The sequence below is a fragment of the Enterobacter sp. EC_64 genome (assembly GCF_019584165.1).
Lineage (GTDB): Bacteria > Pseudomonadota > Gammaproteobacteria > Enterobacterales > Enterobacteriaceae > Enterobacter > Enterobacter roggenkampii.
Window position 1 is genome coordinate 57399 of record NZ_VDAS01000004.1, and the last position, 56023, is coordinate 113421.

Below are 56023 nucleotides of genomic sequence, written 5' to 3' on the forward strand. Positions count from 1 at the left end.
TGAGATGGCGTTTGTAACGCTGCACGTCGGGGCGGGAACCTTCCAGCCGGTGCGCGTGGACAGCATTGAAGACCACATCATGCACTCTGAGTATGCTGAAGTGCCGCAGGATGTCGTGGACGCGGTGCTGGCGGCGAAAGCGCGCGGTAGCCGCGTCGTGGCGGTCGGTACGACGTCGGTGCGCTCGCTGGAGAGCGCCGCGCAGGCCGCGAAAAGCGAGTTGATTGAGCCGTTCTTTGGCGATACGCAGATCTTTATCTACCCGGGTTACCAGTACAAAGTGATTGACGCGCTGGTGACCAACTTCCATCTGCCTGAATCGACGCTGATTATGCTGGTCTCCGCGTTCGCGGGGTATCAGCATACGATGAATGCCTACAAGTCTGCGGTAGAACAAAAATATCGCTTTTTTAGCTACGGGGACGCGATGTTTATCACGTACAATCCGCAGGCTTTGAATGAGCGTGTCGGGGAATAAGTCCGCGGCACCGTTTTACAACGTTGGACTGTTTTTCTGACGTCGGAGAAAAAATGAAATTTGAACTCGATACCACCGACGGTCGCGCGCGCCGCGGTCGCCTGGTGTTTGATCGCGGCGTGGTGGAAACCCCCGCGTTTATGCCTGTGGGCACTTACGGCACCGTAAAAGGGATGACGCCGGAAGAAGTTGAAGCCACGGGCGCGCAGATTATCCTCGGCAATACCTTCCACCTGTGGCTGCGTCCGGGTCAGGAGATCATGAAGCTCCACGGCGACCTGCACGACTTCATGCAGTGGAAAGGCCCTATCCTGACCGACTCCGGCGGTTTCCAGGTCTTCAGCCTGGGCGATATCCGCAAGATCACCGAGCAGGGCGTTCACTTCCGTAACCCGATCAACGGCGATCCGATTTTCCTCGATCCCGAAAAATCAATGGAGATTCAGTACGATCTCGGTTCTGACATCGTGATGATCTTCGACGAATGCACGCCGTATCCGGCCGACTGGGACTACGCCAAGCGTTCCATGGAGATGTCTCTGCGCTGGGCGAAGCGTAGCCGTGACCGTTTTGACTCCCTGCAGAACAAAAATGCGCTGTTCGGCATTATCCAGGGCAGCGTTTACGAAGATTTACGCGATATCTCTGTTAAAGGTCTGGTAGAGATAGGTTTTGATGGCTACGCTGTCGGCGGTTTGGCTGTGGGTGAGCCGAAGGAAGACATGCACCGCATTCTGGAGCACGTCTGCCCGCAAATCCCGGCGGATAAACCACGATACCTGATGGGCGTGGGCAAACCGGAAGATCTGGTTGAAGGCGTACGCCGCGGCATTGATATGTTCGACTGCGTCATGCCAACCCGCAACGCGCGTAACGGCCATCTGTTCGTTACCGATGGCGTGGTGAAAATCCGTAACGCGAAGCATAAGAGTGACACCAGCCCGCTCGATTCCGAGTGCGATTGCTATACCTGTCGCAATTATTCTCGCGCGTACCTGCATCATCTCGATCGTTGCAACGAGATTTTGGGCGCGCGTCTCAATACCATTCATAATCTTCGTTATTATCAGCGCTTAATGGCTGGTTTACGTAAGGCTATCGAAGAGGGTAAATTAGAGAGCTTCGTGACCGATTTCTACCAACGTCAGGGGCGGGATGTTCCACCGTTGAACGTTGATTAATTTTAATAATGAGGGAATTTGAATGAGCTTTTTTATTTCTGATGCGGTAGCAGCAACAGGCGCTCCAGCGCAGGGCAGCCCAATGTCTCTGATTCTGATGCTGGTTGTGTTCGGTCTGATCTTCTATTTCATGATCCTGCGCCCACAGCAGAAGCGCACCAAAGAGCACAAAAAGCTGATGGACTCCATCGCGAAAGGCGATGAAGTGCTGACCAACGGTGGTCTGGTCGGTCGCGTAACCAAAGTGGCTGAAAGTGGCTACATTGCAATCGCCCTGAACGACACCACTGAAGTGGTCATCAAACGTGACTTCGTAGCTGCCGTTCTGCCGAAAGGCACCATGAAGGCGCTGTAATCCCAACTTTTCCCAAAGGGAACTGCCGTGTTAAACCGTTATCCTTTGTGGAAGTACATCATGCTGGTCGTCGTGATTCTCGTCGGCCTGCTGTACGCGCTTCCCAACCTGTATGGTGAGGATCCGGCTGTTCAAATCACTGGCGCGCGCGGTGTCGCCGCCAGTGAGCAAACGCTGATCCAGGTCCAGAAAACGTTACAAGAAGAAAAAATTACCGCTAAGTCTGTGGCACTGGAAGAGGGCGCAATTCTTGCTCGCTTCGACACCACCGACACGCAGCTCCGCGCACGTGAAGCGCTGATGGGCGTGCTGGGTGATAAATACGTCGTGGCGCTTAACCTTGCCCCTGCAACCCCGCGTTGGCTGGCTGCGATGAATGCAGAGCCAATGAAACTCGGTCTTGACCTGCGTGGTGGCGTTCACTTCCTGATGGAGGTGGATATGGATACCGCGCTCGGCAAGCTGCAGGAACAGAATATCGACAGCCTGCGCAGCGATCTGCGTGATAAAGGCATCGCTTACACCACCGTGCGTAAAGAAGATAACTACGGCATGAGCATCACGTTCCGCGACAGCGCGGCGCGCGATCAGGCTGTAGATTACCTGACCCAACGTCACCGTGACCTGGTGATCTCCTCGCAGGGCAGCAACCAGCTGCGCGCGGTGATGACCGATGCGCGCCTGAAAGAAGCGCGTGAATATGCCGTTCAGCAGAACATCAACATTCTGCGTAACCGTGTAAACCAACTGGGCGTGGCCGAGCCGCTGGTACAGCGTCAGGGGGCTGACCGTATCGTGGTTGAACTGCCGGGTATCCAGGACACCGCGCGTGCGAAAGAGATTCTCGGTGCGACCGCAACGCTGGAATTCCGTCTGGTGAATACCAACGTTGACCAGTCTGCTGCCGCTTCTGGCCGTATTCCGGGTGACTCCGAAGTGAAACAGACCCGCGAAGGTCAGCCGGTTGTGCTGTACAAACGCGTGATTCTGACCGGTGACCACATCACCGACTCCACGTCGAGCCAGGATGAATACAACCAGCCGCAGGTTAACATCTCGCTGGATAGCGCGGGTGGTAACATCATGTCTAACTTCACCAAGGACAACATCGGTAAACCGATGGCGACCCTGTTCGTGGAGTACAAAGACAGCGGTAAGAAAGATGCAAACGGCCGTGCTGTGCTGGTGAAAGAGGAAGAGGTGATTAACATCGCCAATATCCAGTCTCGTCTGGGTAACAGCTTCCGTATTACCGGTATTAACAACCCGAACGAAGCGCGTCAGCTCTCCCTGCTGCTGCGTGCCGGTGCGCTGATAGCGCCAATTCAGATTGTTGAAGAACGTACCATTGGTCCAACTCTGGGTATGCAAAACATCCAGCAGGGCCTGGAAGCGTGTCTGGCCGGTCTGGTGGTCTCTATCCTGTTCATGATCTTCTTCTATAAGAAGTTTGGTCTGATTGCGACCTCCGCGCTGATCGCGAACCTGGTGCTGATTATCGGCATCATGTCCCTGCTGCCGGGAGCGACGCTGACCATGCCGGGGATTGCGGGTATCGTTCTGACCCTTGCGGTGGCGGTCGACGCCAACGTACTGATTAACGAACGTATCAAAGAAGAGTTGAGCAACGGTCGCTCTGTTCAGCAGGCGATTGATGAAGGTTATAAAGGCGCGTTCAGCTCTATCTTCGATGCGAACGTAACAACACTGATTAAGGTTCTTATCCTGTATGCAGTGGGTACTGGCGCGATCAAAGGCTTTGCGATTACAACCGGTATCGGTGTCGCAACGTCAATGTTTACCGCTATTGTCGGCACCCGTGCCATCGTGAACCTGCTGTACGGCGGCAAGCGCGTCAAAAAGCTGTCTATCTGAGGAGTGCGTTGTGGCACAGGAATATACTGTTGAACAATTGAACCACGGCCGTAAAGTCTGGGACTTTATGCGCTGGGATTACTGGGCCTTCGGCATTTCAGGTTTCCTGCTGATTCTGTCCATCGTCATTATGGGCGTGAAAGGCTTTAACTGGGGTCTCGATTTTACCGGTGGTACGGTAATTGAAATCTCCCTGGAAAAACCGGTCGATATGGACCAGATGCGCGAATCACTGCAGAAAGCGGGCTTTGAAGAGCCGCTGCTGCAGAACTTCGGCAGCAGCCGCGACATCATGGTGCGTATGCCGCCGGTGCACGATGCCAACGGCAGCCAGGAGCTGGGCAGTAAGGTTGTTAGCGTGATTAACGAAACAACCAGCCAGAACGCGGCGGTTAAGCGTATTGAGTTCGTCGGCCCAAGCGTGGGTGCTGACCTGGCGCAGACCGGTGCGATGGCGCTGCTGGTGGCGCTGATCTCCATCCTGGTATACGTCGGTTTCCGCTTTGAGTGGCGACTGGCGGCCGGTGTGGTTATCGCTCTGGCGCACGACGTGGTGATCACCATGGGCATACTGTCGCTGTTCCACATTGAGATTGACCTGACGATTGTGGCATCCCTGATGTCCGTCATCGGTTACTCACTGAACGACAGTATCGTGGTATCTGACCGTATCCGTGAAAACTTCCGTAAGATCCGTCGCGGTACGCCGTACGAAATCTTTAACGTGTCGTTGACCCAGACGCTACACCGTACCTTGATCACATCCGGTACCACCCTGATGGTGATCCTGATGCTGTTCCTGTTCGGTGGTCCGGTTCTGGAAGGCTTCTCGCTGACGATGTTGATTGGTGTCACCATCGGTACGGCGTCGTCTATCTACGTTGCGTCCGCCCTGGCGCTGAAACTCGGCATGAAGCGCGAGCACCTGCTCCAGCAGAAAGTCGAAAAAGAAGGGGCGGATCAGCCGTCCATTCTGCCGTAAGGCGACGTTTAGCGCGTTATCAAAATCCCGGTCTGTTGACCGGGATTTTTTTTATCTGCTCCTGACAAACACTCCTGACAGTATGCTGTCAGGAGCCCTGTCGTAGACTCCTTCTGAACCCAAACAACAGGCAGGAGGATGTATGAAAAGCGTCATTAACTGGTTTGAAATTCCGGTCTCGGATATGGATCGCGCGATTAAATTTTATGAGCCGGTGATGCAGCTTGCACTGCGTCGCGAGAAAATGGACTGTGCGGAGCTGGCGGTTTTCCCGCATGAGGATCCCGCCACCGGAGGCGCACTGGCAAAATTTGACGGCGTTACACCGTCTTTGCAGGGCGCTATTATTTACCTGCATACTGACAATCTGGCGGCAACGCTCGATCGCATCGCCTCTGCGGGCGGCGAGTGCGTGTTTGGCCCGCTGGAACTGCCGCATGGCATTGGCACTATCGCCTTGTTTACCGACAGCGAGGGTAACCGCGTCGGCCTCCATCAACCTGCCTGAGAGCGGACAAAGATATGACCCGACGCGCTGACCGTTTGTTTCAGATTGTGCAGATCCTGCGGGGCAGGCGTCTGACAACGGCAGCACATCTGGCGGACCGGCTTGGCGTGTCCGAGCGTACGGTCTATCGCGATATCCGCGACCTGTCGCTTTCCGGCGTGCCGGTGGAAGGTGAGGCGGGGAGCGGATATCGGCTCATGTCGGGCTTTGACCTGCCGCCGCTGATGCTGACAAATAAGGAGTCCGAGGCGCTGATCGTCGCGATTCGCCTGCTCAAAACCTGGGGCGGAGAATCGCTGTCGCGCGAGCTCGAGTCGGCGCAGGAGAAGGTATTGGCTATCCTGCCCGAGGAGAGTCGTCGGAAGGCGGAGCAGACGCGGATCTACGCCCCGGATTTTTGCATGCAAAGCCACTCCCGCAGCGATTTTGACAGGATCCATCAGGCAATTTCCGCCCAGCAGGTGCTGGCACTGCATTACCGTGATGAAGCAGGACAGCTGTCTAAACGTGAGGTTCAGCCGCTGGGGCTGTTCTTCTGGGGAGAGCGCTGGCTGCTGGCGGCGTGGTGTGAACGGCGCGATGACTATCGCTGTTTTCGGCTCGACAGATGCCTCAATATTGTGGCTACGGAGAGGCGGTTTAGCGAAAGTGCGGACAGGTCTTTGGCGGATTTTTTGCGCAAGGTGAAGCAGTAAAAAGCCGGGTGGCGGCTACGCCTTACCCGGCCTACATTTGGGTCGTAGGCCCGGTAAGCGTAGCGCCACCGGGCGAAACCCGCACTGATTAGAAGTTGTAACCTACAACCAGGTAACCACCCCAACCGGTTGATTTAGACGTGAAGTCACCATCACCCCAGTTCACGGTATCCCCACCTTTCCACTGGCCGCCGTTATGGAAATAACGCGCGACGACAGAGTAGTGCCAGTGATCATAGTTCAGGGCCAGAACGTGGCTGGACGCGATAGAGTTGCTGGTACGGTTCTTGTCATCACCCAGATCTGAGCCCCAGTCGAAGTTGGTGAAGCCGATATAGGTCAGCTGGCCACCCCAAACCTGAGTGATTGGCACAAAGTATTTTACTTTGAAACGGTAGCCATCCCACTCATTTTCGTTTGAAGCGCCATAGTTCTGCCACTGGTATTTAGCATACACGTTCAGAGACAGCCCCATTGGCAGACCTGTGTCGATGTCTGTACCCAGACCCATGTACCAGGTGCTCTGACGGCTGCCTTTGTTATCACCCATATCGTAGATGTAGTTGTTGGCGAAATACCATTCTTTGAACGGACCAAAGCTCAGGTCGGTACCCGTCAGTTTATCAATAGAGAAACGCGGTTCAATTTCCATGAACATCGGGGAACCGTCGGACCAAATACCTTTGTCGTTACCGTTACCCCAGTCAAAGGTCTTAGGAATATCGATGTAGCCGTAGAAATCAAACCAGTCTTTTTTAGCAAACGCTTCGTATTCCAGATAAACGTCGTTGTTCAGCTTCGGAGAAAAGCGCGTGTGGTAGCTGCCGACCACGTTAACGCTCTGGTGCCACCAGTCGGAGAGGTATTGTGGTTTGTCGTTTTCCGCTGCGTTAACAGTGAAAGAAGAGGACAGTGCCAGCACGGCGCCAGCTGCGAGTAATGTTTTTTTCATAATCATGCCACTGATTGAAATTCCCTTCCGGGAGTGAAAAATGCGCGAATTGCGTTTCTAAATATTTCGTGTTTCTGCGGTGCCTATTATAGGAATCCCTGCTCACAAAAATATGTGTTGTTTCACATATCTCTCATACACGTAATCGATTGCGTTCACGTTTGCGTACTTTAAACGGCCGGGATTGTAGCGGCAATCATTTATGTTGCCAATCCATACGAAATGTAAATGTTAGCGGAGTGACATTTCACTCCGCTAAAAAAAGAGGATTACTGCGCGGCGGGTTGAATGTCGTGAATGCGGATAAAGCCTAACTGTTCCGGCGTAAGGCCGCTTAACTGAAGCGGAATATCCACATCACTGGGTGCTAAAACACTGGCCGGGGCGGTGAAGAGCTGATTCTTCACGTTCACCTCCTGGTAGTTCTCCGTGGTGCCCTGGATCTGGCCCCACTCGACGGTGCCGCTGAAGGCCGGAAGCGGATCGTTGGACTCTCCCTTGATGCGTAATGTTGCGCGAGTACCATCGGCATTCGCCGCCACATTCACCAGAGACATTTTTAGCGTGCCAATCTGGCTGTTCAGCAGGGCAGGCGTATTCGCCCCCGGCAGCAGGTACACCCCGCTGGTAGATTTCGCGTTCAGCGCGTTTTGCTGGGTGATCTTCACCGTTTCTTTGTTTAGCTTGTCCATCGCCGTATTGAGCGTATTGACGCTCTGTTTCATCTGACGGACTTCGGTTTGCTGTGCACAGGCGCTAAGGGTGAAGAGGCTCCCCACCAGCAATATTTTCAGGTAACGTCTTGTCATTGCGTTTATTTCCTTGAAATAACGGATCGTCCTAATGGTAGCCAGCATCATTGTGTCAGACATAGATCCTTTTTCTCAAAAAGCTCTTCCTTTGTTGTCAGGCCAGTTCAGGGTAAAATGAAAATCAGTTAACCAGATAACAGGGATACCGTATGCATTGCCCATTCTGCTCCGCTGTGGATACCAAAGTCATCGACTCTCGCCTTGTGGGCGAAGGGTCTTCAGTGCGCCGTCGTCGGCAGTGTCTGGTGTGTAACGAGCGTTTCACGACCTTTGAGGTGGCAGAGCTGGTCATGCCGCGCGTGGTTAAAAGTAACGACGTACGTGAGCCGTTTAACGAAGAGAAACTGCGCAGCGGAATGCTGAAGGCCCTTGAAAAGCGTCCCGTCAGCGCGGACGACGTGGAGATGGCGCTAAACCACATAAAATCTTACCTTCGTGGTTTGGGTGAGCGTGAAGTGCCCAGCAAGATGATCGGCAACCTGGTAATGGAGCAGCTGAAAAAGCTCGATAAGGTCGCCTATATCCGCTTCGCCTCGGTCTACCGCAGCTTCGAAGATATCAAAGAGTTTGGCGAAGAGATCGCCCGCTTACAGGATTAAGCTCATGCACGATGAGATGTACATGGCGCGAGCCATGAAGCTGGCGCAGCGCGGTCGTTTTACGACCCATCCCAACCCGAACGTCGGGTGCGTTATCGTTAAAGATGGCGAGATCGTGGGGGAGGGCTTTCACTATCGTGCAGGCGAGCCGCATGCTGAGGTTCATGCGCTGCGCATGGCCGGCGAGAAGGCGCGCGGTGCGACGGCCTACGTTACGCTGGAGCCCTGCAGCCATCACGGGCGTACGCCACCGTGCTGCGACGCGCTGATTGCCGCGGGGGTGTCGCGCGTGGTTGCATCGATGCAGGACCCGAATCCGCAGGTGGCCGGACGTGGTCTGTATCGTCTGCAGCAGGAAGGCATTGACGTCAGCCATGGCCTGATGATGCAGGACGCGGAAGCGCTCAACAAAGGTTTCCTGAAGCGCATGCGTACCGGGTTCCCGTATATCCAGCTTAAGCTGGGTGCCTCGCTGGACGGTCGTACGGCGATGGCAAACGGCGAGAGCCAGTGGATCACGTCGCAGCAGGCAAGGCGCGATGTGCAACGTCTGCGCGCGCAAAGCCATGCTATCCTCACCAGCAGTGAAACCGTTCTGGCTGACGATCCGGCCATGACCGTGCGCTGGGACGAGCTGAATGCCGATACCCAGGCGCTTTATCCGCAGGAGAACCTGCGTCAGCCGCTGCGTATTGTCATTGATAGCCAGAACCGCGTGACGCCGGAGCACCGCATCGTCCAGCAGCCAGGGGAAACCTGGATTGCGCGCACCAAAGAAGATACGCGCGCATGGCCGGAAGGCGTACGGAGCATTACGGTGCCGGAACATAACGGGCATCTGGATCTGGTGGTGCTGATGATGCTGCTCGGCAAGCAGCAGGTGAACAGCATCTGGGTCGAAGCGGGCCCGACGCTTGCCGGCGCGCTGCTTCAGGCGGGGCTGGTAGATGAACTGCTTGTTTACGTTGCGCCTAAACTGTTGGGCAGTGACGCGCGCGGCCTGTTTGTGCTGCCCGGCCTTGAAAAACTGGCCGATGCACCACAACTCAAATTTAGCGAGATTCGTCCGGTAGGTCCGGATGTCTGCCTCCACTTAACGACAGCGTAATTGCTCCCGAAATAGGGAAGCAGTGCGCAAAGTATTATGATAAAATCCGCCCCCCTGCGGGGCCAAATGAACCCGTAAAGGAAGAGTATGAACATTATTGAAGCTGCTGTAGCTACCCCGGACGCTCGCGTCGCCATCACCATTGCGCGTTTCAACAACTTCATCAACGATAGCCTGCTGGAAGGTGCGGTTGACGCCCTGAAACGTATCGGCCAGGTTAAAGATGACAACATTACCGTTGTTTGGGTTCCAGGCGCTTACGAACTGCCACTGGCGGCGGGCGCGCTGGCGAAAACCGGTAAATATGACGCGGTGATTGCGCTGGGTACCGTTATTCGTGGCGGCACTGCGCACTTCGAATACGTTGCGGGCGGTGCAAGCAACGGTCTGGCACACGTTGCGCAGGATGCTGAAATTCCTGTCGCGTTCGGCGTGCTGACCACCGAAAGTATTGAACAAGCCATCGAACGTGCTGGCACCAAAGCCGGTAACAAAGGCGCAGAAGCTGCACTGACCGCGCTTGAAATGATCAATGTATTGAAAGCCATCAAGGCCTGATTTTTTGTAAGGGGAATTCCGTGAAACCTGCTGCTCGTCGCCGCGCCCGTGAATGTGCCGTCCAGGCACTTTACTCCTGGCAGTTGTCCCAGAACGACATCGCTGATGTTGAATACCAGTTCCTGTCAGAACAGGACGTGAAAGACGTTGACGTTCTGTACTTCCGTGAACTGCTGTCGGGAGTGGCGACTAATAGCGCGTATCTCGATGGTCTGATGAAACCTTACCTGTCCCGTCTGCTCGAAGAGCTGGGTCAGGTAGAAAAAGCAGTGTTGCGCATTGCGCTGTTTGAGCTGTCTAAACGTGATGATGTGCCGTACAAAGTGGCCATCAACGAAGCGATCGAACTGGCGAAAACCTTCGGCGCTGAAGACAGCCACAAGTTTGTAAACGGCGTACTTGATAAAGCAGCACCTGCGATCCGTCCCCACAAAAAGTGATCCGCAAACCGGAGTTCTGCATTGCCTGACGGGCAGTGCGGCTCCGGTTTTTTCTTTTATTTGCTGAGGCATAACGTATGGCATGCGGCGAATTTTCCCTGATTGCCCGTTATTTCGACCGTGTCAGAACCTCTCGTCTTGATGTTGAAACCGGCATCGGCGATGACTGTGCACTTCTCAATATTCCCGAAAAACAGACGCTGGCAATCAGCACCGACACCTTAGTGTGCGGACGTCATTTTTTACCGGATATCGATCCTGCCGATCTGGCGTATAAGGCGCTGGCGGTTAACGTCAGCGATCTGGCGGCGATGGGGGCCGATCCCGCGTGGTTAACCCTGGCGCTGACGCTGCCTGAGGTAGACGAAGCCTGGCTTGAAGCATTCAGCGATGCGCTGTTTGAGCAGCTTAACTACTACGATATGCAGCTGATTGGCGGTGATACCACTGCCGGGCCGCTGTCGATGACGCTGGCGATCCATGGCTATGTACCGCTTGGTCGCGCGCTGAAGCGTTCGGGTGCAAAACCCGGCGACTGGATCTACGTGACCGGTACACCGGGCGACAGCGCTGCGGGCCTGGCGATTCTTCAGGATCGCTTAACCGTGAAGAACGCTGACGATGCGGCGTATCTGGTGAAACGCCATCTGCGCCCGACGCCGCGTATTCTGCACGGTCAGGCGCTGCGCGAGCGGGCAAGCTCGGCTATCGATCTCTCTGACGGGCTGATCTCAGATCTTGGCCATATTCTGAAGGCCAGCGGTGTCGGCGCGCGCGTTGACCTGGATCTGTTCCCGCTGTCAGAGGAACTGCTTCGTCATGTTGAACCTGAACAGGCACTGCGCTGGGCGCTGTCCGGTGGCGAAGATTATGAGCTGTGCTTTACCGTTCCGGAGCTGAACCGCGGAACGCTCGACGTGGCGTTAGCGCATCTTGGCGCGAAATTCACCTGTATCGGGCAGATCATGCCGGAGAGTGAAGGGCTGAAGTTTGTGAAAGACGGTGCGCCGGTTACGCTGGACTGGAAAGGGTACGATCACTTCGCGTGATGTTGTACGCTCTGTATTGCCGGGTGGCGGCTCCGCCTTACCCGGCCTACAAAAGAGGGGCTTATTTAAACCCCACCACCGGATGCTGCTGATACGGCGTCTCCAGCTCGGCAACCTGTTCGGGCGTCAGCGTGATATCCACCGCGTTTAACAGTTCGTCCAACTGCTCTTCCCGGGACGTGCCGATAATGGGAGCCGCGACGCCGCGTTTACCCAGCAGCCATGCCAGCGCTACCTGGGCGCGGGTTGCGCCGGTATCGTCGGCAATGCCGGCCAGGCGTTCGGCAATCAGTGCATCGCTGGCCTCTGTTCCGCCGTACAGATTTTTCCCCACCTCATCGGATACCAGCCGGGCCGTCGTTTCCCCCCACGGACGGGTCAGACGTCCGCGCGCCAGCGGGCTCCAGGGGATGACCGCCACGCCCTCCTGATGGCACAGCGGCAACATCTCACGCTCTTCTTCACGATAGATCAGATTGTAGTGATCCTGCATGGTGACAAAGCGCGCCCAGCCGTGCTGCGCCTGCAGATCCAGCGCCTGAGCGAACTGCGACGCGTGCATCGACGATGCGCCGATGTAGCGTGCTTTACCGGCTTTGACGACGTCATTGAGCGCCTCAAGCGTCTCCTCGATCGGCGTGTTGTAATCCCAGCGGTGAATTTGCAGCAGGTCGACGTAATCCATGTTCAGGCGCCTGAGGCTGTCGTCAATGGAACGCAGGATCTGCGCGCGAGAAAGGCCCTGCGGCAGGTCGCCCACCGGGTAGTACACCTTGGTGGCAACGACGATGTCATCCCGACGGGCAAAATCGCGCAGGGCGCGGCCGACAATCTCCTCGCTGCTGCCGTCGGAGTAGCTGTTGGCGGTGTCAAAGAAGTTAATGCCGCCCTCGATGGCGCGTTTGATGATCGGACGGCTGCTCTCTTCCGGCAGCGTCCAGGCGTGGTTCCCCCGATCGGGCTCGCCAAAGGTCATGCATCCCAGACAAAGTCGGGAAACCTTAAGGTCCGTTTTTCCTAATGTTGTGTATTGCATGGTTCCGCTCCTGCTGTTTAAACAATACGTTTAAGCATAGCAGGAGCGGAAAGGGGGGAGGGATCAGTCCAGCCAGGCGCGGATTTTAGCTTCGATACCGGCAGCGTCCAGGCCAATCGCCGCGCGGGCTTCGTCCTGGGTACCTTGCGGGATGAAATAGTCCGGCAGGCCGAGGTTCAGCACCGGAACGGCTTTACGGTTTGCCATCAGCACCTCGTTCACGCCGCTGCCCGCACCGCCCATAATCGCGTTCTCTTCCAGCGTGACCAGCACGTCGTGCGCCTCCGCCATACTCAGGATCAGGGATTCGTCGAGCGGCTTCACAAAGCGCATATCCACGAGGGTGGCATTCAGCGTTTCAGCTACTTTCGCCGCCTCTGGCATCAGCGTGCCGAAGTTCAGGATCGCCACTTTCTCACCGCGACGTTTAACCAGACCTTTACCGATCGCCAGCTTCTCCAGCGGCTGCAGCTCAACGCCCACCGCATTGCCGCGCGGATAGCGAACAGCGCTTGGGCCATCCTGATAGTGGTAGCCGGTAAACAGCATCTGACGACATTCGTTCTCGTCGCTTGGCGTCATGATCACCATATCCGGAATGCAGCGCAGGAACGACAGGTCAAACGCGCCCTGGTGCGTCTGGCCGTCGGCACCGACGATGCCCGCACGGTCAATGGCAAACAGCACCGGCAGCTTCTGGATCGCCACGTCGTGGATCACCTGATCGTAGGCGCGCTGCAGGAAGGTGGAATAGATAGCGACAACCGGTTTGTAGCCGCCGATCGCCAGGCCTGCTGCAAATGTCACCGCGTGCTGCTCGGCAATGGCCACGTCGAAATACTGGTCAGGGTATTTTTTAGAGAACTCTACCATGCCGGAGCCTTCGCGCATGGCCGGGGTGATCGCCATCAGCTTGTTGTCTTTTGCGGCGGTTTCGCACAGCCAGTCGCCGAAGATTTTTGAATAGCTCGGCATGCCGCCGCTGCTTTTCGGCAGACAGCCGCTGGACGGGTCAAATTTCGGTACCGCGTGGAAGGTAATCGGATCTTTTTCCGCCGGCTCGTAGCCACGCCCTTTTTTGGTCATGATGTGCAGGAACTGCGGGCCTTTCAGGTCGCGCATGTTCTTGAGCGTGGTGACCAGCCCCAGTACGTCGTGACCGTCAACCGGGCCAATATAGTTAAAGCCCAGCTCCTCAAACAGGGTGCCCGGCACGACCATGCCTTTGATGTGCTCTTCGGTACGCTTAAGCAGCTCTTTGATCGGCGGTACGCCGGAGAAGACTTTTTTACCGCCTTCACGCAGCGAGGAGTAAAGCTTGCCGGAGAGCAGCTGTGCCAGATGGTTGTTCAGCGCGCCAACATTCTCGGAGATCGACATTTCGTTATCGTTGAGGATAACCAGCATGTCCGGCTTGATGTCGCCCGCATGGTTCATGGCTTCGAAGGCCATACCCGCGGTGATGGCACCGTCGCCAATCACGCAGACGGTGCGGCGCTGCTTGTTCTCTTTCTCGGCGGCGACGGCAATACCGATGCCCGCAGAAATGGAGGTGGAGGAATGGCCGACGCTCAGCACGTCATACTCGCTCTCACCGCGCCACGGGAACGGATGCAGGCCACCTTTCTGACGAATAGTGCCAATTTTATCGCGACGTCCGGTCAGAATTTTGTGCGGATAGGCCTGGTGGCCCACGTCCCAGATGAGCTGATCGAACGGCGTGTTATAGACGTAGTGCAGCGCCACGGTCAGCTCTACCGTGCCAAGCCCGGAGGCGAAATGGCCGCTGGAGCGGCTTACGCTGTCGAGCAGGTAGCGACGCAGCTCGTCGCACAGCTTCGGCAGGCTCTCTTTCGGCAACAGACGTAACTCCTGGGTGGAGTCAACTAACGCCAGTGTCGGGTATTTGGCAATATCAAAACTCATCAAAGGCTCATCGAGATATATAGTTTATTTATTACGCTGGATTATATAGTCCGCTAGCGCTTCCAGTGCCGAGGTATCCAGCGATTGCGCAGCCAGTTCATTCAGTGACTGGCGGGCATCGTCAATCAGATCCCGGGCTTTACGTTGGGCTTGCTCAAGACCCAGCAGGGCGGGGTAGGTACTTTTGCCAAGCTGCTGGTCCGCACCCTGACGTTTACCCAATGTTGCAGTATCGCCCACCACATCCAGAATGTCATCCTGAACCTGGAATGCCAGACCGATACTTTCTGCGTATCTGTCCAGAATCGGCAGGGCTTTGCGCCCTTGCTCACCCGCGCTCAGCGCGCCCAGGCGAACGGCGGAACGAATCAATGCCCCGGTTTTATGGCGATGAATACGCTCCAGCTGTTCCAGATTAACCTGACGTCCTTCCGCTTCAAGATCCAGCGCCTGACCGCCGCACATGCCGGCCACGCCGCTGGCCATGGCCAGTTCGGAAATCATAGCCAGACGGTCACGGTCAGCCACTTCGGCCATTGGCGCGTCGCTCAGAATCGAGAACGCCAGCGTCTGCAGGGCATCACCCGCCAGAATGGCATTCGCCTCGCCAAACTTGATGTGGCAGGTGGGTTGACCCCGACGCAAATCGTCGTCGTCCATCGCCGGGAGATCGTCGTGGATCAGCGAGTAGGCATGGATGCACTCAACGGCGGCTGCCGGGGCGTCCAGCGTGTTATCGCTGATACCAAACATGTTGCCGGTGGCGTACACCAGGAACGGGCGCAGGCGCTTTCCACCCAAGAGTGCGCCATAGTGCATGGCTTCAACCAGAGGAGTGTTCTGAAAAGGCTGTGGCGCAATAAATCGGCGCAGGGCGTCGTTGGCGCGCACAACGCGCGCCTGAAGCTCGTTGGCAAAATCCATTTACTCGGCGTCCGGTGTGAAAGGCGTGGTTTTCGCGTCTTCGCTGTCGGAAAGCAGGATCTGCACGCGCTGCTCGGCCTGCTGCAGTTTGACCTGCCCCTGGCGCGCCAGCTGCACGCCGCGCTCGAATTCGTTGAGCGCCTCTTCCAGCGGGAGATCGCCGCTCTCAAGACGGGTAACGATTTGCTCCAGTTCACTCAGCGCAGTTTCGAAACTGGCCGGTGCGTCGTTCTTCTTCGGCATAGTGAATTGACTCTTATATTCTCAGCCCCGACATGGTAACGGACTCAGGGCAATTATCAAATAACGCGCAATGTGCACAGGAGCGGCGCGATGGTGGTATACTTGCGCGCCTGGATGCAGCCACGGGTGTGGGCTGCTGTACTCTTTTCCATTACAAGCCTTAATACGCTTGCCTAAGAAACATTGCCGCCATGAAGTTTATCATTAAATTGTTCCCTGAAATCACCATCAAAAGCCAATCTGTGCGTTTGCGCTTTATTAAAATTCTCACCGGGAACATTCGTAACGTTTTAAAGCACTACGACGAAACCCTCGCCGTGGTGCGCCACTGGGACCACGTTGAGGTCCGTGCGAAAGACGAAAACAAACGTCAGGATATTCGCGACGCGCTGACCCGTATTCCAGGGATCCACCATATTCTGGAAGTGGAAGATGTCCCGTTCAGCGATATGCACGACATCTTCGAGAAAGCGCTGGTTCAGTACCGCGACCAGATCGAAGGCAAAACCTTTTGCGTGCGCGTGAAGCGTCGCGGTAAGCACGAATTCAGCTCCATTGAAGTGGAACGTTACGTTGGCGGCGGTTTAAACCAACACGTTGAGTCGGCGCGCGTGCGTCTGACCAACCCGGACGTGACCGTTAATCTTGAGATCGAAAACGATCGCCTGCTGTTGGTGAAAGGCCGCTATGAAGGTATCGGCGGCTTCCCGATCGGGACTCAGGAGGATGTTCTGTCCCTGATCTCCGGCGGCTTCGACTCCGGCGTCTCCAGCTATATGCTGATGCGCCGCGGCTGCCGCGTACACTACTGCTTCTTCAACCTGGGCGGCGCGGCGCACGAAATCGGCGTTCGTCAGGTGGCGCATTACCTGTGGAACCGCTTCGGCAGCTCTCACCGCGTGCGTTTCGTGGCAATCAATTTCGAACCGGTGGTCGGCGAGATTCTGGAGAAAGTGGACGACGGTCAGATGGGCGTTGTCCTCAAGCGTATGATGGTGCGTGCGGCATCCAAAGTGGCTGAACGCTACGGCGTGCAGGCGCTGGTCACCGGTGAAGCGCTGGGGCAGGTCTCCAGCCAGACGCTGACCAACCTGCGCCTGATCGACAACGTGTCTGATACCCTGATCCTGCGTCCGCTGATCTCCCATGATAAAGAGCACATCATCGATCTGGCGCGCGAAATCGGTACCGAAGATTTTGCCCGCACCATGCCGGAATACTGCGGCGTGATCTCAAAAAGCCCGACCGTCAAAGCGGTGAAGGCGAAGATCGAAGCGGAAGAAGAGAACTTCGATTTCAGCATTCTGGATAAAGTGGTGGAAGAAGCGTCCAACATTGATATCCGCGAGATCGCCCAGCAGACCGAGCAGGAAGTGGTAGAAGTGGAGACCGTGAGCGGTTTCGGCGCCAACGACGCGATTCTGGATATCCGCTCCATTGACGAGCAGGATGACAAGCCGCTGCAGGTTGACGGCGTCGAAGTGGTTTCTCTGCCGTTCTACAAGCTGAGCACGAAGTTTGGCGACCTCGACCAGAGCAAAACGTACCTGCTGTGGTGTGAGCGCGGGGTGATGAGTCGCCTGCAGGCGCTGTATCTGCGCGAGCAGGGCTTTGCCAATGTGAAGGTGTATCGTCCGTAGTTTCTCGCCCGGTGGCGCTTCGCTTACCGGGCCTACGGTACCGTGCATTTGTAGGCCGGGTAAGGCGTAGCCGCCACCCGGCTTTTTTTATGCACTACTCTTCATAGTAATTATAAATCCCTGCTGGCATCACCAGCGATGACGCCACTTCGTACGCCTTCTCGCGCCCGACCAGCAGGTCGATAATCTTTAAGCCAAAATCAATCGCGGTGCCCGGGCCCTGGCTGGTCAGCAGGTTGACGCGGGGATCCCAGACGACGCGCTTGTCCACCCATTGATCTTCCGGAATGGTGTCTTTCAGCCCCGGGAAGCCGGTCATGTTGCCAATGGGGAAGATATCGTGTGGAACCAAAACCGTTCCGGCGGCGGCACAAATGGCGGCGACGATGCGGCCGGATAAATGGAACTGACGCACGGTCTCAACCAGCAGCGGGCTGTCACGAAAACATTCCGCGCCCTTCAGCCCACCGGGCAGCACGATGATGTCGTAATCTCCGTCAGCCACCTGTACCAACGGTGCATCTGCAAGGATTTTCACCCCGCGTGAACAGGTGATTGCCAGATTACCGTCGCTGGCGACGCTGGCGGTGGTGACCTTAATGCCGCCGCGCACCATCAGATCAATGGTGGTGACCGCTTCCATCTCTTCGCTACCAGGGGCGAGGCAGATCAGTGCCGACGCGCTCATATTCACTCTCCTTACGTTTAACCAGGTCATACAGACGGGCGTTTTCCGGCACCGCGATGCCGTGCGCGCGGGCGCGTTTTAGCAGATAGCCGGTGATGTAGTCGATCTCCGTGTGGCGTAATGCCCGAACATCCTGCAGCATCGAGGAGATGTTCTCAGCTGTACTCTCAATAACCTGCTCGACATAACAGCGTAAATCGTCTGCCGAGGTATGCAGCCCTTCCCGCTCAACGACCGCCGCGACTTCTGCACAGAGGGACGCCACCTCCTGCGGATGGTTTTTCAGTTCACCGTTCGGGCAGTTCCACAGCGCCGTCAGCGGGTTGATCACACAGTTGACGGCCAGCTTGCGCCAGAGTTGAGGGCGAATGTGGTTATGCCAGGCCACGTCCGGGAGCACCTTCTGCAGCACATCGGCAAGATAGCTGTAGTCCCCATCCTGCGTTCTGGCAGGCCCGATGTGCGTCACGCCGCTGGCGACATGCACGATGATGTTGCCGTCGCGGCGCGCAGCGTGGGTGGTCGTGGCCATCAGCAGGGGCTGCGGAACGCTTTTCAGCTCATCCAGGGTCCCCATGCCGTTATGCAGCAGCAGTATGGGCGAAGTGGGGGGGAGCTGCGCGGCCAGCGTTTTTACCGCGTCTGAGACCTGCCAGGCTTTAAGCGTCACCAGTAAAAGGTCGCTTTGCGCCAGGAAATCAGGATCGTTCGCGGTGAGGGATTCGTTAAAGATGCTTCCGTCTTCACCAATCAGGTTTACACTGCAATAAGGCTGGGGCACGCGCAGCCAGCCCTGAACCTCATGTCCGTGCTTGCACAGTGCGGTCAGCCACAGCTGACCAAGCGCTCCGCATCCGAGCACCGTAATTTTCATTGTTCCTCCTCACCTGCAACTGCGCCAGGTGTTACAGCTTAATTATACAGCTAAGCTTCTGTTGAGTTATGCCTCGTAGCGGGTATTATGCAACGCAACAAAAGTGAAGGGAGAAGAAAAGATGCCATCTTTCGATATTGTTTCCGAAGTTGATATCCAGGAAGTTCGCAACGGCGTTGAGAACGCAACCCGCGAAGTTGAGTCACGTTTCGATTTTCGTGGCGTTGAGGCGTCGTTTGAGCTGAACGACGCAAATAAGACCATTAAGGTGCTGAGCGAGTCTGATTTCCAGGTAAATCAGCTGCTCGACATTCTGCGCGCCAAGCTGTTAAAGCGCGGCATCGAAGGGACGTCTCTGGACGTGCCGGAAGAGTTCGTCCACAGCGGCAAAACGTGGTTCGTTGAAGCGAAGCTGAAGCAGGGCATCGAGAGCGCGGTGCAGAAGAAGATCGTGAAGCTCATCAAAGACAGCAAGCTGAAGGTGCAGGCGCAGATCCAGGGTGAAGAAATTCGCGTCACCGGTAAATCCCGCGACGACCTGCAGTCCGTGATGGCGCTGGTGCGCGGCGGCGACCTGGGGCAACCGTTCCAGTTTAAAAACTTCCGCGACTAATATAAAAAGCCCGGTTTACCCGGGCTTTTTTTCACGCTTTAAGCGCCTGCTCGACCTCAAAGCGGTTGGTCACCTTGCTGTCAATTTTGACATAAGCGCTGCGCTCTTCGGGAACAATCAGCACCTCCGTGACCCCTTCTTTTGCTTCCAGACGCTGTTTCAGCGCGTCGCTAATCTCCACATCATCCGGGATTTCTACGCGCAGGCTGCTCACGTAGCGCGCCTCTTTCATGGTGCCGGCAACCAGCAGCCAGACTGTTGCCAGCAGCGCGCCCGCGAGAAACACGGTTTGTGAATCAAAGAGTCCGTCCACCCAGCCGCCAAGCGAGCCGCCGATCGCCACGCCGAGGAACTGGCTGGTGGAGTAAATGCCCATCGCCGTGCCTTTGTAACCGGCGGGGGACTCTTTGCTGATCAGCGACGGCAGCAGGGCTTCCATCAGGTTAAATGCCAGGAAGAACAGCTGCACGCCGGCAATCAGCTCCCAGAAGTGCGGGCCGGCACCCCAGAGCACGATCTCGGCAATCAGCAGGACTGACACGCAGCCCACGAAGACGCGCTTCATTTTGCGCTTCACTTCGGCGTAGATGATGAACGGCACGACGGAGACAAACGAAATCAACATCGTGACCAGATAGATTTTCCAGTGCTCAGCCGCCGGGAAACCCGCTGCGGCAAGCTGGCCGGGAAGGGCGACAAAGGTCGACATCAGCAGGATGTGCAGGCACATAATGCCAAAATTCAGCTTAAGCAGGCGCGGCTCGACAATCACCTTGCTGAAGCAGCCTTTAACCATCCCCGACTCACGGTTGAGGACGTGGTTTTTGCTGTCCGGCACCACCCACAGGGTTAAGGCAATGCCGAGGGTCGCCAGCACGGCAATCATCCAGAACAGGGCGTGCAGGCCGAGCGCATGGGTGATTATCGGGCCCAGCACCATCGCAATCGCAAACGTCACGCCAAAGCTGACGCCGATAAAGGCCATGGCTTTGGTGCGGTTCTGCTCGCGGGTTAAGTCTGACAGCAGCGCCATCACCGCGGCGGCAATCGCGCCGGAGCCCTGCAGGGCGCGGCCAAGAATAATCCCCCAGATGGAGTGGGAGAGGGCGGCAATGACGCTTCCGAGCACAAAGACCAGCAGCCCGCCGACAATCAGCGGTTTGCGGCCCACCCGGTCAGAGAGCAGGCCAAACGGGATCTGGAACACCGCCTGCGCCAGACCATAAATGCCAATGGCGAGGCCAATCAGCGCCTCGCTGGCCCCCTGCAGCGCCATACCGTATGTGGTCAGAACAGGCAGGACCATAAACATGCCAAGCATCCGTAGCGAGAAGACAGTCCCTAAGCCCCAGGTCGCGCGTAGCTCGCCTGGCGTCATTTTATAATCGTTCATTACCACCTCAGTTCAAAAGCAGGCCATAGTGTAGTGCGGGGAAGGGGCGGGGTAAATAAAGGGTTATTTAACAAATATTACATGCGTTATTAATGGATTTTATGAATAAAAAAGGGTGCCGAAGCACCCCTTTATTCACCTGTTGTGGCTTACCAGACGTAAGTCAGCAGGTTATGTGAATCTGGCACCATGAAATCCACGGACATCATCACGGACAGCGAGGTGATGGCCACAATCGAGAACACAAACAGCTTGCGCGCCCAGACTTTGTCATCTTCCACTTTGTAACCGCGCAGCGCCATGCCGAGCCACCAGACGCTCACCGCAGCCGCTACCGCCAGATATTTGTATCCGGCGTAACCACCCAGAGAGAGCATCAGCGTTGCCACGGCAAAGGCGATGATGTACAGCGTGATGTGGTTCTTGGCAACGGAGATGCCCTTCACGACCGGCAGAACCGGGATGTTCGCTGCCTGATAATCCTTAAAGCGGAAAATCGCGATGGCATAGGAGTGCGGCATCTGCCACAGGCTAAAGATAGCCAGCAGGATCAGCGCACCGCTGTCGAACTCGTTCGTGACCGCGCAGTAGCCAATCACCGGCGGCGCAGCGCCGGAGAGAGAACCAATCAGCGTGCCGTAGACGGAGTGACGTTTCATATACAGGCTATAGATGCCCACATACACCACGAACCCCATCACCCCCAGCCAGCAGGCCAGCGGGTTAGCACCAAACCACAGCAGCATAAAGCCAGCAATACCCAGCAAGGTGGCGTACACCAGCGAGACGGAAGGGGCGATCAGGCCTTTCACCAGCACCCGATTTTTGGTCCTTTCCATCTTCTTGTCGATATCCATGTCGATGTAGTTGTTAAATACACAACCGGACGCAACAACCAGTGACACACCGACCAGCGTGTAGATAAAGAGGGCGTAATCAATGCTGCCCTTAGAGGCCAGCAGGAACCCTCCGATCACGGAGATCAGGTTGCCAAAGATGATGCCTGGTTTCGTTACTTGCAGGTATTGCTTAAACATACTCGCCGCTCTTAGTGAACCATCATGTTGTAGTTGAGGTTCCACATAATCCAGATGGAACCGACTACCAGGATAGCGATGATAATCACGGTAAAGATAAAGGCGGTCATGTTCCAGCCTTCATCGGACTTGGTGTTCATGTGCAGGAAGCAAACCAGATGCACCAGAATCTGAATCACCGCGGTCACCAGGATTGCTCCCAGGATAACCGGCTTAGACGCAGAACCGCTCATCACCATCCAGAACGGGATCACCGTCAGGATGATCGACAGGATGAAACCTGTCATGTAGGTTTTTACGCTGCCGTGGGAAGCGCCATGATCGTTAGAATGACTCATTACATCGCCCCCATCAGATAGACAACAGAGAACACACAGATCCACACCACGTCCAGGAAGTGCCAGAACAGGCTCAGGCACAGGATACGGGTACGGTTAGTACTGGTCAGGCCGCGACGGGAGATCTGGAACATCAGTACTGCCATCCAGATCAGACCGGAGGTCACGTGCAGACCGTGGGTGCCAACCAGCGCGAAGAACGCGGACAGGAAGCCACTGCGATCCGGGCCGAAGCCTTCCATGATCAGGTGATGGAATTCATAGATTTCCATCCCGATAAATCCAGCACCAAACAGCCAGGTCAACGCCAGCCAGGAGACAACCTGGCTCTTGTTGTTTTTGTACATGGCGATAGCCGCCATGCCGTAGGTGATGGAGCTGAATAACAGCAGTGCGGTTTCAACCAGAACGAACGGCAGTTCAAAGATGTCCTTGCCGGTCGGGCCGCCCGCTGTGCCGTTCACCAGAACGGCATAGGTCGCGAACAGACAGCAGAACAGAATGCAGTCGCTCATCAGGTAGATCCAGAAACCGAAGACTTTGGTCGGTCCTGTATCGTGGTGCGCATGTTCATGCGCGTGGGCAGTTGAGTGCGCCAGAGTATCAGTTGCCATTTTTCAGCCCCGCTTTAGAAATCTCGTCGAAATGCTGATTTTCCAGCTTTTCAACTTCACGGACTGGTACGTAGTAGTCCACGTCCTCGTCAAAGCTCTTCACAATCCAGCTGATTACGATGCCAGCAAAGCCAACAATCGCCATCCACCAGATGTGCCAGATCATTGCGAAACCAAATACCGTTGCGAAGGCGGCAATGACAATGCCCGCACCGCTGTTTTTCGGCATATGGATCTCTTCGTAATGAGCAGGTTGCTTGTACGCTTCACCTTTTTCTTTCATTTCCCAGAATGCGTCACGTTCATGAACCTGAGGCACGATGGCAAAGTTATAGAAAGGCGGTGGAGAAGAGGTCGCCCACTCCAGCGTACGGCCACCCCATGGGTCACCGGTCAGGTCACGGTTCTGGTCGCGGTCGCGAATAGACACGTAGAACTGAATCAGCTGAGACGCGATACCACAGGCAATCAGCACGGCACCGCCCGCTGCAATCATCAGCATTGGGTGGAACTGCGGATCAATCTGCTGGCTCAGACGACGGGTCATACCCATGAAGCCCAGCACATACAGCGGCATAAAGGCGACGAAGAAGCCGATGATCCAGAACCAGAACGCGCGTTTACCCCATTTTTCATTCAGCGTGAAGCCGAACGCTTTTGGCCACCAGTAGGTTACGCCAGCGAAGCAGCCGAAGACCACGCCACCGATGATAACGTTATGGAAGTGCGCAATCAGGAACAGACTGTTGTGCAGAACGAAGTCAGCACCCGGTACCGCCAGCAGTACGCCGGTCATCCCACCTACGGAGAAGGTCACGATGAAGCCGATGGTCCACAGCATTGCTGAGTGGAACACGATACGGCCCTGATACATGGTGAACAGCCAGTTGAAGATCTTCACCCCGGTCGGGATGGCGATAATCATGGTGGTAATACCGAAGAAGGCGTTTACGTTCGCGCCCGCACCCATGGTGAAGAAGTGGTGCAGCCAAACGATGAACGACAGAACGGTAATACACACGGTTGCCCACACCAGAGAGGTGTAACCAAACAGACGTTTACGCGAGAAGGTTGCCGCGATTTCGGAGAACACACCGAATACAGGCAGAACCAGGATGTAAACTTCCGGGTGACCCCATGCCCAAATCAGGTTGATGTACATCATCATGTTGCCACCCATATCGTTCGTGAAGAAATGGGTGCCCAGGTAGCGGTCCAGGGTCAGCAGCGCGATGGTAACAGTCAGAATTGGGAAGGACGCAATAATCAGGATGTTGGCGCACAGAGATGCCCAGGTAAATACCGGCATCTTGAACATGGTCATGCCAGGGGCACGCATCTTGATAATGGTCACGAAGAAGTTGATACCGGTCAGGGTCGTACCGACACCGGAGAGCTGAAGTGCCCAAATCCAGTAGTCGACGCCAACGCCCGGGCTGTACTCAATTCCTGACAGCGGTGGGTAAGCCAGCCAGCCGGTCTGCGCGAATTCGCCCACACCCAGTGACAGGTTAACCAGAATAACGCCGACAACGGTGAACCAGAAGCTCAGGTTGTTCAGGAACGGGAACGCAACGTCGCGCGCGCCGATTTGCAGCGGAACGACCACGTTCATCAGACCGATAACCAGCGGCATCGCCACGAAGAAGATCATGATAACGCCGTGGGCGGTAAAGATCTGATCGTAGTGGTGCGGTGGCAGGAAGCCGGCTTCACCCGCAGACGCGAGCGCCTGCTGGCTACGCATCATGATCGCATCCGCAAAGCCACGAATTAACATGACGATACCGACGATGCAGTACATGATACCGAGTTTTTTGTGGTCAACCGAAGTCAGCCACTCATTCCACAGGTAGCTCCACTTACCGAAGTAAGTGATCAGGCCAACTAAGGCCGCGCCACCGATGATAATTGCAGCCACCGTAACCATGATAATCGGTTCATGGTAGGGCACTGCATCCAGTGTCAATTTTCCGAACATTTTCTTCCTCGGCCCCTTAGTGAGCGGTTTCCGCGTGGCTCATGTCCATGCCTTCCATACCTTCGTGCGCGCTGTGCTCGCCTTCTGGCTGGGTCATGTCCATGCTCTTGCCGTGATCCATAAATTTGCCAATAACGTCTTTGAACAAATCAGGCTTCACGTTAGAGAAGTACTCCACCTTGTTGTATTCGCTAGGTGCAGCCACTTTTTCGAACGCCGCCATGTCAGACATGGTGTTTGGAGACTGTTTCGCTTTTTCAACCCACTGGTCGAAAGCGGCACGGTCTGGCGTTGCAATAGCTTTGAACTTCATACCTGAGAAGCCCGGGCCGCTATAGCTGGCGGAGATACCATCGTAGGTGCCTGCTTCATTCGCGATCAGATGCAGGTTAGTCTGCATACCGGCCATCGCGTAAATCTGGCTACCCAGACGCGGGATGAAGAAGGAGTTCATTACGGAGTTGGAGGTCACTTTGAACTGAACCGGAGTGTTCGCCGGGAAGGCGATTTCATTCACGGTAGCAATGCCCTGCTCTGGATAGATGAAGAACCATTTCCAGTCCATGGAGACCACTTCAATGGTAATCGGTTTTTCATCGTGAACCAGCGGCTTGCTTGGCTCAAGTGCGTGAGTGGTTTTCCAGGTCAGTACGGCAAGGAACAGGATGATCAGGATAGGTACCGTCCAGACCACAGCTTCCACTTTGTTGGAGTGTGACCAGTTCGGGCTATACTTCGCATCTTTATTGCTCGCACGATACTTCCAGGCGAAACCAACAGCCATCAAAATGGCTGGAATAACCACAATCAACATCAGGCCAAAAGCCGTCAATATCAGTGAACGTTGTTCCAGTCCAATCTGTCCTTTGGGGTCTAGTAGTGCAGAATCACAGCCACTGAGTAATACAGTGCCTGCGAATAATGACAACCATCCCAAACTTTTATTGTATTTCCTGAGTCTCATTTAACGACCTCAATTCCACGGGAGTCTGGTGGCGTTTAAAGTGTGCGGGCATTTTACGGGAAGGTTACATTACTGTAAACATCATTAGGCCTGTGTCAGGAAGGTGTTACCGGGTTCTGCCGCACGTGTCACAAGTGTTGCAAATTATGTCGGTTTTTATGACCGAAGCCGCATGAGATGGGCTTTATAACGAAAGGACCCCCAAGCATACCCTAAAAGGGACAATTGGTATAACCATTGTTAAAAATAAACAAAAAATTAACAATTAATTATCAATAAAAAGACATCTAAAAAACGAAAAATCAAACTATCGCATGCTGAATCGTTTAATGAAAAATAGCGTTTTGGAACCAGAGCCAATAATTTCCAAATCCTATCCCGCACAAAACAACAAATATTTTTTTTAGTCGATGGTGGCTATTTCACCGTTATAATTTCGGTTGGTGATTACAACGGGAAATAACCTTTCGCATTTTTCTTCAGGTCAGCTGCGTTTTACGCAACGCCATGAAATCGAGCAGACCGCCCGTCAGGATCCCAACGATGGCCAGCAGGGCTCCGGCGTCCAGCAGAAGGGCCTCAAACGGGAGCGCCAGTGGTGTGCTGGCATTAATAATGAGCACGATAAGCCAGAGTGCCAGCGCAACGCAGCCCATCATTAACAGACGTAACGCAAAACGGTAGGCGCGGTGATATTCAGTTCGTGGCATAAAGTGTTCGGTCCGCTGGGTATATTCCAGCGTCTGGCGACAGACCAGCAACAATAAAATCCCCGGCACGGCAGCCACGACGGAGAAAAGATAAAACGTTGGCCAACCGTGGGCTTCCACAAACCAGCCGGCAATCGGACCTACGTAAACGCGGCCAACGGCAGAGAGCGCCGAGAGCAGCGCGAACTGCGTGGCGGAAAATGACTTGTTGCACAGGGTCATCAGCAGGGCGACAAAGGCTGCTGTCCCCATACCGCCGCAGAGATTTTCGAAGAACACCGCAGCGGCCATGCTGATCATATGTTTGTCGGTAATCGACAGCAGCCAGTAGCCCGCGTTAGAGGCGCCCTGAAGAATGCCGAAGATCAGCAGCGCGCGGAACAGCGTCAGGCGCTGCATCAGCACGCCACCGTAAAGTGCCCCGACAATGGTCGCAAACAGCCCCAGCGTTTTATTCACTACCCCCACTTCACCGGCATCAAAACCGACACCGCGGATCAGGAAGGTGGTGGTCAGGCTCATGGCAAAGGCGTCGCCAAGCTTATAAAGGACGATCAGCAGCAGGATCAGCCAGGCGTTGTTGCGGCCAAAGAAGTCGCGCAGCGGTTCCGCCACGGCCTGCTCCAGCGAGCGGGGAACCGGAATAACGTCGCTCGGTTCGGGGGCAAAGAGCGTGGCGATAATGCAGGGGATAAGCAGGGCGGCCATCAGCCAGTACATGCCCTGCCAGCCGAGGTAACGGTCGGCCAGCCACAGCGCCAGCCCGCCAGAGACCAGCATCCCGAGGCGATAGCCCAGCACGCTGATGGCCGCACCGGCACCGCGTTCTTCCGCTGGTAACACGTCCGTCTTCCAGGCGTCGAACACGATATCCTGAGAGGCGGAACAGAAGGCAATCACCACCGCAAGCGCGGCCATCCAGCGCAGCTGCGTGGTGGGCTCAAGAAACCCCATCGCCGCGATGGCCAGCAGCAGCAAGACCTGCGTCATCACCAGCCAGCCGCGGCGACGCCCGAGGAACGGCGGCGTATAGCGATCCATCACCGGCGACCACAGGAACTTGAAGACATAGGCCTGACCGACAAGCGAGAAGAAACCAATGGTTTTGAGATCGATGTTCTCGACCGTCATCCACGCCTGAAGCGTGCCGGAGGTGAGCGCGAGGGGTAAACCCGAGGCAAAGCCGAGGATCAGCAGAATCGCTGATTTCGGTTGCTGGAAAATGCGTAAGTAATGGCTGGACATGTTCTTATAAGACTGACCCGGTGCTACACCGGGTCAGTGAGCAGGATTAACGTGCGTTCTGCTTGATAAAGTCGTGGATGCTGGTGTCCTGCGCCATATCGGCGATGGTATCGGTCAGCACGCTGTTAACGGCGTTAGCAATGTTCTGGTTGGATGCCTGGAACGCACCTTCCACAGAGTAGCTCGCGCGGTAGTTTTTGGTCATCTTGTTGCCATTCTTCGCGGTGGCAATGATGGCGATATCCGCTTTGGTGGCGATGTTGTAGCGCACGTTGCCCTGTGACACGTCAGCGTACAGGTTGTTAACGATGATCTGCAGATCAACCGCACCGCTTGGGCCGATCATATAGCCGCGAGCGGTCATTTGTTTCTCCAGCACTTCCTGCAGCAGGAAGCGCAGGTCACGGGACGCGGTGAGCGTCACCTGCTGGTTATCGCGGGTCACTTTTGCCAGCGCCTGATCCTGACGCTGATCGGCACCGTTAATGCTCACGGTGACGCCCATCAGGCTTGGGTCCTGCTGAGGCAGGGTGATTTTTGGTGAGACATCAATGGTGGTAGGCGGGGTAGCACAGCCTGCCAGCATAAAAAGGGCTACCAATGGAAAGAAGAGTTTTTTTAACATTTTTAAGTTCTCACGAATCGTAAGCATAATAGAGAGAAAAATTGCCGCCATCATAACATCGCCAACGGTCAGGGGAAGTGGTCAACGCATGTAAATTCATCGTCTTGTCTGAAAACTGACCATCTCACTCATTTTCTCCTTTCACGGATGATAAAAGGTATGAGCCTCACAGTTAACTTCATTCGTTTGAATGAGAAAATCGGACGAAAGCTAAATATTTGTTGTCAATGTGTAATGGAAACGGTAAAAGCGGCTAATATTTAAAGGGATGGGTGACATCCTGGCGTTGTCGGAGGAGTAATTTCATGATGATACGTGAGCATATAGAAGATAAATTAAGGGCAGCGTTCAACCCTGTGTTCCTCGAAGTCGTCGACGAAAGCTATCGTCATAACGTACCGGCAGGTTCTGAAAGCCACTTTAAAGTGGTTCTGGTTAGCGATCGCTTCACGGGAGAACGTTTCCTGAACCGACATCGCTTGATCTACAGCACCTTGACGGAAGAGCTCTCCACGACCGTGCATGCGCTGGCACTGCATACCTACACCATTAAGGAATGGGAAGGCTTGCAGGATACGGTTTTCGCATCGCCGCCCTGTCGCGGTGCAGGCACTATTGCCTGATAAATCGGATTTGCAACGGCTGGAGCTTTTCCAGTATGTTGCTTACAGATTTCCTCAAAACGGCCTTCGGGCCGTTTTGTTTTGTCTGAGTTTTGAGCGGATGGTGCGATTTTAAGGCTAAAAATAGCCTTAAAGTGTGAAAAAAGCCGCAGCAACATGCCCCAACCGTTCTCGACTCACCTAAGTGATGCCGCTATAATGCCGCGTCTTATTGAATGTCTTCGGGATGATTCTGGCGACAGGGAATGTGAATCTGCACTAAGAGAGCATCCCGGTATAACAGACAGATTCAGAGTTGACCGAGCACTGTGATTTTTTTGAGGTAACAAGATGCAAGTTTCAGTTGAAACCACTCAAGGCCTTGGCCGCCGTGTAACGATTACTATCGCTGCTGACAGCATCGAAACTGCTGTGAAAAGCGAGCTGGTCAACGTAGCAAAAAAAGTACGTATTGACGGCTTCCGTAAGGGCAAAGTACCAATGAATGTTGTTGCTCAGCGTTATGGCGCTTCCGTGCGTCAGGATGTGCTGGGTGAACTGATGAGCCGCAACTTTATCGATGCGATCATCAAAGAAAAAATCAATCCGGCCGGTGCGCCAAACTACGTTCCAGGCGAATACAAACTGGGCGAAGACTTCACCTACTCCGTAGAGTTTGAAGTGTATCCGGAAGTTGAGCTGAAAGGTCTGGAATCTATCGAAGTTGAAAAACCGATTGTCTCCGTGACTGACGAAGACGTTGACGGCATGCTGGACACCCTGCGTAAGCAGCAGGCGAACTGGAAAGAGAAAGAAGGCGCTGTTGACGCGGAAGACCGCGTAACCATCGACTTCACCGGTTCTGTAGACGGCGAAGAGTTCGAAGGCGGCAAAGCGTCTGACTTCGTACTGGCAATGGGCCAGGGTCGTATGATCCCAGGCTTCGAAGACGGTATCAAAGGCCACAAGGCTGGCGAAGAGTTCACCATCGACGTGACCTTCCCGGAAGAGTACCACGCTGAAAACCTGAAAGGTAAAGCAGCGAAGTTCGTCATCAACCTGAAGAAAGTGGAAGAGCGCGAACTGCCAGAACTGACTGAAGAGTTCATCAAACGTTTCGGCGTGGAAGACGGTTCTGTTGCTGGCCTGCGTACCGAAGTGCGTAAAAACATGGAGCGCGAGCTGAACGGTGCTGTGCGTAACCGCGTGAAGTCTCAGGCGATCGAAGGCCTGGTGAAAGCCAACGAAATCGACGTTCCTGCTGCACTGATCGACAGCGAAATCGACGTTCTGCGCCGTCAGGCTGCACAGCGTTTCGGTGGCAACCAGCAGCAAGCGATGGAACTGCCACGCGAGCTGTTCGAAGAGCAGGCAAAACGCCGCGTTGTGGTTGGCCTGCTGCTGGGCGAAGTGATTCGTACCCACGAGCTGAAAGCTGACGAAGAGCGTGTGAAAGGCCTGATCGAAGAGATGGCTTCTGCATACGAAGATCCATCAGAAGTGATCGAGTTCTACGGTAAGAACAAAGAGCTGATGGACAACATGCGCAACGTTGCCCTGGAAGAGCAGGCGGTTGAAGCGGTACTGGCGAAAGCGAAAGTGACCGAAAAAGCGACCTCTTTCAACGAACTGATGAACCAGCAGGCGTAATTTCGCCCCAACGGTTTAAAGTTTGAACAGAAAACCCGTTGCCTTGCGGCAGCGGGTTTTTTTTATCGCAGCCAGAGCCCAGGAAGAGTGCTAAAACGCCCTTTCGGTGTTAGCGTAACAACAAAAGGTTGTTATGCTTGAAATAGGGCACTGTGAACCCCATAAGTACGTAATCATGATGAATGAGACTGGCTGATAATCCGTCCGTAAGGTTACAATCAGTACAGCAGGTGTTTTCAATTTTGATCCAGGAGACGGAAATGTCATACAGTGGCGAACGAGATAACTTTGCACCCCATATGGCTCTGGTGCCAATGGTTATTGAACAGACCTCACGTGGTGAGCGTTCTTTTGATATCTATTCCCGTCTGCTCAAGGAACGCGTTATCTTTCTGACCGGCCAGGTGGAAGACCACATGGCTAACCTGATCGTGGCGCAGATGCTGTTTCTGGAAGCGGAAAACCCGGAAAAAGACATTTACCTGTACATTAACTCCCCGGGTGGCGTGATTACCGCAGGGATGTCCATTTATGACACCATGCAATTCATCAAACCGGATGTCAGCACGATCTGTATGGGTCAGGCCGCATCTATGGGCGCGTTCCTGTTAACCGCAGGGGCGAAGGGTAAGCGATTCTGCTTGCCGAATTCCCGCGTGATGATTCACCAGCCGCTGGGCGGTTACCAGGGGCAGGCGACGGATATCGAAATCCACGCCCGCGAAATCCTGAAAGTAAAAGCGCGCATGAATGAACTTATGGCGCAGCATACGGGTCAATCTCTCGAGCAGATCGAGCGCGATACCGAGCGCGATCGCTTCCTCTCTGCTTCAGAGGCAGTTGAGTACGGCTTAGTCGACTCCGTGTTGACCCATCGTAATTGATGCCCGCGACGCGAGTGTGCCGCTATACTAAGGTAGGGCGGCACGCTGCTGAATGCAGCTTGCGTCTTAGAATGGCATTTGCGTCGTCATGTGCGGCACAAAGAACTTAAAAAGAGGTTTGGACTCATGACAGATAAACGCAAAGATGGTTCGGGCAAACTGCTGTACTGCTCTTTTTGCGGCAAAAGCCAGCATGAAGTGCGTAAACTGATTGCCGGGCCGTCCGTGTATATCTGCGACGAATGCGTCGATTTATGTAACGACATCATTCGCGAAGAGATTAAAGAAGTCGCACCGCACCGTGAGCGCAGCGCGCTGCCAACGCCGCATGAAATTCGTCATCACCTTGACGACTACGTCATCGGCCAGGAGCAGGCCAAGAAAGTGCTGGCGGTAGCGGTCTATAACCACTACAAACGCCTGCGTAACGGCGATACCAGCAATGGCGTGGAACTGGGTAAAAGTAACATTCTGCTCATCGGCCCAACCGGTTCCGGTAAAACGCTGCTGGCTGAAACCCTGGCGCGTCTGCTTGATGTTCCGTTCACCATGGCGGATGCCACCACCCTGACCGAAGCCGGTTACGTGGGTGAGGACGTCGAAAACATCATCCAGAAACTGCTGCAGAAGTGCGATTACGACGTACAGAAAGCCCAGCGCGGGATTGTTTACATCGATGAGATCGACAAGATCTCCCGTAAATCCGACAACCCGTCCATCACTCGTGACGTATCGGGTGAAGGCGTACAGCAGGCACTGCTGAAGCTGATCGAAGGTACGGTTGCCGCCGTTCCGCCACAGGGTGGTCGTAAACATCCGCAGCAGGAGTTCCTGCAGGTTGATACCTCCAAGATCCTGTTCATCTGTGGCGGTGCCTTTGCTGGTCTGGATAAAGTTATCTCCCACCGTGTTGAAACCGGCTCCGGCATTGGTTTTGGCGCAACGGTGAAATCCACATCCGAAAAACCGAACGAAGGCGAGCTCCTGGCACAGGTTGAACCAGAAGATCTGATCAAATTCGGTCTGATCCCTGAATTCATCGGTCGTCTGCCGGTTGTGGCTACGCTGAATGAGCTGAGTGAAGAGGCACTGATCCAGATCCTGAAAGAGCCGAAAAATGCGCTGACCAAGCAGTATCAGGCGCTGTTCAATCTGGAAGGGGTTGATCTGGAATTCCGCGACGAAGCGCTGGATGCGATTGCCAAAAAAGCAATGAGCCGCAAAACCGGTGCGCGTGGCCTGCGTTCTATCGTTGAAGCGGCACTGCTCGACACCATGTACGATCTGCCGTCGATGGAAGACGTTGAGAAAGTGGTGATTGACGAGTCGGTCATCAGCGGTCAAACCAAACCGCTGCTGATTTACGGCAAACCGGAAGCCCAGCAGGCATCTGGCGAATAATTCACCAAATCATACAAGCAGTTAATCAAAAAGGGGGGATTTTATCTCCCCTTTACTTTTTCCGTATTCATAGCGTTGAATGTGTGGGAAACATCCCCATATACTGGATACATGTTAATGGTTATGTGAAGCACAGTGACATGACCAGCTTACCTGGCGGACACTAACTAAGAGAGAGCTCTATGAATCCTGAGCGTTCTGAACGCATTGAAATCCCCGTATTGCCGTTGCGCGATGTGGTGGTTTATCCGCACATGGTCATACCCTTATTTGTAGGGCGGGAAAAATCTATCCGTTGCCTCGAAGCCGCTATGGATCATGATAAAAAAATCATGCTGGTGGCGCAGAAAGAAGCATCAACGGATGAGCCGGGTGTAAACGATCTTTTCACCGTCGGGACCGTGGCCTCTATTTTGCAGATGCTGAAGCTGCCTGACGGCACCGTGAAGGTGCTGGTAGAAGGCCTGCAGCGTGCGCGTATTACCACTCTGTCAGACGACGGCGAACACTTCTCTGCGAAGGCAGAGTACCTTGATTCGCCTGAACTTGATGAGCGCGAACAGGAAGTGCTGGTTCGCACCGCGATTAGCCAGTTTGAAGGCTATATCAAGCTGAACAAGAAAATCCCACCAGAAGTGCTGACGTCGCTGAACAGCATCGACGATCCTGCACGTCTGGCGGACACCATCGCTGCCCATATGCCGCTGAAGCTGGCTGACAAACAGTCCGTGCTGGAAATGTCCGACGTTAACGAACGTCTGGAATACCTGATGGCGATGATGGAGTCCGAAATCGATCTGCTGCAGGTTGAGAAGCGTATTCGCAACCGCGTGAAAAAGCAGATGGAGAAATCTCAGCGTGAGTACTATCTGAATGAGCAAATGAAGGCCATTCAGAAAGAGCTGGGCGAGATGGACGACGCGCCGGACGAAAACGAAGCGCTGAAGCGTAAGATCGACGCGGCGAAGATGCCGAAAGAGGCGAAAGAGAAAGCCGAAGCAGAACTGCAGAAGCTGAAAATGATGTCTCCGATGTCGGCGGAAGCGACAGTGGTGCGCGGCTACATTGAGTGGATGGTACAGGTTCCGTGGAACGCCCGCAGCAAGGTCAAAAAAGACCTGCGTCAGGCGCAGGAGATCCTGGATACTGACCATTATGGCCTGGAACGCGTGAAAGACCGCATTCTTGAGTACCTCGCGGTACAAAGCCGTGTAAACAAAATCAAAGGCCCAATTCTGTGCCTGGTAGGACCGCCGGGGGTGGGTAAAACCTCTCTGGGCCAGTCCATCGCTAAAGCGACCGGACGTAAGTATATCCGTATGGCGCTGGGCGGCGTACGCGATGAAGCGGAAATCCGCGGTCACCGCCGTACCTACATCGGTTCTATGCCGGGTAAACTGATCCAGAAGATGGCGAAAGTGGGCGTTAAAAACCCGCTGTTCCTGCTCGATGAGATCGACAAAATGTCGTCGGACATGCGTGGTGACCCTGCGTCTGCGCTGCTGGAAGTGCTTGATCCAGAACAGAACGTGGCGTTCAGCGATCACTACCTGGAAGTGGACTACGACCTGAGCGACGTGATGTTCGTGGCGACGTCGAACTCCATGAACATTCCGGCGCCGCTGCTGGACCGTATGGAAGTGATCCGTCTCTCCGGCTATACCGAAGACGAGAAGCTGAACATCGCGAAACAGCACCTGCTGCCGAAACAGATTGAGCGTAACGCGCTGAAAGCCAACGAGCTGACCGTCGAGGACAGCGCGATTATTGGCATCATCCGCTACTATACTCGTGAAGCGGGCGTGCGTAGCCTTGAGCGTGAAATCTCTAAACTGTGCCGTAAGGCGGTGAAACAGCTGCTGCTGGATAAGAGCCTGAAACACATCACGATTAATGGTGATAACCTGCATGCTTATCTCGGCGTTCAGCGCTTCGACTACGGTCGCGCGGACAACGAAAACCGCGTTGGCCAGGTGACCGGTCTGGCATGGACGGAAGTGGGCGGCGATCTGCTGACCATCGAAACCGCCTGTGTACCGGGTAAAGGCAAGCTGACCTATACCGGCTCGCTGGGTGAAGTGATGCAGGAGTCCATTCAGGCGGCGCTGACCGTGGTGCGCGCGCGCGCGGAGAAACTGGGTATCAACCCGGATTTCTACGAAAAACGCGACATCCACGTACACGTACCTGAAGGGGCGACGCCGAAAGATGGTCCAAGCGCGGGTATTGCCATGTGTACCGCTCTGGTTTCTTGCCTGACAGGTAACCCGGTGCGTGCTGATGTGGCAATGACCGGTGAAATCACCCTGCGCGGTCAGGTTCTGCCAATCGGTGGCTTAAAAGAAAAACTGCTGGCGGCGCATCGTGGTGGGATCAAAACCGTATTGATCCCTTACGAAAACAAACGCGATCTGGAAGAGATTCCGGACAACGTGATTGCCGACCTGCAGATCCATCCTGTTAAGCGAATTGAGGAAGTACTTAGTCTCGCATTGCAGAATGAACCGTCCGGAATGCAGGTTGTAACCGCAAAATAGTGACCTCGCGCAAAGAGCGTCAATAAAAACAAGGCTGGTAAGTCATTTCGCACTTGCCAGCCTTTTTTTGTATAGCTAATTTAGATTGCTGATTAGGTCAGCCATCAACAACGGGTGTTGTAAGGTCATGGCAGGCCTGATATAACTGCTGCGCGGTCGCGTTGTGAAGGATTCAGGCGCGATATAAATTATAAAGAGAGGAAGAGAACAGTGAATAAATCTCAACTGATTGACAAAATTGCTGCTGGTGCTGATATTTCTAAAGCTGCAGCTGGACGTGCGTTAGATGCATTAATTGCTTCTGTTACTGAATCTCTGCAGGCTGGGGACGACGTTGCACTGGTAGGCTTCGGTACTTTTGCTGTTAAAGAGCGTGCTGCCCGTACTGGCCGCAACCCTCAGACCGGTAAAGAGATCACCATTGCTGCCGCTAAAGTGCCGGGTTTCCGTGCAGGTAAAGCGCTGAAAGACGCAGTAAACTGATTGCTTTCCCGTTTCAGGGAAGCCGGATAGTACAAGGGCGCATCTTTTGATGTGCCTTTTTTGTTTGTCCAGACCTGATTTGTGCGAGTTTATGCGAGTTGTGGGCTGACAATCGCCCCGTTTTCTTGTCACAATACGACTTTACGCGCGACGGGCAGGATTTTCCGTCAGCGTCAGGTAACCAGTCACCTACAGCGGAGTGTTGTTACACCATGATGGACAGCTTACGCACGGCTGCTAACAGTCTCGTGCTCAAGATTATTTTCGGTATCATTATCGTGTCGTTCATATTGACCGGCGTGAGCAGTTACCTTATTGGCGGTGGCGCGAACTATGCCGCAAAAGTGAATGGCCAGGAGATCAGCCGCGGCCAGTTCGAGAATGCTTTTGCCGGTGAACGTAACCGTATGCAGCAACAGCTGGGCGACCAATTCTCTGAACTGGCAGCAAACGAAGGGTATATGAAGACCCTGCGTCAGCAGACGCTGAACCGTCTTATCGACGAAGCGCTGCTGGATCAGTATGCCAAAAAACTCGGCCTTGGCATTAGCGATGAGCAGGTGAAAAAAGCCATCTTCTCCACGCAAGCCTTCCAGTCTAACGGTAAATTCGACAACGCGCGTTACAACAGCATCGTCAACCAGATGGGGATGACGGCCGATCAGTACGCGCAGGCGCTGCGTAACCAACTGACCACCCAGCAGCTCATCAATGCCGTTGTTGGCACCGATTTCATGCTTAAAGGCGAAACGGATGAACTGGCTGCGCTGGTGGCGCAGCAGCGCGTTGTACGTGAAGCGACCATTGATGTTAACGCTCTGGCGGCGAAACAGCAGGTGAGCGACGCTGACATTAACGCCTGGTACGAGCAGAACAAGAATACCTTTGTTTCTCCAGAACAGTTCCGCGTGAGCTACATCAAGCTGGATGCGGCTGCGCTGCAGGAAAGCGCGTCTGACGCGGAAATCCAGTCTTACTACGACCAGCATCAGGATCAGTTCACACAGCCGCAGCGTAACCGCTACAGCGTGATTCAGACCAAAACCGAGGCGGATGCCAAAGCGGTACTGGATGAGCTGAACAAAGGCGCTGATTTTGCGACCGTCGCGAAAGCGAAATCCACCGACATTATCTCTGCGAAAAACGGCGGCGATATGGGCTGGCTGGAAGACGCGACCACGCCGGACGAGCTGAAAAATGCGGGTCTGAAAGAGAAAGGCCAACTGTCTGGCGTCATTAAATCATCCGTAGGTTTCCTGGTCGTGCGTCTGGACGACATCACCGCGGCGAAAACCAAGCCGCTGGCTGAGGTTCGTGACGATATCGCGGCAAAAGTGAAGCAGGAAAAAGCGCTGGATGCCTACTATGCGCTGCAGCAGAAAGTGAGTGATGCTGCCAGCAACGACAACGAATCTCTGGCGGGTGCCGAGCAGGCGGCTGGGGTGAAAGCGGTTGAGACGGGCTGGTTTGGTCGTGACAACTTGCCGGAAGAGCTGAACTTCAAACCGGTTTCTGATGCCATCTTCAACGGTGGTCTGGTTGGTGAGAACGGCACGCCGGGCAGTAACTCAGACATCATTACCGTCGATGGCGATCGTGCGTTTGTGCTGCGCGTCAGCGAGCACAAGCCAGAAGCGGTCAAACCGCTGGCGGAAGTGAAGGATCAGGTCGTCGCTCAGGTTAAGCACAACAAAGCGGAACAGCAGGCGAAACTGGATGCTGAGAAGATTCTGGCCGATCTGAAAGCGGGTAAACAGGACGCGCTGAAAGCGGCTGGCCTGAGCTTCGGTGAAGCGAAAACGCTGAGCCGTACTGGTCAGGACCCTATCAGCCAGGCCGCGTTTGGCCTGACTCTGCCGGCGAAAGACAAGCCAAGCTTCGGCACCACTACCGATATGCAGGGTAACGTCGTTCTGCTGGCGCTGGATGAAGTGAAAGCCGGCACTCTGCCAGACGCGCAGAAGAAGGCGATGGTCCAGGGGATTACCCAGAACAATGCCCAGATTGCCTTCGAAGCCATGATGAGCAACCTGCGTAAAGAGGCCAAAATTAAGCTGGGCGATATCATTACTCAGCAGCAATAATTACGTATCTGCTCGCAGATTTTCGCAACGCTCTGCAATAACTAAAGGCCGCTTTCGCGGCCTTTTCCATTTCTGCACTCTGCTGTTTGTGCCTCTTTTATCGGGCGGCTATCGTGACGTGGCTGTCTACAAACAAGGAGATAACAGCATGAAATGTGGAATCAAAGCACTGTTTATTACGCTGGCTATTGCCACCACCGGGCTGAGCGCGGGCGCACTGGCGGCGACACCTGCCGCTAAACCACAGGCGGTACAGAGTAAGACCGACGCCGCAGCGCCGGGGCAGGGGCAAACCAAAGCGGCTGACGTTGGTAAAAACGTGGATGATGACGGTACGCGAGTCAGCATCAATTCGGCCTCTGCGGAAGAGCTGGCCCGCGTGATGAATGGCGTCGGGCTGAAAAAAGCGCAGGCCATCGTAAGCTATCGTGAAGAGTATGGTCCTTTCAAAACGGTCGACGACCTCAAGCAGGTTCCCGGCATGGGGAGCGCGCTGGTTGAGCGCAACCTCGCACACCTGACGTTGTAATCTCACAATTACTTGCACAGCGGCAAAATTTTGCCAGGATAAAGAGGTCATACCAGTTATGACCTCTCATCCTACAATAACAGTAAAGGCTATTGCGCTATGCAGACAAAAATAAAAGTACGCGGTTTTCACCTCGACGTTTACCAGCATGTGAACAATGCCCGCTACCTGGAGTTTCTTGAGGAAGCGCGCTGGGACGGGCTGGAAAACAGCGAAAGCTTTCAGTGGATGACCGCGCACAACATCGCGTTCGTGGTCGTCAATATCAATATCAACTACCGTCGCCCTGCCGTGTTGGGCGATGTGCTCACGGTGACCAGCCAGGTGCAGCAGATCAATGGCAAAAGCGGCGTGTTAAGCCAGGTGGTTACGCTCGATCCCGAAGGGCAGGTGGTGGCTGATGCGTTGATCACCTTTGTCTGTATCGATCTGAAAACGCAGAAAGCGCTGCCGCTGGAAGGGGAATTGCGCGAAAAGCTGGAACTGATGATCGTGTAACACAGGTTCAGGCTTACCCGTGCTGTCGACACCTGTTATGCGACAGCACGGTCAGGTCGCCCTATTTAAGCCCGGTTTTTTTCTGCATTGCGGCCATGACGCCGGCTTTATCGGCAAGATAGTGGTTCAGCCCGTTAGCGCGCAGATTACAGGCGGCGCACTGGCCGCAACCGTCGCCTTTAATGCCGTTGTAGCAGGTGAGGGTTTCGCTGCGAACCAGGTCCAGCTTGCCCCAGTAGTCGGCCAGCGCCCAGGTTTCGGCTTTATCCAGCCACATCAGCGGGGTTTCAAAGCGCGTCTCTTTCGCCATCCCCAGATTGACGGCGTGATTTAACGCCTTCACGAACTCATCACGACAGTCCGGGTAGCCGGAGAAGTCTGTTTCACACACGCCCGTGATCACCGCTTCGGCTTTTACCTGGTAGGCATAAATTGCCGTCAGGGTGAGGAACAGAATATTGCGGCCCGGCACGAAGGTATTCGGAATGCCGCTGGCATCGGGTTCGTAGTCCGGGACGGGAATACTGTCCCGGGTGAGGCTACTCACGGCCAGTTCATTTAACAGCGTAACGTCCAGCACCTTGTGCGCGCGTGCGCCCAGTTTCAGGGCCAGTTCACGGGCAACGTCGATCTCAGCGCGATGGCGCTGACCATAATCGAAAGTGACACAGTGAACTTCATCGTACTGATGAAGAGCCTGGACCAGGCAGGTAGTAGAGTCTTGTCCTCCGCTGAACACGACGACGGCACGTTTCATAAATCATCTCGACTGTTACGGTAAAAACGTTATGTTACCGTCTGCCTGTGGCGGCGACCAGCTTCTTCACGATTTGGGGGCTGGCAGCCAGGCTTCGGTAAAATCAAACCAGCCGCGGGTGTTGAGGCGAATCCCATTCACGCCCGGCGGCGCGCTGATCTGATACTGATAATTAAAGAGCGGCGTCAGCACTGCATTTTCCATTAATCGGCTAAAAATGGCCTTCAGGCCCGCGTGCCGATCCCGAGCCTCGGCCTGAGTCTGTACCGCATCCAGCGTGGCTTGCAAATGGGCGTACGCCGGTGCGCTTAACACGTGTGGCCAAAGCGTATCGCAGCGCAGCCACTGCTCAAGCGTATACGCTGGCGCTTCGCCAATCAGCCTGTCGCCCATCATGATGTCTGTTTCGGCAAGCTGCTGGCATCCGTCCCACGTCTTGGCGTCATGAAAGATGACGGTCAGCTCACAACCCTGTAGCGCCAGGTACGTCTTCAACTGGCTGGCCATGGTGTGAAGCTCAACGGGAAGATGGTAAACCAGCGTCAGTGCTTCAGGCAGGGCAACATCGGTTAAATCAGTCCAGTCGGGGATTGTCCAGCCGGGAAGCAGTTCCCCGGTGGGGGTGATGAGCCCTTCGTTTAGCGGAAGCGTGTGGAGAAGCCTGGAGTGATGAATGATATTAATCAGCCGCTTTGCCTGGTTCTCACTCAGGCGTGCGCTCTGTTTTAGCGTGAGGTAACAGAACCCCAGGCTGGTGCTGCTGCTTACCAGCCGCAGACTTTCCAGCTCGTCGGCCTCACCAATCGCGATTTGCACCGGGTGACGGCAGCTGGTACCCAACCTGTGATCAAAAAGCTGGGGTGTGATCCAGTATTCGATGGCTTTGAGCAGCGGATGGCTCAGGTGGTACTGCTCATGGCTTTCCAGACGAACCAGGTCGGGTTCAAAGGCGACCAGCCGAAAGGGGCCGCTGCCAATCGTCGAATGGTCGGGATGCGCCAGACGGCTACAGTAGGTTGCCAGCCTGTGCGGCAGCCAGTAGTCCGGATGATGCAGCGTAAACGTCAGGCACTGCGGATGCGTTGTTTCGATACAGAGGACGCTCTGAAACAGAGTGCGCAGGGCGGGAAGCGTCAACAGCGCGGTCAGGCTCCGCTGGAGATGCACCGTTTCAATTTTATCGCCGTTATGCCAGTGCAGCGTGGAGCGAATGTAGAAATGCCAGCGCAGTCCATCATCCGACACATCCCAGTGATGCGCCAGATCGCCCGTAGGTTCACTGCTGTTGCCGTGAAATCGCGTCAAACCTGAGAAGACTTGCCCTGCCAGATGCTGCTCTGCCCGACCCGGTAAAAAGCCCGGCTGAAGCGGCTCCAGTGAGCGGTAGTAGGGAATGCGCAGCGTCGGCGTGTCGTTTTGCCACTGCCCACCCAAAAACGGGTGCAGCAGCGCACGCAAATCTTCGGGAGCAAGCTGCGCCAGCTCGAGGGCGTTATGCTGCTGCCCGCTTTTTAGCGCTTCTTCCATCATCGTATTGCGCAGTGATTCCGGAGTGACGTGAAACGTCAGCGCACCGCGCCTTCCACGCCCGGACTGCGCGCGCCAGGTCAGCCAGCCCGCCTCCTGGGCCTGACGCAGCAGAGTACGGACATGTCGCTCGCTACAAAAGCAGCGGCTGGCAAGTTCATTTACGGTTACCTGCTGCGGCGCGCCAGCGGAAGGTTGCCACAGGCGTTGATACTGGTTAAGACGGTTAAGCTGGCGCATAAGAAACCCGGAACAATAATTTTCATCTATTCACTATTACTTCCGTATATCTCACACGATACTGATGCACAAGTTAACCGCATCACATTTCGGGAGTAATCATGGCTCGGCTCGCTGCATTTGATATGGACGGTACGCTGTTAATGCCGGATCACCGTTTAGGGGAGAAAACCCTGAACACGCTGAAGCGCCTGCACGAGCGTAATGTCACCCTGACGTTTGCCACCGGGCGTCATGTTCTGGAAATGCGCCACCTGCTGGGCGCGTTTTCCCTCGACGCCTTTCTGATCACCGGCAACGGGACGCGAATTCACTCCGTAGAAGGCGATGTGCTGTACCGACAGGATCTCAATCCGGAAGTGGCGGATATCGTGCTGCACAGTACCTGGGACACGCAGGCCAGCATCCACGTCTTTAACGATCGGGGCTGGTTTACCGGAAGCAACATCCCGGAATTATTGCACGCGCATGTATACAGCGGCTTTAAATACCAGCTTATCGATCTGCGCCGGATCCCCGCCCATGCGGTGACCAAGATCTGCTTCTGCGGCGATCACGACGATCTCTGTCGCTTACGGATCCAACTGAATGAGGTGCTGGGCGACCGGGCGCACCTGACCTTCTCGGCGGTGGATTGCCTGGAAGTGCTGCCGGTGGGCTGTAACAAAGGTTCCGCTCTGGCGGTGCTGAGCGACCACCTGGGATTAACGCTGCAGGAGTGTATGGCGTTCGGTGACGCCATGAACGACCGCGAAATGCTGGGTAGCGTAGGTCGCGGTCTGATCATGGGGAATGCGATGGCGCAGCTGAAAGCAGAACTTCCCCATCTGCCGGTTATCGGTCACTGCCGTAATGAAGCAGTGTCCCATTTTTTGACGCATTGGCTGGACAATAACAACCTCCCATATTCCCCCGAATAGTGAGACCCTTCCAGCAAGCCAGGCTTCGGTCTGGCTTTTTTTATTTCAGCAGTTGAGCAATCTGCGCCTTCCAGGGGGCGATATCACCGATGTTGGCCTGCACCCACTCCGCATTGTAGTAGGTCTCGAGATAACGCTCGCCGCTGTCGCACAGCAGCGTGACGATGGAACCGGTGCGTCCCGCTTCGCGCATACGTGCGGCAAGCTGCAGCGCGCCCCACATATTGGTGCCCGTCGAGGCGCCCACTTTGCGGCCCAGCTGCGTTTCCAGCCAGTGCGCCGTTGCCACGCTGGCGGCATCCGGCACGCGCATCATCTCGTCCACAACGTCGGGGATGAAAGAGGGCTCAACGCGCGGACGGCCAATCCCTTCAATTTTACTCCCCACCGGGCTGCGCAGACCGGCATCGCGGTTTTGCCAGTAGTCGAGGAACACGGAGTTCTGCGGGTCAACTACCATCAGCTGGGTATCGTAACCCTGACAGCGGATATAGCGTCCGATCGTGGCTGACGTACCGCCGGTACCGGCGCTCATCACAATGTAGGACGGAACCGGATGCGGTTCGTGGGTCATCTGGCGGAAAATACTGTCGGCAATGTTGTTATTCCCGCGCCAGTCCGTTGCGCGCTCGGCGAAGGTGAACTGGTCCATATAGTGGCCGTTCAGCTCACGAGCCAGCATTTCAGAGGCGGCGTAGATTTCGCAGGCGCTTTCCACAAAGTGGCAGCGACCGCCGTAAAATTCGATCTGTTCGATTTTGCGTTTTGCGGTGCAGGAGGGCATCACCGCAATAAACGGCAGGCCCAGCAGGCGGGCGAAATAGGCTTCGGACACCGCCGTTGAACCGGAAGAGGATTCAATGATGGTGGTGCCTTCTTTAATCCAGCCGTTACATAAACCGTATAAAAACAGCGAGCGCGCCAGGCGATGCTTCAGGCTGCCGGTAGGATGGGTGCTTTCATCTTTCAGATAGAGCTGAATGCCGTCAAATCCCGGCAGGGAAAGGCGAATCAGGTGCGTATCCGCCGAGCGCTGATAGTCGGCATTGATTTCGCTGATCGCATGTTTAACCCAGGTGCTATTCATCGTCGTTATCCGTTTGTCATTTTGTGCCTAGCATAGCGAAAAGCACAGAAAAAATTGTTGCTATCTGGCCTTTGAAATAGAATTAAGGGAGAAAAATTTTCTCTGTGAGGTGGGTATGCTAGATAAAATTGACCGCAAGCTCCTTTCATTGCTGCAAAGTGACTGTACCCTCTCTTTGCAGGCGCTGGCAGATGCCGTTAATCTGACCACCACCCCGTGCTGGAAGCGGCTTAAGAAGCTGGAAGATGACGGTATTCTTCTGGGGCGCGTCGCGCTGTTAGATCCTGAAAAACTGGGGCTTGGGTTGACGGCATTTGTGCTGATAAAAACCCAGCATCACAGCAGCGAGTGGTATTGCCGCTTCGTTACCCAGGTGTCTGAGATGCCCGAAGTGCTCGGTTTCTGGCGTATGGCCGGCGAGTACGATTACCTGATGCGCGTCCAGGTGGCCGACATGAAGCGTTATGATGACTTCTACAAGCGGCTGGTGAACAGCGTGCCGGGGTTATCGGACGTCACCTCAAGCTTCGCTATGGAACAGATTAAATACACCACAGCATTACCCATTGAATAACTTCGTAAAATACCTTCAGGAACAAACCGCGTGCGATTATTTGCCCAATTAAGCTGGTACTTTCGTCGGGAGTGGCAACGCTACCTCGGTGCAGTCGCCCTGCTTATTATCATTGCTATCCTGCAGCTGATCCCGCCGAAAGTGGTGGGCTACGTCGTGGATGGCGTCACCGAACAGCATTACACTACCGCACGGGTGTTGATGTGGGTTGGCACGCTGGTGCTGACGGCGGTCATTGTTTATCTGCTGCGCTACGTCTGGCGCGTGCTGCTGTTTGGTGCGTCCTATCAGCTGGCCGTTGAGCTGCGTGAAGATTTTTATCGCCAGCTGAGTCGACAGCATCCCGAATTTTATCTGCGCCATCGCACCGGGGATCTTATCGCGCGCGCGACTAACGACGTCGATCGCGTGGTCTTTGCCGCCGGGGAAGGGGTGCTGACGCTGGTGGACTCGCTGGTAATGGGCTGCGCGGTGCTGATCGTCATGTCAACGCAGATCAGCTGGCAGCTGACCCTGCTGGCGCTGCTGCCGATGCCGCTCATGGCGCTGGCGATCAATCGCTACGGCGAACAGCTGCACGAGCGCTTCAAGCTGGCGCAGGCGGCGTTTTCGTCGCTGAACGATCGCACCCAGGAGAGCATGACCAGCATCCGCATGATCAAAGCGTTTGGTCTGGAAGACCGGCAGTCCGCGCTGTTTGCCGCCGATGCGGCCGACACGGGGGCGAAAAACATGCGCGTCGCGCGTATTGACGCGCGATTTGATCCAACGATTTATATCGCAATCGGCATGGCAAATATGCTGGCGATTGGCGGCGGTAGCTGGATGGTGGTGCAGGGCACGCTCACCCTGGGCCAGTTGACCAGCTTTGCCATGTATCTGGGGCTGATGATCTGGCCGATGCTGGCGCTGGCCTGGATGTTTAACATCGTGGAGCGCGGCAGCGCCGCCTACAGCCGTATTCGCGCCATGCTGGCCGAAGCGCCGGTGGTCAATGACGGCAGCGAAGCGTTGCCGGAAGGACGCGGCGTCATGAAAGTCGACGTCCGCAAGTTTATCTATCCGCAAACGGAACATCCGGTACTGGAGAACGTCAGTTTTACCCTTCAGCCGGGCCAGATGCTCGGCATCTGCGGCCCGACGGGATCCGGTAAAAGCACCGTGCTGTCGCTTCTCCAGCGCCACTTTGACGTCACCGAGGGCGATATTCGTTTCCATGATATTCCGCTGACCAGGCTGCTGCTGGATGAGTGGCGTGGTCGCCTGGCGGTTGTCAGCCAGACGCCGTTTCTTTTTTCTGACACCGTGGCGAACAACATCGCGCTTGGGTGCCCTGCGGCAACGCAGGAAGAGATCGAGCATGTGGCGCGTTTAGCCAGCGTACATGATGATATTTTGCGCCTGCCGCAGGGGTACGAAACGGAAGTCGGGGAACGCGGCGTCATGCTGTCCGGCGGGCAAAAACAGCGTATCTCCATTGCCCGCGCGCTGCTGCTCAATGCCGAGATCCTGATTCTGGACGATGCGCTCTCCGCCGTGGACGGCCGTACCGAGCATCAGATCCTGCATAACCTGCGCCAGTGGGGCGACGGACGCACGATAATTATCAGTGCCCACCGTTTGTCAGCGCTTACCGAAGCCAGCGAAATTCTGGTCTTGCAGCACGGCCATATTGCCCAGCGCGGGCAGCATGAAACGCTTAGCGAGCAGCCGGGCTGGTATCGCGATATGTACCGCTATCAGCAGCTTGAGGCTGCGCTGGACGATGCGCCGGAGCAGGATGAGGAGGCCGCCAATGCGTAAGCTTGGAACGATGTGGCCGACGCTCAAACGTCTGCTGGCCTACGGCTCGCCGTGGCGTAAACCGCTCTCCGTTGCCGTGCTTTTACTCTGGATTGCGGCGATTGCCGAAGTGAGCGGACCGCTGCTCATCAGCTATTTCATCGACAATATGGTCGCCAAAAGCTACCTGCCGCTCGGGCTGGTGGCGGGGTTAGGCGTGGCCTACGTTGGGTTGCAGCTGGCGGCGGCAGGGCTGCACTATGCGCAGTCGCTGTTGTTTAACCGTGCCGCCGTGGGCGTGGTTCAGCAGTTGCGTACCGATGTGATGGACGCGGCGCTTCGCCAGCCGCTCAGCGAATTTGATACCCAGCCGGTCGGGCAGGTGATTTCGCGCGTGACTAACGATACCGAGGTGATCCGCGATCTGTACGTCACCGTGGTGGCAACCGTGCTGCGCAGCGCGGCGCTGATTGGCGCGATGCTGGTGGCGATGTTCAGCCTCGACTGGCGCATGGCGCTGGTGGCGATAACGATCTTCCCGGCGGTGCTGATCGTCATGGTGATTTACCAGCGTTACAGCACGCCAATTGTGCGCCGGGTGCGCGCCTATCTGGCCGATATCAACGATGGCTTCAACGAAGTGATCAACGGCATGAGCGTCATCCAGCAGTTCCGCCAGCAGGCGCGCTTTGGCGAGCGCATGGGCGAAGCCAGCCGTTCGCACTATATGGCGCGTATGCAGACGCTGCGCCTGGACGGTTTCCTGCTGCGACCGCTGCTGAGCCTGTTCTCGGCGCTGGTGCTTTGCGGGCTGCTGATGCTCTTTGGCCTGAGCGCAAACGGTACGATTGAAGTGGGCGTGCTGTACGCTTTCATTAGCTATCTTGGACGCCTTAACGAGCCGCTGATCGAACTCACTACGCAGCAATCGATGCTGCAACAGGCGGTTGTCGCCGGTGAGCGCGTCTTTGAGCTGATGGACAGGCCGCGCCAGGCCTACGGCAATGACGAGCGACCTCTGCAAAGCGGGGCTATCACCTTTGATAACGTCTCGTTTGCCTATCGCGAAGACCGTCTGGTGCTGCAGGACATTACGCTCGATGTGCCGTCACGCGGTTTCGTCGCGCTGGTGGGCCACACCGGCAGCGGTAAAAGCACGCTCGCCAGCCTGCTGATGGGCTACTATCCGGTCACGCAAGGCGAAATCCGCCTCGACGGACGTCCGCTCGCGTCGCTCAGCCACACGGTGTTACGCAAAGGCGTTGCGATGGTGCAGCAGGATCCGGTCGTGCTGGCCGATACCTTCTACGCCAACGTAACCCTGGGACGGGACTATTCAGAAGCGCAGGTTTGGGCGGTACTGGAAACGGTGCAGCTGGCAGACCTGGCGCGCGGGTTTAGCGACGGGATCAACACGAAGCTGGGCGAGCAGGGCAACAACCTCTCCGTGGGGCAAAAACAGCTCCTGGCGCTGGCGCGCGTCCTGATTGAAACGCCGCAGGTGCTGATTCTGGACGAAGCCACGGCCAGCATAGATTCTGGAACCGAGCAGGCGATTCAGCAGGCGCTGGCCGCCGTACGCGACCATACGACGCTGGTGGTGATTGCTCACCGGCTCTCCACCATCGTCGACGCGGACACGATTCTGGTGCTGCATCGCGGACAGGCCGTGGAGCGCGGTACGCACCGCGAGCTGCTGGAAGCACAAGGGCGCTACTGGCAGATGTACCAGCTGCAGCTGGCGGGCGAAGAGCTGGCCGCCAGTGTGCGTGATGAAGAGTCCCTTAGCGCCTGATGCACTAAAATGAGGCGCCGCGCTAACAGTCATTCCTGTTGGTGCAAAACTGAAACGCACCCTGCACCGGCATGGTGCGTTTTTTTTCACCGGTTCATTTATCAGAACCGTGTAACGCACATCGCGCCGCGATTCCCTCACGTTTTCATTTCTGGCACATCCCTTGCAATACCTTCCGGGTAAGCTGCGGCCATTACCGAATTCTGACTGGAGGGGATCTATGAAGCTGGTTACGGTTGTAATCAAACCATTCAAACTCGAAGACGTGCGTGAAGCATTGTCTTCAATGGGTATTCAGGGACTGACTGTCACCGAAGTGAAAGGCTTTGGTCGTCAGAAGGGTCATGCCGAGCTTTATCGCGGGGCGGAATACAGCGTTAACTTTCTGCCAAAAGTAAAAATTGATGTCGCGATTGCTGACGATCAGCTTGATGAAGTCATTGATGTCATTAGCAAAGCGGCCTACACCGGCAAAATTGGCGACGGCAAAATTTTCGTTGCCGAACTGCAGCGCGTCATTCGCATCCGTACCGGCGAATCTGACGAAGCGGCACTGTAATTAACGCCTGGCACACAGTGATAGGGATCGAGAAAATGAAGATAGCAACACTTAAAACGGGTCTGGGTTCGCTGGCGCTGCTGCCGGGCCTGGCGCTGGCTGCTGCCCCTGCGGTGGCCGACAAAGCCGATAACGCCTTTATGATGATCAGCACCGCGCTGGTGCTGTTCATGTCCATTCCGGGCATTGCGCTGTTCTACGGCGGTCTGATCCGTGGCAAAAACGTTCTCTCCATGCTGACGCAGGTTGCCGTGACGTTTGCACTGGTCTGCGTGCTTTGGGTGGTTTACGGTTACTCTCTGGCGTTCGGCACGGGTAACGCGTTCTTTGGTAACTTCGACTGGGTGATGCTGAAAAACATTGAACTGACCGCGCTGATGGGCAGCTTCTATCAGTATATTCACGTGGCGTTCCAGGGCTCGTTCGCCTGCATTACCGTCGGGCTGATCGTGGGCGCGCTCGCCGAGCGCATTCGTTTCTCTGCGGTCCTGATCTTCGTGGTGGTCTGGCTGACGCTCTCCTATGTGCCGATTGCGCACATGGTCTGGGGCGGTGGTCTGCTGGCCACGCACGGCGCGCTGGACTTCGCGGGCGGTACCGTTGTCCACATTAACGCCGCGGTCGCGGGTCTGGTGGGCGCTTATCTGATTGGCAAACGCGTCGGCTTCGGTAAAGAGGCGTTCAAACCGCACAACCTGCCGATGGTCTTTACCGGTACTGCGATCCTCTACTTTGGCTGGTTTGGCTTCAACGCCGGCTCAGCCAGTGCCGCGAACGAAATCGCCGCGCTGGCCTTCGTGAACACCGTTGTAGCCACGGCGGGTGCAATCCTCTCCTGGGTGTTTGGCGAGTGGGCGGTGCGCGGTAAACCTTCCCTGCTGGGTGCCTGTTCAGGTGCGATTGCCGGTCTGGTTGGTATCACTCCTGCGTGTGGTTATGTCGGTGTCGGCGGTGCGCTGCTGGTCGGCCTGGTGTCGGGTCTGGCGGGTCTGTGGGGCGTCACCGCACTGAAACGCGTGCTGCGCGTGGATGACCCTTGCGATGTGTTCGGCGTGCACGGCGTGTGCGGAATTGTCGGCTGTATCATGACCGGTATCTTCGCGGCGAAATCGCTCGGTGGCGTGGGCTACGCAGAAGGCGTCACCATGGTTCATCAGGTGCTGGTGCAGCTGGAAAGCATCGCTATCACCGTGGTGTGGTCTGCGGTCGTCGCTTTCATCGGCTACAAGCTGGCGGACATGACGGTCGGCCTGCGCGTACCGGAAGAGCAGGAGCGCGAAGGTCTGGATGTGAACAGCCACGGCGAGAATGCGTATAACGCATGATCTGAGTGTCTTGCCGGGTGGCGGCTTCGCCTTACCCGGCCTACAACAGCACAAAACGTAGGCCCGGTAAGCGTCTCGCCACCGGGCTTTTTACATCAACCTCTGTTACGCATCACCCCTTCCTGCACCGTTGAAGCGACCAGCACGCCGTCCTGAGTATAAAACTCCCCACGCACAAACCCGCGGGCGCTGGATGCCGACGTACTCTCCACGCTGTAGAGCAGCCACTCGTTCATGTTGAAGGGACGGTGGAACCACATCGAGTGATCGATCGTCGCGACCTGCATCCCTTTTTCGAGGAAGCCGACGCCGTGCGGCTGCAGCGCCACCGGCAGGAAGTTGAAGTCAGACGCATAGCCCAGCAGATACTGATGGACGCGGAAATCTTCCGGCACGGTGCCGTTGGCGCGGATCCACACCTGACGCTTTGGCTCGGCGGTGTGGCCCTTCATCGGGTTGTGGAACTCGACGGGGCGGATCTCAAGCGGCTTATCGCAGAGAAACTTCTCTTTAACCTGCGGCGGCAGCAGATGCGCCAATGCGCGAGCGATATCCGTTTCCGATTTAAGATCGTCCGGCGAGGGGGCAGGGGGCATGACCTTCTGATGCTCGTAGCCCGGCTCCGGTGCCTGGAAAGAGGCGGTCATGTAAAAGATCGGCTTACCGTTCTGGATGGCCGCGACGCGGCGCGCGCTGAAGCTGTTGCCGTCTCGCAGAACTTCAACGTCATACACGATGGGTTTGGCGCTATCGCCAGGGCGTAAAAAGTAGCTGTGGAATGAATGCACCAGACGGTCTGCCGGGACAGTCTCCTTTGCAGCGTACAGCGCTTGTCCAACGACTTGCCCACCGAAGACCTGGCGTAAGCCTAAATCTTCGCTCTGTCCGCGAAAGAGTCCTTCCTCAATTTTTTCCAGATTCAGTAATGTCAGCAGATTGTTCAGTGCCTGACTCATAGTTGTCCTCAATAAACGCCGTAGCGAAAGATAGGCAGAGTATAACGCAGAAATGAAAGTGGTCCGATGGGTAGAATAATCTGAATATCGGGATGATTTCAGGCATTAATCAGTGAGTTGTGCCACACTTAAAAACGTTATGTGATTGAAACGACATCGGATGGGATCGATCCCGCTGGTGCATTGATGATAAGGAGACTTCAATGAAACTCGTGCCTATGCTAAGTGGTGTAGCGATTGCGGTGGCGTTGTCCGCCTGTGCCGGTAAGAGCGCCCAGGTGCCAGTGCCAGCAGCTGACCCGAACGGGATTAATACCCTTTCGCAGCAGTCCATTCAGCAGCCTAACGTTTCCGGTACCATCTGGATTAAACAGAAAGTTGCGTTGCCGCCGGATGCGGTATTAACGGTGACGCTGTCTGATGCTTCCCTGGCCGACGCGCCGTCGAAAGTCGTGGCCCAGCGTGCCGTCCGTACTGAAGGCAAGCAGGCGCCGTTTAGCTTCGTGTTGCCGTATAACCCGTCGGACGTGCAGCCTAATGCCCGTATTCTGCTGAGCGCAGCGGTCACCATCAACGGTAAGCTGGTGTTTATCACCGATACGGTCCAGGAAGCGATTAACAACGGTGGAACCAAAATCGACCTGAACCTGGTGCCAGTACAGCAGACCGAAGTGCCGGTCGCACCGCAAACCAATCAGCCGTCTCTGCCAACCCCACCGACGCAGATGTAATGTGGTTAGTCCCCTCTCCTTCGGGAGAGGGGTCAGTACACCCACCGGTACTTCTGTAAATCGATCTGACCCGACCCTGACACCTGCACCCCTTCTGAAAGTAACGCCTGACGCTGACGCTGGAGATCCGGCCCGGTGAGTGAGATGGCGCCATGACGGTTCACCACTCGATGCCAGGGCAACGTACTGCCTTCCGGCAGCCGTTTCAGGACGCCTCCAACCTGTCGCGCCGCGCGCGGGGAACCGGCCAGGCGCGCGACATCACCATAGGTGGTGACATAGCCTTCCGGGATTGATGCCACGATTTGCCATACGCGCTGTGGAAAAGAGTCCTGCTCGTCCATACCTTCACCTGCGGGGAGTTTCTGGAGAGCCATGGTAAACGAAGATCGCCCTGATTGCTGCGCCTGTTTGCGCAAGAAACCAGCATCCGGTTCCTGGCGGCTTGCAATTGGGCCTTCGCACAGGGATAATGCGCCAGCGCGTTGGTTATCAACGCTCTCAATGGGGGCTCTGTTGGTTCTCCCGCAACGCTACTCTGTTCACCAGGTCAGGTCCGGAAGGAAGCAGCCAGGGCAGACGACGTGTGTGCCGGGATGTAGCTGGCAGGGCCCCCACCCATTTCTGAGCCTCTGCGTTCTTCCCTGATTTTGCCTCTTCCCTGGACGTTATTCCCTAATAAGATTATGCCTATAGCATGTAATATATATTTCATCGTGCTGAAATATTATTGTCATAAACTTGTAATAATAGTCGGGCATTTTATCGTTGGCCGTCTATTTTCTGGCATAACTCAAAAAAATATATATCTGGATAACATTGTTAACTTCGTGTATTAAATAAAGTACTTATTCCGAAGGGAAGTGATAAACATGGCTACAGCGGTATTAAACGTTAAGATTGATGACGCGCTAAAAGAAAGGCTTCGCCACTATGCGGAAGTGAATAACGAGAATTTAAGCGTGACGACAGAGAAACTGCTGCTGCTGGCGTTCGAGGCAGTAGAAGAGGCGGGAGTATCGGAAGAGGATATTGATAATCAGCATACGGAAGAAGAGAATGTTTCTCCATTTACTCCTAAAGAAATCAAGGCTCTACGTAAACTTCTGAAGAAGAGAAAATGAAACAACAACTGTCTACTGCCAGTGACTACAAAGAGGCCTGCGATTTGTTGCGTTCAGGCTACGTGAAGCATGTACGTCTTGGCTGGAATGTCGGAAGTGATGAGTTCTTTCGTATTGCGTCTGACTGGTGTGATACTGGCGCAAAAATAAAGAAAGACGGTGAAAACTTCGTTATTTCACTGAAAGGGTTTCCTATTCCTGCTCAGCATTAATTCCGGACTGGTGAAAACTGCTGACTGTATCCATGACAGTCAGCAGTTTTTATTTTTTATGATCGGCTTCAAACTTTTTGCTATTAAATCACGCTGCGTTTAACGGCTGGCACGTTTTTATTCAGAGCGAGCCATAACGGTTTAATCCTCAGCAGCGCCTGTTCAAGCTCTGTCGGCTCGAGCGAGAAGGGCATCCGCAAATAGCGGTCAAACGCACCCGATAAACCAAACCGCGTACCGGTCCCCAGATTTATCCCCAGAATCTCAGCCCGCGCGGCAAGCTGAGTCGCCAGCATGCCGGGGAGCTCAATCCAGTATGAGAGCCCGCCCTCTGCTTCATGGAATGTCCACTCCGGGAAATGTTCACGCAGCAGTTCACCGCATCGATCGCGTCGTTCCGCCAGCATTTTGCGGCGTGCGGGTAGAAACGTCTCGCTGTTGTTGATGAGCCACAGCGCCGCCAGCTGTTCCAGCAGCGGCGAGCCTAAATCCAGCGTATCGCGCGTCTGGGCAAGCGTGGCGATCGTGCGCGAGGACGCGCGGATCCAGCCGAGACGCAGCCCGCCCCAGAAGCTTTTTCCGGCAGAACCTAAGGTGATGACGGTGGCCTGCGGGTTAAAGGAGGCCAGCGGGGGCGGAGGAGGGGCGTCAAACCAGAGATCCACCATCGTTTCATCCACCACCAGCGTCGTACGGGTTTGCGCAGCAATATCGGTAATGGCCTGACGGGTCGCGACATCCATGCAGCGCCCGGTGGGGTTATGAAAATCAGGCATCAGGTACGCCAGGCGCGGCGCGGTCTGGGCAAGCGTGGCGGCGAAGCCGTCCGTATCCCAGCCCGTTTCCGGCAGCGACACCCCCACGGGCCGACACTGCGCGCCCTGAATGGCGGCAATCGCCAGCGGATAGGTGGGGTGATCGACCACGACGCGATCCCCGGGCCCGGTCATCATCCGCAGGACCAGCGCGAAGCCGCTGACGGCGCCATTGACCACCATCACTTCGTCCGCGCGGGTGGGAAGGCCCCGCGCGGTGTAGCGCGCAGCGATGGCCTCCCGCAGCGTCGGGAGCCCTAGCTGATCGTAACCCGTCAGCGCGAGGTGCTGCGTAATGGCCGTGAGCGCGTGGGTATACGCCTGGTGGATTTCCGGCCCGGCATTGAGGGCGGCAGTGGAGAGATCCAGTGCGGCACTCGCCGCGGAAAGCGTGGGAACGGCGCGCGTATCCGGGAGGATCACGCGTGACCCGCTGCCGTGGCGGCTTTCAAGATATCCCTCCTCGCGCAGATGGGCGAGGGCGCTGCTGATGGTGGTCCGGCTCACGTCCAGCGCCGTGGCCAGCTCGCGCTCCCCCGGTAGCCGTGTATTCAATGCCAGACGTCCGTCAAGGATTAACAGGCGCAGCGCATCGGCCAGCTGCCGCCAGAGCGGCGTGCGGGATGAGGTTTGCTGCCAGTGGCCTAAAAGGCGTACCAGAGACTGGCTTCCGAAGCGACGTGACGACATGTGCAGTCCACTATTTGAAAACTGGACATTAATCATAGTGCCATTTTAGGTCAGGATGAAAGTCTGGTTCACTGGAGAAGATAAAAATGGTACGTCGTCTGCTACAACTCTATGTCGGTTTAGGACTGTATGGCCTGTCCACCGCGATGTTTATTCGTTCCGATTTGGGTGTCGATCCCTGGGATGTTTTTCACCTTGGGGTGGGGATACAGCTGGGGATGACTATCGGAACGGTGATCATTTTAACCGGTGCTGCGGTGCTGCTGCTGTGGATCCCCCTGCGCCAGATGCCGGGCCTGGGCACCATCAGCAACGTGATTTGTATCGGTCTGGCGGCGGATGCCAGCATGGCGCTTATCCCGGAACTGGACTCGTTACCTGTGCGCATCGCTTTCCTGGTGTCGGGTATCGTGATGAACGCGATTGCGACCAGCATGTACATCGGCGCCGGTTTTGGGCCAGGCCCGCGCGACGGCCTGATGACCGGCATTCATGCCCGGCTGGGATGGTCCATTCGCAGCGTGCGTACCTCCATTGAGGTGTCCGTCCTGCTGATTGGGTGCGTGCTTGGCGGCACGTTTGGGGTGGGAACGGTAGTGTACGCCCTGACTATTGGCCCACTTATCCAGCTCTGTCTGCCCTGGTTCCGCCAGAAGCCGAGCGTTGCTGAAATTGCGCAGCCGGAGCGGGTTGTTTAATTTTGCGAAGCGCTCACATGTTTTAACGGCGTCGCTGTGCCACAATAATGGGCCCCGACTCACGCGATGCCACAATGCATGAAAGCTATCACTCTCTATGATGTCGCCCTCCTTGCGGGGGTTTCTTATCAGACCGTCTCTCGTGTCATTAACGACGCGGAGCATGTGTCTGCCCGTACCCGGGAAAAGGTTCAGCAGGCGATGGCGGAGCTGCACTACGTGCCTAACCTGCGCGCGCAGCAGCTGGCGGGTAAACGCACCCGCACGCTGGGACTCATCACCACCGATCTGGCCCTGCATGCGCCCTCGCAAATTGTGTCGGCGGTAAAATCCCGTGCGGCGGAGCAGGGGGCGAGCGTCCTTATCTCCATGGTGGAGCAACCGCAGCAGTGTCAGGCCGCGCTTCAGGCGCTGCTGGCACAGCGGGTGGACGCGCTGCTGGTGAATGTTCCGCTTGATGATGAACACGCCGAACAGCTGAGGGCGCTGGCGTCGCCCGTTCCGGTGCTTTTTCTTGATGTCTCGTCTTCAGCACAGGTAAACAGCCTCGTATTTAACGCCGTACAGGGGGCGCATCTGGGCGTTGAGCACCTGCTGTCGCTGGGGCATCAGCGCATTGCCCTGCTGAGCGGGCCGGAAAGCTCAGTCTCTGCTCGGGCGCGTCTGGCGGGATGGAAAGCGGCTCTGGCCCGCGCGGGGCATGAAGCCACTGCGGTGGCCTACGGAGACTGGAGCGCGGCCAGCGGTTATGAGAAAGGACATGTGCTGCTGTCGGGTACCGCATTGCCGGATGCCATTCTGGTGGCGAACGATCAAATGGCGCTGGGGGTAATGCGCGCCTGCGCGGAAAAGGGGATCGCGATTCCAGGTCAGATGTCGGTGGTCGGGTTCGACGATACGGCTGACAGCGCCTGGTTTTCCCCGCCGCTGACGACCATTCGCCAGGCGTTTCGCGAGGCGGGCGAGCGCAGCGTGGAGTGGCTGCTGGCCCCCACCGAAGGCGAGACGTGCTGGCAGGTTCAGCTGCCGGTGACGCTGGTTACCCGCCATTCCAGCGCGCGTCGTGCGCCGCAGCAGGCCGAACGCGAGGATCTGGCGCAGCAGCTCAGAAGCCTGGCTC

The 56023-nt window shown here is 55.7% G+C and carries 55 protein-coding genes, 1 other RNA gene and 1 pseudogene (2 of these 57 only partly in view); 35 read left to right on the top strand and 22 right to left on the bottom strand.

Features of this window, described 5'->3' with window-relative positions:
* The 7 genes from queA to FHC52_RS04435 all read left to right on the top strand — a co-directional run.
* Window positions 1-478, top strand: the end of a protein-coding gene (queA, locus tag FHC52_RS04405) for a tRNA preQ1(34) S-adenosylmethionine ribosyltransferase-isomerase QueA (RefSeq protein WP_008503345.1). 593 nt of this gene lie to the left of the window's left edge; the window shows 478 of its 1071 coding nt (coding positions 594-1071); its start codon lies off the left edge, out of view; the stop codon is at window positions 476-478.
* Window positions 479-531: 53 nt separating this feature from the next.
* Entirely contained in the window at window positions 532-1659 is a 1128-nt protein-coding gene (tgt, locus tag FHC52_RS04410; RefSeq protein ID WP_003859110.1) for a tRNA guanosine(34) transglycosylase Tgt, read from the top strand.
* A gap of 22 nt (window positions 1660-1681) precedes the next feature.
* Window positions 1682-2014, top strand: a complete 333-nt coding sequence (gene yajC, locus FHC52_RS04415) for a preprotein translocase subunit YajC (RefSeq protein ID WP_000007630.1) — start codon at window positions 1682-1684, stop codon at window positions 2012-2014.
* 27 nt (window positions 2015-2041) lie between these two features.
* Window positions 2042-3889: a protein translocase subunit SecD gene (secD, locus tag FHC52_RS04420; protein ID WP_021241665.1), complete on the top strand. Its 1848-nt coding sequence runs from the start codon at window positions 2042-2044 to the stop codon at window positions 3887-3889.
* 10 nt (window positions 3890-3899) lie between these two features.
* Window positions 3900-4871 (top strand): protein translocase subunit SecF, encoded by a 972-nt coding sequence (secF, locus tag FHC52_RS04425; protein ID WP_008503342.1) that lies wholly within the window; start codon window positions 3900-3902, stop codon window positions 4869-4871.
* A gap of 142 nt (window positions 4872-5013) precedes the next feature.
* Window positions 5014-5379 carry a VOC family protein gene (locus tag FHC52_RS04430; protein ID WP_008503341.1) on the top strand — a complete coding sequence of 122 codons (366 nt, stop codon included), beginning with the start codon at window positions 5014-5016 and terminating at the stop codon, window positions 5377-5379.
* 14 nt (window positions 5380-5393) lie between these two features.
* Complete coding sequence (locus tag FHC52_RS04435) at window positions 5394-6074, top strand: YafY family protein (RefSeq protein WP_058655077.1); 681 nt, start codon at window positions 5394-5396, stop codon at window positions 6072-6074.
* A gap of 88 nt (window positions 6075-6162) precedes the next feature.
* Here the strand turns inward: FHC52_RS04435 and FHC52_RS04440 are convergent, their stop codons facing one another.
* Window positions 6163-7026, bottom strand: a complete 864-nt coding sequence (locus FHC52_RS04440) for a nucleoside-specific channel-forming protein Tsx (RefSeq protein WP_028015691.1) — start codon at window positions 7024-7026, stop codon at window positions 6163-6165.
* A 269-nt stretch (window positions 7027-7295) separates the two neighbouring features.
* Complete coding sequence (locus FHC52_RS04445; RefSeq protein ID WP_008503338.1) at window positions 7296-7835, bottom strand: DUF3251 domain-containing protein; 540 nt, start codon at window positions 7833-7835, stop codon at window positions 7296-7298.
* A 152-nt stretch (window positions 7836-7987) separates the two neighbouring features.
* Between FHC52_RS04445 and nrdR the strand changes: the two genes are divergently transcribed.
* From nrdR to thiL, 5 genes are all read left to right on the top strand, one after another.
* On the top strand, window positions 7988-8437 hold the full coding sequence (gene nrdR, locus FHC52_RS04450; RefSeq protein ID WP_008503337.1) for a transcriptional regulator NrdR: 450 nt from the start codon (window positions 7988-7990) through the stop codon (window positions 8435-8437).
* A gap of 4 nt (window positions 8438-8441) precedes the next feature.
* Entirely contained in the window at window positions 8442-9545 is a 1104-nt protein-coding gene (gene ribD / locus FHC52_RS04455) for a bifunctional diaminohydroxyphosphoribosylaminopyrimidine deaminase/5-amino-6-(5-phosphoribosylamino)uracil reductase RibD (RefSeq protein ID WP_126288726.1), read from the top strand.
* 87 nt (window positions 9546-9632) lie between these two features.
* Window positions 9633-10103, top strand: a complete 471-nt coding sequence (gene ribE, locus FHC52_RS04460) for a 6,7-dimethyl-8-ribityllumazine synthase (RefSeq protein ID WP_003859098.1) — start codon at window positions 9633-9635, stop codon at window positions 10101-10103.
* 20 nt (window positions 10104-10123) lie between these two features.
* The gene (nusB, locus tag FHC52_RS04465) at window positions 10124-10543 is read left to right on the top strand and encodes a transcription antitermination factor NusB (protein ID WP_006809908.1); all 420 of its coding nucleotides are present in this window, start codon (window positions 10124-10126) and stop codon (window positions 10541-10543) included.
* Window positions 10544-10620: 77 nt separating this feature from the next.
* Window positions 10621-11592, top strand: a complete 972-nt coding sequence (gene thiL / locus FHC52_RS04470; protein ID WP_021241664.1) for a thiamine-phosphate kinase — start codon at window positions 10621-10623, stop codon at window positions 11590-11592.
* Window positions 11593-11653: 61 nt separating this feature from the next.
* Here the strand turns inward: thiL and FHC52_RS04475 are convergent, their stop codons facing one another.
* From FHC52_RS04475 to xseB, 4 genes are all read right to left on the bottom strand, one after another.
* Window positions 11654-12628, bottom strand: a complete 975-nt coding sequence (locus FHC52_RS04475) for an aldo/keto reductase (protein WP_023293167.1) — start codon at window positions 12626-12628, stop codon at window positions 11654-11656.
* Between the two features lie 63 nt (window positions 12629-12691).
* The gene (gene dxs / locus FHC52_RS04480; RefSeq protein ID WP_008503333.1) at window positions 12692-14554 is read right to left on the bottom strand and encodes a 1-deoxy-D-xylulose-5-phosphate synthase; all 1863 of its coding nucleotides are present in this window, start codon (window positions 14552-14554) and stop codon (window positions 12692-12694) included.
* Window positions 14555-14578: 24 nt separating this feature from the next.
* Window positions 14579-15478, bottom strand: a complete 900-nt coding sequence (gene ispA, locus FHC52_RS04485) for a (2E,6E)-farnesyl diphosphate synthase (RefSeq protein WP_029741669.1) — start codon at window positions 15476-15478, stop codon at window positions 14579-14581.
* Window positions 15479-15721, bottom strand: a complete 243-nt coding sequence (gene xseB / locus FHC52_RS04490; protein ID WP_008503331.1) for an exodeoxyribonuclease VII small subunit — start codon at window positions 15719-15721, stop codon at window positions 15479-15481.
* Window positions 15722-15912: 191 nt separating this feature from the next.
* Between xseB and thiI the strand changes: the two genes are divergently transcribed.
* The gene (gene thiI, locus FHC52_RS04495; protein WP_104949264.1) at window positions 15913-17361 is read left to right on the top strand and encodes a tRNA uracil 4-sulfurtransferase ThiI; all 1449 of its coding nucleotides are present in this window, start codon (window positions 15913-15915) and stop codon (window positions 17359-17361) included.
* Window positions 17362-17455: 94 nt separating this feature from the next.
* Here thiI and yajL read toward each other — a convergent pair whose 3' ends face one another.
* Both yajL and panE read right to left on the bottom strand, forming a co-directional pair.
* Window positions 17456-18049 (bottom strand): protein deglycase YajL, encoded by a 594-nt coding sequence (yajL, locus tag FHC52_RS04500; protein WP_008503329.1) that lies wholly within the window; start codon window positions 18047-18049, stop codon window positions 17456-17458.
* Window positions 18012-18923 carry a 2-dehydropantoate 2-reductase gene (gene panE / locus FHC52_RS04505; RefSeq protein ID WP_008503328.1) on the bottom strand — a complete coding sequence of 304 codons (912 nt, stop codon included), beginning with the start codon at window positions 18921-18923 and terminating at the stop codon, window positions 18012-18014. Before panE ends, yajL begins: the two co-directional genes overlap by 38 nt.
* Window positions 18924-19044: 121 nt before the next feature.
* Between panE and FHC52_RS04510 the strand changes: the two genes are divergently transcribed.
* Window positions 19045-19536: a YajQ family cyclic di-GMP-binding protein gene (locus FHC52_RS04510; RefSeq protein WP_008503327.1), complete on the top strand. Its 492-nt coding sequence runs from the start codon at window positions 19045-19047 to the stop codon at window positions 19534-19536.
* A 31-nt stretch (window positions 19537-19567) separates the two neighbouring features.
* Here the strand turns inward: FHC52_RS04510 and FHC52_RS04515 are convergent, their stop codons facing one another.
* The 8 genes from FHC52_RS04515 to FHC52_RS04550 all read right to left on the bottom strand — a co-directional run bounded on the left by FHC52_RS04515 (window position 19568) and on the right by FHC52_RS04550 (window position 28443).
* A complete protein-coding gene (locus FHC52_RS04515) occupies window positions 19568-20929 on the bottom strand; it encodes an MFS transporter (RefSeq protein ID WP_126288728.1) in 1362 nt (453 codons plus the stop codon).
* 149 nt (window positions 20930-21078) lie between these two features.
* Window positions 21079-21966 carry a heme o synthase gene (gene cyoE, locus FHC52_RS04520; protein WP_008503325.1) on the bottom strand — a complete coding sequence of 296 codons (888 nt, stop codon included), beginning with the start codon at window positions 21964-21966 and terminating at the stop codon, window positions 21079-21081.
* Window positions 21967-21977: 11 nt separating this feature from the next.
* The gene (locus FHC52_RS04525) at window positions 21978-22304 is read right to left on the bottom strand and encodes a cytochrome o ubiquinol oxidase subunit IV (RefSeq protein WP_006176899.1); all 327 of its coding nucleotides are present in this window, start codon (window positions 22302-22304) and stop codon (window positions 21978-21980) included.
* Window positions 22304-22918 carry a cytochrome o ubiquinol oxidase subunit III gene (locus tag FHC52_RS04530; protein WP_008503324.1) on the bottom strand — a complete coding sequence of 205 codons (615 nt, stop codon included), beginning with the start codon at window positions 22916-22918 and terminating at the stop codon, window positions 22304-22306. The genes FHC52_RS04525 and FHC52_RS04530 overlap by 1 nt, the downstream gene beginning before the upstream one ends.
* Window positions 22908-24899 (bottom strand): cytochrome o ubiquinol oxidase subunit I, encoded by a 1992-nt coding sequence (gene cyoB / locus FHC52_RS04535; protein WP_023326790.1) that lies wholly within the window; start codon window positions 24897-24899, stop codon window positions 22908-22910. Before cyoB ends, FHC52_RS04530 begins: the two co-directional genes overlap by 11 nt.
* 16 nt (window positions 24900-24915) lie before the next feature.
* Window positions 24916-25863: a cytochrome o ubiquinol oxidase subunit II gene (gene cyoA / locus FHC52_RS04540; protein WP_008503322.1), complete on the bottom strand. Its 948-nt coding sequence runs from the start codon at window positions 25861-25863 to the stop codon at window positions 24916-24918.
* A gap of 479 nt (window positions 25864-26342) precedes the next feature.
* Window positions 26343-27818: a muropeptide MFS transporter AmpG gene (gene ampG / locus FHC52_RS04545; RefSeq protein WP_023343488.1), complete on the bottom strand. Its 1476-nt coding sequence runs from the start codon at window positions 27816-27818 to the stop codon at window positions 26343-26345.
* A gap of 46 nt (window positions 27819-27864) precedes the next feature.
* The gene (locus tag FHC52_RS04550) at window positions 27865-28443 is read right to left on the bottom strand and encodes a lipoprotein (RefSeq protein WP_023310568.1); all 579 of its coding nucleotides are present in this window, start codon (window positions 28441-28443) and stop codon (window positions 27865-27867) included.
* Between the two features lie 305 nt (window positions 28444-28748).
* Here FHC52_RS04550 and bolA point away from each other — a divergent pair, with 305 nt between their 5' ends.
* The 9 genes from bolA to FHC52_RS04595 all read left to right on the top strand — a co-directional run bounded on the left by bolA (window position 28749) and on the right by FHC52_RS04595 (window position 39111).
* Window positions 28749-29066, top strand: coding sequence for a transcriptional regulator BolA (gene bolA / locus FHC52_RS04555; RefSeq protein WP_021241655.1), 318 nt, complete (start codon window positions 28749-28751; stop codon window positions 29064-29066).
* A gap of 330 nt (window positions 29067-29396) precedes the next feature.
* Entirely contained in the window at window positions 29397-30695 is a 1299-nt protein-coding gene (tig, locus tag FHC52_RS04560; RefSeq protein WP_008503318.1) for a trigger factor, read from the top strand.
* Between the two features lie 260 nt (window positions 30696-30955).
* The gene (gene clpP, locus FHC52_RS04565) at window positions 30956-31579 is read left to right on the top strand and encodes an ATP-dependent Clp endopeptidase proteolytic subunit ClpP (RefSeq protein ID WP_020885210.1); all 624 of its coding nucleotides are present in this window, start codon (window positions 30956-30958) and stop codon (window positions 31577-31579) included.
* A gap of 126 nt (window positions 31580-31705) precedes the next feature.
* Window positions 31706-32980 (top strand): ATP-dependent protease ATP-binding subunit ClpX, encoded by a 1275-nt coding sequence (gene clpX / locus FHC52_RS04570; protein ID WP_008503316.1) that lies wholly within the window; start codon window positions 31706-31708, stop codon window positions 32978-32980.
* Between the two features lie 182 nt (window positions 32981-33162).
* Entirely contained in the window at window positions 33163-35517 is a 2355-nt protein-coding gene (gene lon, locus FHC52_RS04575; RefSeq protein WP_008503315.1) for an endopeptidase La, read from the top strand.
* A gap of 210 nt (window positions 35518-35727) precedes the next feature.
* Window positions 35728-36000 carry a nucleoid-associated protein HU-beta gene (hupB, locus tag FHC52_RS04580; RefSeq protein WP_002444653.1) on the top strand — a complete coding sequence of 91 codons (273 nt, stop codon included), beginning with the start codon at window positions 35728-35730 and terminating at the stop codon, window positions 35998-36000.
* Window positions 36001-36212: 212 nt separating this feature from the next.
* Window positions 36213-38084 carry a peptidylprolyl isomerase gene (gene ppiD / locus FHC52_RS04585; RefSeq protein WP_023326792.1) on the top strand — a complete coding sequence of 624 codons (1872 nt, stop codon included), beginning with the start codon at window positions 36213-36215 and terminating at the stop codon, window positions 38082-38084.
* Window positions 38085-38232: 148 nt separating this feature from the next.
* On the top strand, window positions 38233-38613 hold the full coding sequence (locus tag FHC52_RS04590) for a helix-hairpin-helix domain-containing protein (protein ID WP_025912626.1): 381 nt from the start codon (window positions 38233-38235) through the stop codon (window positions 38611-38613).
* A 99-nt stretch (window positions 38614-38712) separates the two neighbouring features.
* A complete protein-coding gene (locus FHC52_RS04595; protein WP_021241651.1) occupies window positions 38713-39111 on the top strand; it encodes a YbgC/FadM family acyl-CoA thioesterase in 399 nt (132 codons plus the stop codon).
* Window positions 39112-39172: 61 nt separating this feature from the next.
* Here the strand turns inward: FHC52_RS04595 and queC are convergent, their stop codons facing one another.
* Together queC and FHC52_RS04605 are read right to left on the bottom strand one after the other, a co-directional pair.
* Window positions 39173-39868 carry a 7-cyano-7-deazaguanine synthase QueC gene (gene queC, locus FHC52_RS04600; protein WP_008503311.1) on the bottom strand — a complete coding sequence of 232 codons (696 nt, stop codon included), beginning with the start codon at window positions 39866-39868 and terminating at the stop codon, window positions 39173-39175.
* Window positions 39869-39934: 66 nt separating this feature from the next.
* The gene (locus FHC52_RS04605; RefSeq protein WP_126288732.1) at window positions 39935-41635 is read right to left on the bottom strand and encodes an SgrR family transcriptional regulator; all 1701 of its coding nucleotides are present in this window, start codon (window positions 41633-41635) and stop codon (window positions 39935-39937) included.
* A gap of 101 nt (window positions 41636-41736) precedes the next feature.
* Here FHC52_RS04605 and cof point away from each other — a divergent pair, with 101 nt between their 5' ends.
* Window positions 41737-42555: an HMP-PP phosphatase gene (gene cof / locus FHC52_RS04610; RefSeq protein ID WP_126288734.1), complete on the top strand. Its 819-nt coding sequence runs from the start codon at window positions 41737-41739 to the stop codon at window positions 42553-42555.
* A gap of 40 nt (window positions 42556-42595) precedes the next feature.
* Here the strand turns inward: cof and FHC52_RS04615 are convergent, their stop codons facing one another.
* Window positions 42596-43642, bottom strand: a complete 1047-nt coding sequence (locus FHC52_RS04615) for a PLP-dependent cysteine synthase family protein (RefSeq protein WP_008503308.1) — start codon at window positions 43640-43642, stop codon at window positions 42596-42598.
* A gap of 115 nt (window positions 43643-43757) precedes the next feature.
* On the opposite strand from FHC52_RS04615, the gene FHC52_RS04620 reads away from it, so the two are divergent.
* The 5 genes from FHC52_RS04620 (at window position 43758) to amtB (ending at window position 49677) form a co-directional block, all read left to right on the top strand.
* Window positions 43758-44216, top strand: a complete 459-nt coding sequence (locus FHC52_RS04620; protein WP_008503307.1) for an Lrp/AsnC family transcriptional regulator — start codon at window positions 43758-43760, stop codon at window positions 44214-44216.
* Window positions 44217-44246: 30 nt separating this feature from the next.
* Entirely contained in the window at window positions 44247-46019 is a 1773-nt protein-coding gene (locus FHC52_RS04625) for a SmdA family multidrug ABC transporter permease/ATP-binding protein (protein ID WP_021241647.1), read from the top strand.
* On the top strand, window positions 46012-47793 hold the full coding sequence (locus FHC52_RS04630; RefSeq protein WP_044597083.1) for a SmdB family multidrug efflux ABC transporter permease/ATP-binding protein: 1782 nt from the start codon (window positions 46012-46014) through the stop codon (window positions 47791-47793). Before FHC52_RS04625 ends, FHC52_RS04630 begins: the two co-directional genes overlap by 8 nt.
* A gap of 220 nt (window positions 47794-48013) precedes the next feature.
* Entirely contained in the window at window positions 48014-48352 is a 339-nt protein-coding gene (glnK, locus tag FHC52_RS04635) for a P-II family nitrogen regulator (protein ID WP_008503304.1), read from the top strand.
* Window positions 48353-48387: 35 nt separating this feature from the next.
* On the top strand, window positions 48388-49677 hold the full coding sequence (amtB, locus tag FHC52_RS04640; RefSeq protein ID WP_008503303.1) for an ammonium transporter AmtB: 1290 nt from the start codon (window positions 48388-48390) through the stop codon (window positions 49675-49677).
* Between the two features lie 95 nt (window positions 49678-49772).
* Here the strand turns inward: amtB and tesB are convergent, their stop codons facing one another.
* Complete coding sequence (tesB, locus tag FHC52_RS04645) at window positions 49773-50633, bottom strand: acyl-CoA thioesterase II (protein WP_023293157.1); 861 nt, start codon at window positions 50631-50633, stop codon at window positions 49773-49775.
* A 203-nt stretch (window positions 50634-50836) separates the two neighbouring features.
* Here tesB and FHC52_RS04650 point away from each other — a divergent pair, with 203 nt between their 5' ends.
* Window positions 50837-51364: a YbaY family lipoprotein gene (locus FHC52_RS04650; protein WP_008503301.1), complete on the top strand. Its 528-nt coding sequence runs from the start codon at window positions 50837-50839 to the stop codon at window positions 51362-51364.
* A gap of 32 nt (window positions 51365-51396) precedes the next feature.
* On the opposite strand, the pseudogene FHC52_RS04655 reads toward FHC52_RS04650, so the two are convergent.
* Window positions 51397-51794: pseudogene (locus tag FHC52_RS04655) on the bottom strand (MGMT family protein).
* A gap of 84 nt (window positions 51795-51878) precedes the next feature.
* Here FHC52_RS04655 and ffs point away from each other — a divergent pair.
* The 3 genes from ffs to FHC52_RS04670 all read left to right on the top strand — a co-directional run bounded on the left by ffs (window position 51879) and on the right by FHC52_RS04670 (window position 52700).
* Window positions 51879-51975: signal recognition particle sRNA small type (ffs, locus tag FHC52_RS04660), an RNA gene on the top strand.
* A gap of 261 nt (window positions 51976-52236) precedes the next feature.
* On the top strand, window positions 52237-52488 hold the full coding sequence (locus FHC52_RS04665) for a hypothetical protein (RefSeq protein WP_021241644.1): 252 nt from the start codon (window positions 52237-52239) through the stop codon (window positions 52486-52488).
* A complete protein-coding gene (locus FHC52_RS04670; protein WP_008503298.1) occupies window positions 52485-52700 on the top strand; it encodes a hypothetical protein in 216 nt (71 codons plus the stop codon). Before FHC52_RS04665 ends, FHC52_RS04670 begins: the two co-directional genes overlap by 4 nt.
* 83 nt (window positions 52701-52783) lie before the next feature.
* On the opposite strand, the gene FHC52_RS04675 is transcribed toward FHC52_RS04670, so the two are convergent.
* Entirely contained in the window at window positions 52784-54205 is a 1422-nt protein-coding gene (locus FHC52_RS04675) for a PLP-dependent aminotransferase family protein (RefSeq protein WP_046091585.1), read from the bottom strand.
* Window positions 54206-54291: 86 nt separating this feature from the next.
* Here FHC52_RS04675 and FHC52_RS04680 point away from each other — a divergent pair, with 86 nt between their 5' ends.
* A complete protein-coding gene (locus tag FHC52_RS04680) occupies window positions 54292-54903 on the top strand; it encodes a YitT family protein (RefSeq protein ID WP_021241642.1) in 612 nt (203 codons plus the stop codon).
* A gap of 78 nt (window positions 54904-54981) precedes the next feature.
* A protein-coding gene (locus FHC52_RS04685; protein WP_126288736.1) for a LacI family DNA-binding transcriptional regulator crosses the window boundary here: on the top strand, window positions 54982-56023 show its 5' portion. The gene runs 29 nt beyond the window's last position; 1042 of the gene's 1071 nt are visible here — the first part of the coding sequence; the start codon lies at window positions 54982-54984; its stop codon lies beyond the right edge, outside the window.

What these genes read in the sequence shown, in the direction of transcription:
- FHC52_RS04475 (WP_023293167.1), bottom strand. Translation starts at nt 12,628, where the DNA reads ATGCAATACACAACATTAGGAAAAACGGACCTTAAGGTTTCCCGACTT.
- tgt (WP_003859110.1), top strand. Translation starts at nt 532, where the DNA reads ATGAAATTTGAACTCGATACCACCGACGGTCGCGCGCGCCGCGGTCGC.
- thiL (WP_021241664.1), top strand. Translation starts at nt 10,621, where the DNA reads ATGGCATGCGGCGAATTTTCCCTGATTGCCCGTTATTTCGACCGTGTC.
- FHC52_RS04605 (WP_126288732.1), bottom strand. Translation starts at nt 41,635, where the DNA reads ATGCGCCAGCTTAACCGTCTTAACCAGTATCAACGCCTGTGGCAACCT.
- ispA (WP_029741669.1), bottom strand. Translation starts at nt 15,478, where the DNA reads ATGGATTTTGCCAACGAGCTTCAGGCGCGCGTTGTGCGCGCCAACGAC.
- tig (WP_008503318.1), top strand. Translation starts at nt 29,397, where the DNA reads ATGCAAGTTTCAGTTGAAACCACTCAAGGCCTTGGCCGCCGTGTAACG.
- yajL (WP_008503329.1), bottom strand. Translation starts at nt 18,049, where the DNA reads ATGAGCGCGTCGGCACTGATCTGCCTCGCCCCTGGTAGCGAAGAGATG.
- FHC52_RS04530 (WP_008503324.1), bottom strand. Translation starts at nt 22,918, where the DNA reads ATGGCAACTGATACTCTGGCGCACTCAACTGCCCACGCGCATGAACAT.
- FHC52_RS04515 (WP_126288728.1), bottom strand. Translation starts at nt 20,929, where the DNA reads ATGAACGATTATAAAATGACGCCAGGCGAGCTACGCGCGACCTGGGGC.
- dxs (WP_008503333.1), bottom strand. Translation starts at nt 14,554, where the DNA reads ATGAGTTTTGATATTGCCAAATACCCGACACTGGCGTTAGTTGACTCC.
- FHC52_RS04620 (WP_008503307.1), top strand. Translation starts at nt 43,758, where the DNA reads ATGCTAGATAAAATTGACCGCAAGCTCCTTTCATTGCTGCAAAGTGAC.
- cyoB (WP_023326790.1), bottom strand. Translation starts at nt 24,899, where the DNA reads ATGTTCGGAAAATTGACACTGGATGCAGTGCCCTACCATGAACCGATT.
- panE (WP_008503328.1), bottom strand. Translation starts at nt 18,923, where the DNA reads ATGAAAATTACGGTGCTCGGATGCGGAGCGCTTGGTCAGCTGTGGCTG.
- cof (WP_126288734.1), top strand. Translation starts at nt 41,737, where the DNA reads ATGGCTCGGCTCGCTGCATTTGATATGGACGGTACGCTGTTAATGCCG.
- FHC52_RS04670 (WP_008503298.1), top strand. Translation starts at nt 52,485, where the DNA reads ATGAAACAACAACTGTCTACTGCCAGTGACTACAAAGAGGCCTGCGAT.
- cyoE (WP_008503325.1), bottom strand. Translation starts at nt 21,966, where the DNA reads ATGTTTAAGCAATACCTGCAAGTAACGAAACCAGGCATCATCTTTGGC.
- FHC52_RS04440 (WP_028015691.1), bottom strand. Translation starts at nt 7,026, where the DNA reads ATGAAAAAAACATTACTCGCAGCTGGCGCCGTGCTGGCACTGTCCTCT.
- FHC52_RS04510 (WP_008503327.1), top strand. Translation starts at nt 19,045, where the DNA reads ATGCCATCTTTCGATATTGTTTCCGAAGTTGATATCCAGGAAGTTCGC.
- amtB (WP_008503303.1), top strand. Translation starts at nt 48,388, where the DNA reads ATGAAGATAGCAACACTTAAAACGGGTCTGGGTTCGCTGGCGCTGCTG.
- lon (WP_008503315.1), top strand. Translation starts at nt 33,163, where the DNA reads ATGAATCCTGAGCGTTCTGAACGCATTGAAATCCCCGTATTGCCGTTG.
- FHC52_RS04615 (WP_008503308.1), bottom strand. Translation starts at nt 43,642, where the DNA reads ATGAATAGCACCTGGGTTAAACATGCGATCAGCGAAATCAATGCCGAC.
- FHC52_RS04595 (WP_021241651.1), top strand. Translation starts at nt 38,713, where the DNA reads ATGCAGACAAAAATAAAAGTACGCGGTTTTCACCTCGACGTTTACCAG.
- cyoA (WP_008503322.1), bottom strand. Translation starts at nt 25,863, where the DNA reads ATGAGACTCAGGAAATACAATAAAAGTTTGGGATGGTTGTCATTATTC.
- tesB (WP_023293157.1), bottom strand. Translation starts at nt 50,633, where the DNA reads ATGAGTCAGGCACTGAACAATCTGCTGACATTACTGAATCTGGAAAAA.
- clpP (WP_020885210.1), top strand. Translation starts at nt 30,956, where the DNA reads ATGTCATACAGTGGCGAACGAGATAACTTTGCACCCCATATGGCTCTG.
- FHC52_RS04435 (WP_058655077.1), top strand. Translation starts at nt 5,394, where the DNA reads ATGACCCGACGCGCTGACCGTTTGTTTCAGATTGTGCAGATCCTGCGG.
- FHC52_RS04590 (WP_025912626.1), top strand. Translation starts at nt 38,233, where the DNA reads ATGAAATGTGGAATCAAAGCACTGTTTATTACGCTGGCTATTGCCACC.
- FHC52_RS04550 (WP_023310568.1), bottom strand. Translation starts at nt 28,443, where the DNA reads ATGTTAAAAAAACTCTTCTTTCCATTGGTAGCCCTTTTTATGCTGGCA.
- ribE (WP_003859098.1), top strand. Translation starts at nt 9,633, where the DNA reads ATGAACATTATTGAAGCTGCTGTAGCTACCCCGGACGCTCGCGTCGCC.
- FHC52_RS04675 (WP_046091585.1), bottom strand. Translation starts at nt 54,205, where the DNA reads ATGTCGTCACGTCGCTTCGGAAGCCAGTCTCTGGTACGCCTTTTAGGC.
- nrdR (WP_008503337.1), top strand. Translation starts at nt 7,988, where the DNA reads ATGCATTGCCCATTCTGCTCCGCTGTGGATACCAAAGTCATCGACTCT.
- ampG (WP_023343488.1), bottom strand. Translation starts at nt 27,818, where the DNA reads ATGTCCAGCCATTACTTACGCATTTTCCAGCAACCGAAATCAGCGATT.
- FHC52_RS04680 (WP_021241642.1), top strand. Translation starts at nt 54,292, where the DNA reads ATGGTACGTCGTCTGCTACAACTCTATGTCGGTTTAGGACTGTATGGC.
- queC (WP_008503311.1), bottom strand. Translation starts at nt 39,868, where the DNA reads ATGAAACGTGCCGTCGTCGTGTTCAGCGGAGGACAAGACTCTACTACC.
- glnK (WP_008503304.1), top strand. Translation starts at nt 48,014, where the DNA reads ATGAAGCTGGTTACGGTTGTAATCAAACCATTCAAACTCGAAGACGTG.
- FHC52_RS04665 (WP_021241644.1), top strand. Translation starts at nt 52,237, where the DNA reads ATGGCTACAGCGGTATTAAACGTTAAGATTGATGACGCGCTAAAAGAA.
- bolA (WP_021241655.1), top strand. Translation starts at nt 28,749, where the DNA reads ATGATGATACGTGAGCATATAGAAGATAAATTAAGGGCAGCGTTCAAC.
- yajC (WP_000007630.1), top strand. Translation starts at nt 1,682, where the DNA reads ATGAGCTTTTTTATTTCTGATGCGGTAGCAGCAACAGGCGCTCCAGCG.
- FHC52_RS04525 (WP_006176899.1), bottom strand. Translation starts at nt 22,304, where the DNA reads ATGAGTCATTCTAACGATCATGGCGCTTCCCACGGCAGCGTAAAAACC.
- FHC52_RS04630 (WP_044597083.1), top strand. Translation starts at nt 46,012, where the DNA reads ATGCGTAAGCTTGGAACGATGTGGCCGACGCTCAAACGTCTGCTGGCC.
- FHC52_RS04650 (WP_008503301.1), top strand. Translation starts at nt 50,837, where the DNA reads ATGAAACTCGTGCCTATGCTAAGTGGTGTAGCGATTGCGGTGGCGTTG.
- xseB (WP_008503331.1), bottom strand. Translation starts at nt 15,721, where the DNA reads ATGCCGAAGAAGAACGACGCACCGGCCAGTTTCGAAACTGCGCTGAGT.
- ribD (WP_126288726.1), top strand. Translation starts at nt 8,442, where the DNA reads ATGCACGATGAGATGTACATGGCGCGAGCCATGAAGCTGGCGCAGCGC.
- thiI (WP_104949264.1), top strand. Translation starts at nt 15,913, where the DNA reads ATGAAGTTTATCATTAAATTGTTCCCTGAAATCACCATCAAAAGCCAA.
- clpX (WP_008503316.1), top strand. Translation starts at nt 31,706, where the DNA reads ATGACAGATAAACGCAAAGATGGTTCGGGCAAACTGCTGTACTGCTCT.
- ppiD (WP_023326792.1), top strand. Translation starts at nt 36,213, where the DNA reads ATGATGGACAGCTTACGCACGGCTGCTAACAGTCTCGTGCTCAAGATT.
- FHC52_RS04430 (WP_008503341.1), top strand. Translation starts at nt 5,014, where the DNA reads ATGAAAAGCGTCATTAACTGGTTTGAAATTCCGGTCTCGGATATGGAT.
- FHC52_RS04445 (WP_008503338.1), bottom strand. Translation starts at nt 7,835, where the DNA reads ATGACAAGACGTTACCTGAAAATATTGCTGGTGGGGAGCCTCTTCACC.